The 57,671-nt window shown below is 47.9% G+C and carries 45 protein-coding genes and 3 pseudogenes (1 of these 48 running past the window's edge); 11 read left to right on the top strand and 37 right to left on the bottom strand.

Annotated elements, in window-relative coordinates; genetic code table 11:
• Both GSF01_RS25025 and GSF01_RS25020 read right to left on the bottom strand, forming a co-directional pair.
• A pseudogene (locus GSF01_RS25025) lies at nt 1-338 on the bottom strand (nucleotidyltransferase domain-containing protein); it reaches 370 nt to the left of the window's first position.
• Between the two features lie 78 nt (nt 339-416).
• Nucleotides 417-1,910 carry a TROVE domain-containing protein gene (locus GSF01_RS25020; protein WP_159888003.1) on the bottom strand — a complete coding sequence of 498 codons (1,494 nt, stop codon included), beginning with the start codon at nt 1,908-1,910 and terminating at the stop codon, nt 417-419.
• Between the two features lie 454 nt (nt 1,911-2,364).
• Between GSF01_RS25020 and GSF01_RS25015 the strand changes: the two genes are divergently transcribed.
• The 4 genes from GSF01_RS25015 to GSF01_RS25000 all read left to right on the top strand — a co-directional run bounded on the left by GSF01_RS25015 (nt 2,365) and on the right by GSF01_RS25000 (nt 5,638).
• Nucleotides 2,365-3,675: a helix-turn-helix transcriptional regulator gene (locus GSF01_RS25015; RefSeq protein ID WP_159888002.1), complete on the top strand. Its 1,311-nt coding sequence runs from the start codon at nt 2,365-2,367 to the stop codon at nt 3,673-3,675.
• Nucleotides 3,662-4,474 (top strand): WYL domain-containing protein, encoded by an 813-nt coding sequence (locus GSF01_RS25010; RefSeq protein ID WP_159888001.1) that lies wholly within the window; start codon nt 3,662-3,664, stop codon nt 4,472-4,474. The genes GSF01_RS25015 and GSF01_RS25010 overlap by 14 nt, the downstream gene beginning before the upstream one ends.
• A gap of 86 nt (nt 4,475-4,560) precedes the next feature.
• A complete protein-coding gene (locus GSF01_RS25005) occupies nt 4,561-4,926 on the top strand; it encodes a DUF4180 domain-containing protein (RefSeq protein ID WP_159888000.1) in 366 nt (121 codons plus the stop codon).
• A gap of 61 nt (nt 4,927-4,987) precedes the next feature.
• The gene (locus GSF01_RS25000) at nt 4,988-5,638 is read left to right on the top strand and encodes a formylglycine-generating enzyme family protein (protein WP_201305480.1); all 651 of its coding nucleotides are present in this window, start codon (nt 4,988-4,990) and stop codon (nt 5,636-5,638) included.
• Here the strand turns inward: GSF01_RS25000 and GSF01_RS24995 are convergent.
• The 8 genes from GSF01_RS24995 to GSF01_RS24960 all read right to left on the bottom strand — a co-directional run bounded on the left by GSF01_RS24995 (nt 5,626) and on the right by GSF01_RS24960 (nt 15,329).
• Nucleotides 5,626-7,233 carry a response regulator gene (locus GSF01_RS24995; RefSeq protein ID WP_235941724.1) on the bottom strand — a complete coding sequence of 536 codons (1,608 nt, stop codon included), beginning with the start codon at nt 7,231-7,233 and terminating at the stop codon, nt 5,626-5,628. The two genes, GSF01_RS25000 and GSF01_RS24995, sit on opposite strands and share 13 nt — an antisense overlap.
• Nucleotides 7,233-9,023 carry a cache domain-containing sensor histidine kinase gene (locus GSF01_RS24990; RefSeq protein ID WP_159887998.1) on the bottom strand — a complete coding sequence of 597 codons (1,791 nt, stop codon included), beginning with the start codon at nt 9,021-9,023 and terminating at the stop codon, nt 7,233-7,235. The genes GSF01_RS24995 and GSF01_RS24990 overlap by 1 nt, the downstream gene beginning before the upstream one ends.
• A gap of 161 nt (nt 9,024-9,184) precedes the next feature.
• Complete coding sequence (locus GSF01_RS24985) at nt 9,185-10,879, bottom strand: type 2 periplasmic-binding domain-containing protein (RefSeq protein WP_159887997.1); 1,695 nt, start codon at nt 10,877-10,879, stop codon at nt 9,185-9,187.
• Between the two features lie 62 nt (nt 10,880-10,941).
• Nucleotides 10,942-11,838, bottom strand: a complete 897-nt coding sequence (locus GSF01_RS24980; RefSeq protein ID WP_159887996.1) for a carbohydrate ABC transporter permease — start codon at nt 11,836-11,838, stop codon at nt 10,942-10,944.
• Nucleotides 11,839-11,840: 2 nt separating this feature from the next.
• On the bottom strand, nt 11,841-12,734 hold the full coding sequence (locus GSF01_RS24975) for an ABC transporter permease (protein WP_159887995.1): 894 nt from the start codon (nt 12,732-12,734) through the stop codon (nt 11,841-11,843).
• A gap of 182 nt (nt 12,735-12,916) precedes the next feature.
• A complete protein-coding gene (locus GSF01_RS24970) occupies nt 12,917-13,648 on the bottom strand; it encodes an ABC transporter permease (protein ID WP_159887994.1) in 732 nt (243 codons plus the stop codon).
• A gap of 14 nt (nt 13,649-13,662) precedes the next feature.
• Nucleotides 13,663-14,415, bottom strand: a complete 753-nt coding sequence (locus GSF01_RS24965; protein ID WP_159887993.1) for an ABC transporter permease — start codon at nt 14,413-14,415, stop codon at nt 13,663-13,665.
• A complete protein-coding gene (locus tag GSF01_RS24960; protein WP_159887992.1) occupies nt 14,412-15,329 on the bottom strand; it encodes an ABC transporter ATP-binding protein in 918 nt (305 codons plus the stop codon). The genes GSF01_RS24965 and GSF01_RS24960 overlap by 4 nt, the downstream gene beginning before the upstream one ends.
• A gap of 154 nt (nt 15,330-15,483) precedes the next feature.
• On the opposite strand from GSF01_RS24960, the gene GSF01_RS24955 reads away from it, so the two are divergent.
• Together GSF01_RS24955 and GSF01_RS24950 are read left to right on the top strand one after the other, a co-directional pair.
• Nucleotides 15,484-16,200 carry a response regulator transcription factor gene (locus GSF01_RS24955; RefSeq protein ID WP_159887991.1) on the top strand — a complete coding sequence of 239 codons (717 nt, stop codon included), beginning with the start codon at nt 15,484-15,486 and terminating at the stop codon, nt 16,198-16,200.
• Entirely contained in the window at nt 16,201-17,625 is a 1,425-nt protein-coding gene (locus GSF01_RS24950) for a sensor histidine kinase (protein ID WP_159887990.1), read from the top strand. It abuts the gene before it with no gap.
• A 170-nt stretch (nt 17,626-17,795) separates the two neighbouring features.
• Here GSF01_RS24950 and GSF01_RS24945 read toward each other — a convergent pair whose 3' ends face one another.
• The 7 genes from GSF01_RS24945 to GSF01_RS24915 all read right to left on the bottom strand — a co-directional run bounded on the left by GSF01_RS24945 (nt 17,796) and on the right by GSF01_RS24915 (nt 30,676).
• The gene (locus tag GSF01_RS24945; protein ID WP_159887989.1) at nt 17,796-19,511 is read right to left on the bottom strand and encodes a CocE/NonD family hydrolase; all 1,716 of its coding nucleotides are present in this window, start codon (nt 19,509-19,511) and stop codon (nt 17,796-17,798) included.
• Between the two features lie 32 nt (nt 19,512-19,543).
• Complete coding sequence (locus tag GSF01_RS24940; RefSeq protein ID WP_159887988.1) at nt 19,544-20,899, bottom strand: aminopeptidase P family N-terminal domain-containing protein; 1,356 nt, start codon at nt 20,897-20,899, stop codon at nt 19,544-19,546.
• A gap of 37 nt (nt 20,900-20,936) precedes the next feature.
• Entirely contained in the window at nt 20,937-22,100 is a 1,164-nt protein-coding gene (locus GSF01_RS24935) for a sugar ABC transporter permease (RefSeq protein WP_159887987.1), read from the bottom strand.
• On the bottom strand, nt 22,093-23,640 hold the full coding sequence (locus GSF01_RS24930) for a sugar ABC transporter ATP-binding protein (protein WP_159887986.1): 1,548 nt from the start codon (nt 23,638-23,640) through the stop codon (nt 22,093-22,095). Before GSF01_RS24930 ends, GSF01_RS24935 begins: the two co-directional genes overlap by 8 nt.
• Nucleotides 23,641-23,698: 58 nt before the next feature.
• Nucleotides 23,699-24,778 (bottom strand): sugar ABC transporter substrate-binding protein, encoded by a 1,080-nt coding sequence (locus GSF01_RS24925; protein ID WP_159887985.1) that lies wholly within the window; start codon nt 24,776-24,778, stop codon nt 23,699-23,701.
• A gap of 182 nt (nt 24,779-24,960) precedes the next feature.
• Nucleotides 24,961-26,115 carry an ROK family transcriptional regulator gene (locus GSF01_RS24920; protein WP_159887984.1) on the bottom strand — a complete coding sequence of 385 codons (1,155 nt, stop codon included), beginning with the start codon at nt 26,113-26,115 and terminating at the stop codon, nt 24,961-24,963.
• Between the two features lie 295 nt (nt 26,116-26,410).
• Nucleotides 26,411-30,676: a tetratricopeptide repeat protein gene (locus tag GSF01_RS24915; protein ID WP_159887983.1), complete on the bottom strand. Its 4,266-nt coding sequence runs from the start codon at nt 30,674-30,676 to the stop codon at nt 26,411-26,413.
• Nucleotides 30,677-31,314: 638 nt separating this feature from the next.
• Here GSF01_RS24915 and GSF01_RS24910 point away from each other — a divergent pair.
• A complete protein-coding gene (locus GSF01_RS24910) occupies nt 31,315-32,352 on the top strand; it encodes an IS630 family transposase (RefSeq protein ID WP_159887982.1) in 1,038 nt (345 codons plus the stop codon).
• 11 nt (nt 32,353-32,363) lie between these two features.
• On the opposite strand, the gene GSF01_RS24905 is transcribed toward GSF01_RS24910, so the two are convergent.
• The 5 genes from GSF01_RS24905 to GSF01_RS24885 all read right to left on the bottom strand — a co-directional run bounded on the left by GSF01_RS24905 (nt 32,364) and on the right by GSF01_RS24885 (nt 39,793).
• Entirely contained in the window at nt 32,364-33,851 is a 1,488-nt protein-coding gene (locus GSF01_RS24905; protein WP_159887981.1) for a sulfatase, read from the bottom strand.
• A gap of 37 nt (nt 33,852-33,888) precedes the next feature.
• Nucleotides 33,889-36,258 (bottom strand): helix-turn-helix domain-containing protein, encoded by a 2,370-nt coding sequence (locus tag GSF01_RS24900; protein WP_159887980.1) that lies wholly within the window; start codon nt 36,256-36,258, stop codon nt 33,889-33,891.
• Nucleotides 36,259-36,439: 181 nt separating this feature from the next.
• The gene (locus GSF01_RS24895; RefSeq protein WP_159887979.1) at nt 36,440-37,969 is read right to left on the bottom strand and encodes an extracellular solute-binding protein; all 1,530 of its coding nucleotides are present in this window, start codon (nt 37,967-37,969) and stop codon (nt 36,440-36,442) included.
• Between the two features lie 42 nt (nt 37,970-38,011).
• Nucleotides 38,012-38,884 carry a carbohydrate ABC transporter permease gene (locus GSF01_RS24890; RefSeq protein WP_159887978.1) on the bottom strand — a complete coding sequence of 291 codons (873 nt, stop codon included), beginning with the start codon at nt 38,882-38,884 and terminating at the stop codon, nt 38,012-38,014.
• A complete protein-coding gene (locus GSF01_RS24885) occupies nt 38,885-39,793 on the bottom strand; it encodes an ABC transporter permease (protein WP_159887977.1) in 909 nt (302 codons plus the stop codon).
• A gap of 331 nt (nt 39,794-40,124) precedes the next feature.
• Here GSF01_RS24885 and GSF01_RS24880 point away from each other — a divergent pair, with 331 nt between their 5' ends.
• The 3 genes from GSF01_RS24880 (at nt 40,125) to GSF01_RS24870 (ending at nt 43,133) form a co-directional block, all read left to right on the top strand.
• Nucleotides 40,125-41,357: an MFS transporter gene (locus tag GSF01_RS24880; RefSeq protein ID WP_159887976.1), complete on the top strand. Its 1,233-nt coding sequence runs from the start codon at nt 40,125-40,127 to the stop codon at nt 41,355-41,357.
• A gap of 396 nt (nt 41,358-41,753) precedes the next feature.
• On the top strand, nt 41,754-42,281 hold the full coding sequence (locus tag GSF01_RS24875) for a hypothetical protein (protein ID WP_159887975.1): 528 nt from the start codon (nt 41,754-41,756) through the stop codon (nt 42,279-42,281).
• Between the two features lie 60 nt (nt 42,282-42,341).
• Entirely contained in the window at nt 42,342-43,133 is a 792-nt protein-coding gene (locus GSF01_RS24870; protein WP_159887974.1) for a hypothetical protein, read from the top strand.
• A gap of 77 nt (nt 43,134-43,210) precedes the next feature.
• On the opposite strand, the gene GSF01_RS24865 is transcribed toward GSF01_RS24870, so the two are convergent.
• The 6 genes and pseudogenes from GSF01_RS24865 to GSF01_RS24840 form a co-directional block, all read right to left on the bottom strand.
• A complete protein-coding gene (locus GSF01_RS24865) occupies nt 43,211-43,954 on the bottom strand; it encodes a hypothetical protein (protein WP_159887973.1) in 744 nt (247 codons plus the stop codon).
• A complete protein-coding gene (locus tag GSF01_RS24860) occupies nt 43,951-44,325 on the bottom strand; it encodes a hypothetical protein (RefSeq protein ID WP_159887972.1) in 375 nt (124 codons plus the stop codon). The genes GSF01_RS24865 and GSF01_RS24860 overlap by 4 nt, the downstream gene beginning before the upstream one ends.
• Nucleotides 44,326-44,337: 12 nt before the next feature.
• The gene (locus GSF01_RS24855; RefSeq protein WP_159887971.1) at nt 44,338-45,030 is read right to left on the bottom strand and encodes a hypothetical protein; all 693 of its coding nucleotides are present in this window, start codon (nt 45,028-45,030) and stop codon (nt 44,338-44,340) included.
• 351 nt (nt 45,031-45,381) lie between these two features.
• Nucleotides 45,382-46,167 carry a TatD family hydrolase gene (locus GSF01_RS24850; RefSeq protein ID WP_159888009.1) on the bottom strand — a complete coding sequence of 262 codons (786 nt, stop codon included), beginning with the start codon at nt 46,165-46,167 and terminating at the stop codon, nt 45,382-45,384.
• Between the two features lie 21 nt (nt 46,168-46,188).
• Nucleotides 46,189-46,740 (bottom strand): annotated as a pseudogene (locus GSF01_RS24845) (RNA 2'-phosphotransferase); the annotation flags it as partial.
• 274 nt (nt 46,741-47,014) lie between these two features.
• Nucleotides 47,015-47,923 (bottom strand): DUF6042 family protein, encoded by a 909-nt coding sequence (locus GSF01_RS24840; RefSeq protein ID WP_159887970.1) that lies wholly within the window; start codon nt 47,921-47,923, stop codon nt 47,015-47,017.
• Nucleotides 47,924-48,049: 126 nt separating this feature from the next.
• Here GSF01_RS24840 and GSF01_RS24835 point away from each other — a divergent pair, with 126 nt between their 5' ends.
• A complete protein-coding gene (locus tag GSF01_RS24835) occupies nt 48,050-48,418 on the top strand; it encodes a helix-turn-helix domain-containing protein (protein ID WP_159887969.1) in 369 nt (122 codons plus the stop codon).
• Between the two features lie 201 nt (nt 48,419-48,619).
• Here the strand turns inward: GSF01_RS24835 and GSF01_RS30480 are convergent, their stop codons facing one another.
• The 9 genes and pseudogenes from GSF01_RS30480 to GSF01_RS24790 all read right to left on the bottom strand — a co-directional run bounded on the left by GSF01_RS30480 (nt 48,620) and on the right by GSF01_RS24790 (nt 57,456).
• Nucleotides 48,620-48,802 carry a DUF433 domain-containing protein gene (locus GSF01_RS30480; RefSeq protein ID WP_407945797.1) on the bottom strand — a complete coding sequence of 61 codons (183 nt, stop codon included), beginning with the start codon at nt 48,800-48,802 and terminating at the stop codon, nt 48,620-48,622.
• A pseudogene (locus GSF01_RS29895) lies at nt 48,801-48,890 on the bottom strand (IS3 family transposase); the annotation flags it as partial. The gene GSF01_RS30480 and the pseudogene GSF01_RS29895, both read right to left, overlap by 2 nt.
• Nucleotides 48,891-49,402: 512 nt before the next feature.
• A complete protein-coding gene (locus GSF01_RS24820) occupies nt 49,403-50,173 on the bottom strand; it encodes an ImmA/IrrE family metallo-endopeptidase (RefSeq protein ID WP_159887966.1) in 771 nt (256 codons plus the stop codon).
• The gene (locus GSF01_RS24815) at nt 50,170-51,651 is read right to left on the bottom strand and encodes a restriction endonuclease subunit S (RefSeq protein WP_159887965.1); all 1,482 of its coding nucleotides are present in this window, start codon (nt 51,649-51,651) and stop codon (nt 50,170-50,172) included. Before GSF01_RS24815 ends, GSF01_RS24820 begins: the two co-directional genes overlap by 4 nt.
• Nucleotides 51,648-53,081, bottom strand: a complete 1,434-nt coding sequence (locus GSF01_RS24810) for a type I restriction-modification system subunit M (RefSeq protein WP_159887964.1) — start codon at nt 53,079-53,081, stop codon at nt 51,648-51,650. The genes GSF01_RS24815 and GSF01_RS24810 overlap by 4 nt, the downstream gene beginning before the upstream one ends.
• Before the next feature lie 24 nt (nt 53,082-53,105).
• Nucleotides 53,106-55,472: an EcoAI/FtnUII family type I restriction enzme subunit R gene (hsdR, locus tag GSF01_RS24805; protein ID WP_159887963.1), complete on the bottom strand. Its 2,367-nt coding sequence runs from the start codon at nt 55,470-55,472 to the stop codon at nt 53,106-53,108.
• Nucleotides 55,473-55,673: 201 nt separating this feature from the next.
• Nucleotides 55,674-55,874 (bottom strand): hypothetical protein, encoded by a 201-nt coding sequence (locus GSF01_RS24800; RefSeq protein WP_159887962.1) that lies wholly within the window; start codon nt 55,872-55,874, stop codon nt 55,674-55,676.
• A 22-nt stretch (nt 55,875-55,896) separates the two neighbouring features.
• The gene (locus tag GSF01_RS24795) at nt 55,897-56,973 is read right to left on the bottom strand and encodes a serine/threonine-protein kinase (RefSeq protein WP_159887961.1); all 1,077 of its coding nucleotides are present in this window, start codon (nt 56,971-56,973) and stop codon (nt 55,897-55,899) included.
• A gap of 9 nt (nt 56,974-56,982) precedes the next feature.
• Nucleotides 56,983-57,456 carry a hypothetical protein gene (locus tag GSF01_RS24790; protein ID WP_159887960.1) on the bottom strand — a complete coding sequence of 158 codons (474 nt, stop codon included), beginning with the start codon at nt 57,454-57,456 and terminating at the stop codon, nt 56,983-56,985.
• Between the last annotated feature and the right edge of the window lie 215 nt (nt 57,457-57,671).

Genomic DNA, 57,671 nt, shown 5'->3' with positions numbered 1-57,671 from the left:
TCGGCTATCGAATAATTCTCCGTGTAAACAATCGGGGACCGGAGCCATTCCAGCAGCGGCGGGTTTGATTTGCGGAACAGCTTCAAGGCTTTTCGAAGATCCCAACCGTTGATGTCCAGCATGTCGCTAATCGGGCGCTCGATCACATCCCGCTTCTCAAAAATGGATAAGTACCAATCCTCCGGTCTGATATAGATAAATCTTACGTCGTAATCGCTATCCTTAGACGGAAACCCCCATGCACGGCTGCCGGATTCGCAAGTATACAAGATTCGAACGTTTTCTTCGTTTTCGATTCTTTTTAATTCTTCTAAGATTTGCTGTCTAACCTCCGGCATACGGGTCTCCTCCCTTGTACTTTCATAAAGAAACGAACCGTAGATCCAGGACCACGGCCGATTCTTACTAGTCCTTGTCTATAAATGGACCGCTTCTACCCGCTCCAGCAGCGAAGAATACCCTTGTACGGACTGCGCGATATAGGCAAGCACGGTATCGCTCCATCCATAGATGTAGAAGGTTTGCGGATCCTGCTCCGGTACCATCGCATGCCGATAGGGCGCAATGTCCACGACAAATGCCAACACGTCCCGGTTCACTTTCGAGCGGTACAGTCTGAGCTGCTCGTAAAACGGGCTGCCGCTATTTTGCTGCTCATCCGTGATGATAATGATCTGGTCGACTTTCTTCCGCTCCTGGATCAGCTTCCGAATGGGCGCACCCGTATCGGTTCCTCCACGGGCATGGATTTGCGCCGCCTGCGTTAAGATACTGTCTCTGCGTGATGGCTTAGCATCCATGACCTCCGTGTCAAACAACCAGAACAACGAGCTGCCCCGCGTCTTTTTGTACAGCGCTAAGGCAAAAACCGAACCGATCTCCAAATACTGGCCGTTCATCGAACCGGAAATATCAAGGAATATTGCCGTTTTGTCTCCGAGCTCCGGCAAGTTATCGAACGTAAGCTCAGTGGCTTCCCGCAAAGCATCCCGAAGCACCGGATGATCAACTTGACGGAAAGCAGTCGCTAGCCGGAACGGAAGGATTTTAGCTTTCCTTAGCGCCTGCCCATCGGTTATACGGCTCACCACATAGTCCAGATTACGTTGATCCTCCAAAACACCTGCACGATGCAAAGCATTCATATGCCGGAGCAAAGCAAAGGTCGGCATCTGGTAAAGCATCGCTTCCCAGACGGCTCTTGATGGCTTGATGGCACCCGTAACCGCTTCATACGGAAGCTTGCCGCGTTCAATCCAGGCGATCTGCTCCTCCTCGGCTGAGGCAAGCTTCAAGTTTTCCAGTGCTTCCACCTGGGGCAGCAAGGTAAGATTGGCCTCCAGTCCCCGTAAATACCGGAACAAGGCTTGCTGCTTCAAGTCTTCCGGCTTCGGATGGGCAGTTGCGATCGCATCACCCAGACTGTATCCGCGTCCACGTCCGTTGTACTTGATGGCCCAATATTCAGACGTACCGGCTAAGAAGCGGTTCACCTGCCTTTTGACAGCGCGACCGCCCTCTCCTCGACCAAGCCCCTTCAATATGGTTAAGAAGTCAGACAAATCGGAAGGTATTCGCACCACTTGCAAGAAAATGTTTGCAAACAAATCCGGACGATACATCGACAGGATGGCAAGGCCAAATAAAGGCTGCAGTCTCATAAATCCTTCATTTCGTGCAAAAACAATCGCTTTGGCCATAAAATTCGGGCTGGTTTCCGCCATCTCGCGATGAAGCTGCTCAGCTTCCGTAAGCAACTCATGTTGTTCCGCGTAAAAGGTATTGCTCATCGTATTGGTCAGAAGCATCTGCACATACTGCTCCTCCGCAGATCGCACGAAAGCCGGGAATTGATCTTTATTGAATATATTCGTCCTAAACGAACCGAACAGATTCTTAGCCATACTCATGTTAATGCCCTCCTTCAGGTAACACCGGTGAGGAAAAAGCGGGATAGGTTTGTTGCAGGAGTCGAACCTGCCGTATAGCCCGGTTTACTTTGGTCGATAAGCTCGAAGTAACCCATCCCAGCGCCTCACCAGCGGTTTGCTTTTAAAGGATCATCGAGGAAATGGGTTCGGAAAGGTACATGCTGCTCTACCAACTGAGCTATTCCTCCGCATGGAGGAAGTTGGACTCGAACCAACGACAAGCCGATGGGAATTCGAAGTAACCCTTCCATGCGCCTCGATGATCTGTTCCGGCCGTCGCGTAATCGCCCCGGCCTTCTGCGTCTATCTTCGCTCATTTTCGAAGCAACGAACATGGCGAAAGTATTACGACGGGTCATAAAGTTTTCCATTTCAACCAAATGCCTCCCCTGCTACAATGGAAGAAGATGTTTCTTTTGAACGGGGGATACCTTTGGCTAAGGAAAGCTTTGATAAAGAAATCCAATTCCTGCGCATGCTTGTATTGACAAGCGGCGCCTTCAGCAGACAACAGTTCGCAGAGCGACTCGGCATCTCCGTCCATACCTTCGATAAAACGATCCGGCGGCTTAAAGACATCGCCAGCTCCATGCATCAGCAAAACCCCCAGGATCAAAGCCTGGAGTTCGCTCAGGCTATCCGTTACAGCTACTACGATTCCACTGACCCTATGCTGCTGTTTCTGTTCCGCGCCAAATCCGTCAAGGAATCCGAAAGCCATAGAATCTCGCTGCTTCTGGGTGCGATGAACGATCAGGCCTTAACGGCTATGGAGCTATTGGATATGTGCTGCAGCGGCCTGCACGCGGACCTTCCGATGCCTGACGAAAAGACCATTCGGTCAGACCTCAAGTACTTGGAGGAAGTGGGCGTCATTAAGAGGGAGCCGGGCCGCCGTCCCTACCGGTATCGCATTCAGAACGACCTGGTCCGGAGCTTATCGGATGAGGAGCTTGTGGACTTGTATGATTTTGTGGATGTGATGGCGAACACACAAATCCCTTCCGTTCAAGGCTATTTGCTGCGCGACGGGCTTAAGAAGCATCTTCTGCGCAGTGCTGCCCGGCCCCATGCCGTCGAACCGTTTTTGTATAAATATCATTATTACTCGCGGATCTTGGATGAGGCGCATCTGTTCACGCTGCTAAGCGCTATCCGTCGCCGCTGTAAAGTCCGGTTCCTCTATTTCTCGCCGAAGTCCGAACAAAGCTACGCCTCCAAAAATACCAATCCCCTATTCGAGAAGGAAACAGGGGGTAGACCGGAGAAGACGCTTCCGCTCAAGATCGTGTACGATCATCAATACGGAAGATGGTATTTGCTTGCCTATGGCAGAGAGGGGTTTCGGAAATACCGCATGGAGGGAATCACTCAGATCGAGGAGGCTGAGCCTGCAGCCGAGGACTGGTTCGAAACGAAGACGAATGAGTTGACGGAGAAATTACGGTACAGCTGGCTGATCGATACGGGACCCCCGGTCACGGTGCGTGTCCGGTTCTTTAATCCACAAGGGTCCGAGCCCAATTTCGTGAAAGAGCGAGTAGCGCTGCAGGGGCAATGGGGACAGATTGTGCTGGAAGAGGAACATTCCTTTATCTACGAGATTACGGTAAACGGTACGACCGAAATCAAGCCGTGGCTGCGCAGCTTCGGCTCCAGCTGCGAGATCCTCGAGCCTGGACAGCTCCGCCGGGACATGATAGCCGAATGGAAGGAGATTCAGTCTTACTATGAATCTGTTTGAGAAAATATTCAACTACCAGATCTTCACCCGATTAGAGGATTCCGGTACCTTCATGGTCACCTCGCACGAACGGGCATGGCTGAAGACGATGCTGGCACATCCGGCAGCGGCCGACGCCTTCACGGCAGACACCTTGGATAAGCTGCACATGATCCTTGAGCCCGACCAAAGGCTCGATACCTCCTGCCACTTGATAGAAAAAGCGCGCAGTATGGGGAAGCAGGTCTATCACCCGCTCCTGCGGACCTTGCGCCGGCACATCATGCAGCAGACGGGAATCCGCTTAACCTACGAGATTAAAGGCAACCGCGTGAACACCGACCATATGGGATTTCCGTACAAATTAGAATACTCCATGGTCAAAAGAGAATGGTACCTGCTCTGGTATCATCTTCAGCACCACGCTCTTATGAGAACCAAACTGAAAAACATCCTCTCTATCGCAGCAGAGCCTGTCGAACCTTCGGCGATAGATGATCTCTTAAAGAGAATCGGCTTGACCCTCGACTCGCGTAAAAGCGAAGCGGTTATCGAAGTCGTCCGCGCGTATAATCAAGAGTTATCCCGCATCCTGTATGCCTTCTCCAGCTTCGAAAAAACCGTAGCGTATGATACGGAGACGGATATCTACCGGGTCAGAGTCTGTCTGCTTGGAGATGAGTCGGAGTACCTGCTCTCTAAGCTTCGCTTTCTTGGGAAACGGGTGCGGGTCGTAGAGGGCGATTATTTGAAGCGGCGGATGCTGGAGTCGTCGACTAAGGCCTTGGAACGTTACGGTGCTGATCCGGCGAGTCGTTAATACCGTCATGGAATAAATTCCAGCGGTCTGAAAGTGTATGGTAAGATTACTCTGGGACTATGTCCGAAAACTCATGGGAGGATCGTATGAATCTAACTAAACTAAACAAAAATGGTGTCGATATTGCCAGGATCACCAGCAGTGAATTGCAGATAACGGATGTTCAGTCTGCCTTGGATCTGATAGCAACCGTAAATTATGAGACGGGCTGCGATCGGATTATTCTAGACAAGTCTGCCGTCTGCGAGGATTTTTTCGACCTCAAAACACAGCTCGCCGGAGAGATCCTGCAAAAGTTTATCAACTACCGTGTAAAAGTGGCCCTGATCGGCGATTTTTCTGTGTATTCGAGCAAGAGCTTCAAGGATTTTATGTACGAAATCAACCAAGGAAGGAGCATCTTTTTCTTATCGAATGAAGAAGAAGCTCTTGATAAATTAAGCAAGGCTTAGCTCCGAGGACGAGGAGGCAGGTGGAGTGTCGGATGCGATAAAGGGCGATTGGGAGTATCCCATGGTCAAGATTCCTGGTGGAGATGTTGAATTAAGAGACGATCGAATAAAAAAGATATGGAACGTCCCGATCAAGCCGTTCCTTCTGGCCCCGTACCCGGTTACGGTAGAGCTGTACAGAGCGATTACGGGGAAAGCAGCCGTTTCGATGGATGAAGGTCTAAAGCCGGTTGTAAATATTTCGTGGAATGAAGCGATCTGCTTGTGCAATCTGCTTTCTCAGAAAGCCGGGTTGAAGGAATGTTATTCGATCGGTGAAGATGGGGAAGACATGATCTGTGATTGGGAAGCAGACGGTTATCGCCTCCCTACCGAAGCCGAGTGGCAGTATGCGTGTAAAGCGGGAGCGGCCGGGTACCGCTATGGAGAGATTGATAAGATCGCTTGGTATAAGGACAATTCAGAAGGCGGAGTCCATGAAGTGGGCACAAAGGAACCGAATGCTTGGGGGCTGTACGACATGCTAGGCAATGTATGGGAATGGTGCTGGGATGTATATGACGCGAACGTCTATGGTCCCTACCGGATTTTCCGGGGCGGCAGCTGGGCCGAAGAGGAAAGAGGCTGCGGGGCTTCTTGCCGCCGCCGCAGTCACCCGTCATTTGGCATCGATGACCTTGGATTCCGCCTGGCCCGCAATTACGCCTCATAGTGGTAGTCTCGGAATTCCTGCGGCGTAGTGCCAGTCACTTTCTTGAAGAGAAAGGCAAAATACGCGGCGGTTTGGAAGCCTACCCTCTCCGCAACCTCATACACCTTGATGTTAGGATCACAAAGCAATTCCTTGGCCTTGGAGATCCGCTTCTCCTGGACGAAATCCGATAGGGTCTGTCCTGTCTCCTTCTTGAACAGAACGCTCAAGTAGCTGGAGTTCAGATGGAATTGCTCGGCCAGTTGCTTGACCGTTACATTATGCTCCAGATGCTCCTCCAGATACCGGGAGATCTTATGGATGAGATGGTGCTGCTGCGCGGACTGCTCCTTCAGCCCACTGTACCGCTTCAAGTATTCCAGCACCAGCTCCCGGATCTCCGTCGCTTTAGTGCAGTCGATTAATCTCTGCCACATCTTGATATTCATTTCCCCATCGGAGTCCCTGGTCCGTCTGATCTTGCGCGCCAGTTCGCTGAGCAGCCCCATACCGAAGGCCTGCACATACGAGAAGGACACGGGCTCCTGCATCAGCAGCATGTCGAAGACGTGTTTGAGATAGACCAGCGCATCGCCGCTGTCTCCCTGCTCCAGCTTCTTGACGATCTCGGGAATGGCTTCCTCACGCAGCCGAAACTCGCGGTATTCCGTCATCTCCATCCGGTCGAAATAGAGGATTTGGCCGGTTCCCGCCAGCCTGCCGTTAGCCATCATGTGCTTGACTTCCTTATATAGAAGCGGAATCTCTTGCCAGCCGCGGCATTCCCTGCTTATACCGACCGTTACGGTGGCCTGGTATTGATCCTTCAGCACGTCCTGGATGAACACGAACTGCTTCTCAAGCTTGGCCCGGTCGCTAGGCGAAGCATTCAACTGAATGACCGCCGCTTCATCCGCCCCTGTTTTGCCGATGTACGTCCCGCCGAATCCGGATAGTCCCACTCTGACACAGCTCACAAGCCCTTCGCTGAAGACGATCCGCTGCCTGGCATCATGCGGGCTGGAAGGATAGAGCCGGTCGTAGCCCAAGAGGAAGAGAGTGGTCTGCCATTCCTCCGAGGGCAGGTCCAGCAGACGCCGCCAGGAATCCAGCAGCTCGGCGCTCAGAATCCGTCCTTCGATCAAGTCGTTGACGAAGCGTTCCTGCAGCACGTCATGACTGCCGGTCACCTTCTCCTTCAGAAGGCTGGTCTCCCGTTCGATCTGTTCCCGCTTCACTATGGAATCGCGGAACGCCGCCAGCTTCTCCTCCAGCTCCTCCGTCTTGATGGGCTTGAGCACATAGGCCTTGGCGCCGTGATGGACCGCCTCCCGGACAAATTCAAACTCGTCGTACCCGCTGATCATCACCGCCTGCATCGACTGCAGATGGGGATAGCTCGACTTGCACTTAGCCAGCAGCTCAATCCCCGTCATCCCGGGCATGGACACGTCCGTAATGAGAACATCCACCCGGGTATCCGCCAAGATGGCCAGCGCCTCCTCCCCCGACTCGGCGGTCAAGGGTTTCCTATAGCCCAGCGCCTCCCAACCGATGTGCCGGACGAGCCCCCGGATATGCATGGGCTCGTCGTCCACGATCAATGCCTGGATCATCACCCGTCACCTCGTTTAATATCAGGACGTTCCTCGCAAGCGGGGATGCGAATGGTAACGGCTGTCCATTCGTCCTCCATGCTGTCGATCGAAAAACAGCTCTCCGGTCCAAAATACAGGCTCAGCCTCTCGCGGATGTTATGCATGCCGAACCCGTTGCTTGTACCGGTATGGCTGCCGGCCCGAATCGCCTCCAGCTTCTCGGCGGGAATGCCCCTCCCGTTATCAAATATGAGGAATTCAACCCCATGGTCTGCCCGTTGGATGGATATTTGGATAAAGGCATCCTTCCTCTTCGTAATGCTGCCGTGCAAGTAGCTGTTCTCGACAATCGGCTGCAGAAGCAGCTTGATGGTGTACAAGTCGAGCACCTCTGGCTCCACCTGCCATTCCACATGCACCATGTCCGGGTAGCGCAGCTGCTGGATCTCGACATAAGCCTTCAGATGCTCCAACTCATCTCGGATCTTCGTAACGTTGACCCGGTTGTTCAGTGCAAGCCGGTAGAAGGTGGCCAACGCGTCGATAGCCCGGACCTGCAGCTCATCCTGCCTATCCAGCGCATGCCAGCGGATCAAGCTGAGGGAGTTATAGATAAAGTGAGGATTGATCTGTGCCTGCAACGCCTTGAACGATTGCTCCCGCTCCTTCGTCACGGCTTGCGTATGCTCTTCGACGAGCCGGCCCAGTCGGTTGGACATGGAGTTGAACAAGACCTCAAGCTCTCCGAGCTCGTCGTTGTCCCGGTTTCTCACCTTCACCTCAAAATCCCCCTGGGCTATGTCGTTCAACCGCCCCCCTAGCTTGCGAATCCGCCAGATCACATTTTTGAGCACCGTCATGATGAGGAAGATGGATAAGAGCAGGAAGAAAGCGATTCCCCCCACAACTGCATACATAATCCGGGTGGACTGCTCTTCCATCCGGTCCAGATGGACGAGGGCTGCGACTGTCCAGTCGGCATTCATCTTCTGAGTGATCAGCAGCTTTCCGTTGATAGGCGCATCTACAGCCTCCGGCTTATCCCAATATTGCTGCAGCGGCGTGTCGGCCAGCCGTTTTCCGATCTCGCCCGGCTCCGAGGAAGCCATGATCGTGCCCAGGCCATCTACGATAAACAACTCCCCCGCCCCGGCAAAGGGATGCTCGAACGACTCCGCGAACACTTCGTTATAGCCCAGCAGAAGGTACACCATGCCGAGTATGCTCCCATGAGCATCCATGATCTTGTGGGAGACCACCAGGCGGGTCTTGTCGTCCCTCGCACTGGACCAGTTCAGATTGCCGGGCGAGGTCAAATTTTCTTCATACCAGGCCTGCTCGGTGACGCCGGAGAGCAATCGGTTCTCCGGCTTCCATAGAAGCCCGCCATCTTGGACCAACGTTTCATTGGTATGATAAATACGGAAATCTCCAATACCCGGCAAATATTTGCTCGTATTGAGAAAGGAACGGTCCACGTATTGTAGCGTCCCGAGCTGCTCTTCCCTATCCGTATAACTCCGCGACAGCCTGGATACCAGCTCTCCGTCCGTCGCGGTCCGGATCGTCAGCAGGTCATAGCTTTGTTTACGAAAATGGATGCTTTGGGCGCTTTGCCGGACCGCTTCCTTGATCGTCAGCATATAGTTGGCCCGGACGATGTTCAGCGCCAGATAACCGGCGCAGATGCCGAGGAGCACGGTCGGGACGAAGACGATAAGACTGTAGAACAGGACGATTTTGCCCCTTAAGCTCATGGAGCGGGTCGTTCGGATAACCCATCTCTCCAGGAGCTGCCTGATCTTCATAGCATCCCCCTCCAGGAACCCCCAAGGGAGCCTGTTCTCAAGAGAGGCAGCTCCATGGAACTTTCTTCGATCATTTAATCATAAGGGAATCCTCACCCAACGACTATACGACGACAGTTGGATATTTATCGTCCTCCCTGGATCTAGGCGTCGATCTCTCATTAGCGGCCCATCGCTTGGTACAAGTCGTTCCACTCTTTCTTGAGCTCGCTCCAGTGGGCGCGTTTTTCGAGCGCCGAAGTAAAGTCAGTCCAGACCTTCTCGAACTGGGCGCCGTCCTTCGCCATAATCAGCTTGGCCCTGTACTCCTTGCGCACATTTTCCAGCTCCGGCCCATACTTTTCCCACACGCCGCCTGCCTTGGACTTCACCATGTCATACTTCTCCGCCACGCGGGCCGTTCCCATCTTGCTGATCTGCATGCTGAACTCCGCCGTCTTGGACGCGCCGGCATGATCATTCTCTCCGTAGTTCCACCAGGTGTACCATTTGTTGCTGTAGGTGGAGGTTTGCCATAACTCCGGTGTCACCTTCGCCTTCTGGGCTTGGTCGCCGGAGTTGCGTGCCTCTTTGTAGGCGGGATCGATGAACTTCCACTTGCCGTAAGGTTCGCTGATCCAACCCCAATACTTGCCCAGCGGCCCTTCGTTGACGATCATGCCTTGCTCCGGCTTCGATGTCAGCGTATAGTCGTAGAACTTCAGAATGGCGTCCAGATTTTTCGTGTTCTTGCTGACATACGTGTCGAAGCCCGGGTAAGGGTTCACGATCTGGGTAGCGCCCAGTTGAGCGATGCCCTCCACCTGCGGATACGGAATCGGCTTGTAGAACCAGCCCGGCTCCGTCGGTCCATCCAAGCTCTCCCATAGATATTGATCGAAATTCCAGAAGCTCCCCGCATTCATCGCATAACGTCCGTTTTTGTTTTTCTCCTTATATCTTTCCTTCTTGTCGGTAAGCGCCTCGGGGTCGATCAAGCCTTTGTTGTACATGTCGTTCATCCACTTATAAGCGGCTTTATAGCCCGGATGGTCGTATTGAAATACAAACTGGTCTCCGTTCTTGCTCACTGGAGTAACGCCGCCTGCCGATGCTATCGTCACACCGAAGGTAGCCAGAACGACGTTCTCATCGTTGCTGTCTGCCAGAACGCCCAGGGGCAGCAGCGGCTTGCCCGATCCATCCTTCAATTGCGCCGCCTTCTCCAGGTACGCTTCGACGCCCTTCAAGGTCTGGAGGTCGGCCTCCTTCATCCCGGCCTTCTCCAGAACATCCGTCCGGATGAACCAGGCGTTAGAAGACCAGCCGGGCCACGGATCGGAAGGATTGAGATCAAAGTAGGTAGGGAGCGACCATATATGTCCGTCGGCATCCTTGATCTGGTTCAGGTATTCCTTGGGAATGGACGCCAGGCCCGGATACGTATCCGGCATATTGAAGTACTTCTCCAGCGGCTGGATAAGTCCAGAGCGCTTCATCGCATGATCAACGACCGTATTCCGGCCGAAAATCGCCGCATCCTCGAAGCCGCCCGTGTTCAGCTTCAGATTCAATGCCGTGATGGCATCCCCTTGAGTGGCCTCCACTTGTACGTCGACCCCCGGCTGCTCCGTCCTCCAGTATTGTTGAATCAGGCTGTCATTGTTGACCGTAGCCGTCCAGCCCAGCCACAGCTTGAAGGCGCCTCTGCTTCCCGTGCTTGTCTTTGCTCCCCCCGCCTCCTGCTTCGATTCCGGAAGGTTCGATGCCGAGCTCGGATTATCCGCGCTGTTGCTGGAACAGCCGGTTGTCATGAGCAATAGGGCTGCTAAGGCTAACCCGGTCTTGGACCTGGGGCCGCTTGCTTGATACGCCATGTTATGCCTCCTTTTTTTATCAGGAAAGGATTAGTATATGGATGATGCCGTATACCTGGTAGTTATCCCTTGACCGAACCGATCATAACCCCTTTAACGAAATATTTCTGCAAGAAGGGGTACACGGTAAGGATCGGTAGGGCGCTGATCATGACGGTGGCCATCTTGATCGACATGAGCGTAATATTCGTCATGCGGGAGCCGCGCGCGAATGCTTCCTGGTTCTGGTTGGAGCTCAGAACGGATGAGAGATCTTCCGCAGACAGAAGCTGCTGCAGGAAGGTCTGAACCGGAATCAGCTTGGGATTGGTGACGAAGAACGCCCCGGCGAACCAATCGTTCCAATGTCCAACAGCCGTGAACAGGCCCAGAGCGGCGAGCATAGGCTTCGATAACGGAACGATGAGCTGAACGAGAATTCTTACCGGCCCGGCGCCGTCCAGTTCGGCTGATTCTATCAAGGCCTCCGGGATGCCTTGAATAAATTTTTGCATAACGAACATATTCCACGCCGAGAACAGGCCCGGTATGATATAAACCCAGAACGTATTGGTCAATCCCAGCTTATAGAGTTGGATATAGAAAGGGATCAATCCGCCGTTGAACAGCATCGTAACGAGAATGTAGGTCATGATGCCCTTACGGAACGGAAGGCTCCGGTACGACAATCCATAGGCGGCCAGCAGGGTGACGGTTAACCCGCCCAAGGTTCCGACCACCGTTCTGGCTATCGTGATCAGATAAGCATGGCGAATGACCTCGTTGCCCAGTACAATCTGATAGTTGATCCAGGTGAACGAGCGCGGCCACAGGTACACCCCGCCTTTGGCCGCATCAGCGCCGGTGTTGAGCGAGATCGCGAGCATGTACAGAAAGGGATATAGAATGGATAGGCACATTAGAGAGAGCAGGACGATAATCAAACCAGCCCCCAGCCGTTCGCCAAGCGTCGCCTTCATGGTCACCACAGCCCCTCGCCGTTAATTTTCTTGGAGAGCGTATTGGTCATAACCACGAGCACGAGACTGATGACCGAGGAGAGCAGCCCGACTGCTGTAGCCAAGCCGAAGTAGCCTTGCTGAAGCCCATTGCGAAGCACGTAAGTATCGAGGACATCCGAGACTTCCAGGTTAGCCGGGTTCATCAAGGGATAGATCTGGTCCATGCCGACCGTGATCAGACTAGGAATGCTCAGGATCAGAACGATCGAGATCGTAGGCAGAATGCCCGGAAACGTAATATGGCGAAGCTGCGCCAGCTTACCGGCTCCTTCGACCTTGGCCGCCTCGTAGAGCTGGGGATCGATGGTGGTAATCGCAGCCAGATAAAGGATCGTGTTCCAGCCCACTTCCTTCCACAACCCGCTCGCTATGATCATTGGCCGGAACCATTCCGCCGAGCCCAGGAAGAAGACCGGTTCGCCGCCCATCCGCTGGATAACATCGTTCACCAGACCGCCGTCCAAAGTCAGGAAGGACTGCAGGATATAGGCCACGACGATCCAGGAGAAGAAGTGAGGCAAATAGCTGACCGACTGCACGAATCTCTTGAAGACCGGATGGGTGACCTCGTTGATCAGGAGAGCCAGAAGGATAGGCATGGGGAATCCGAATATAAACTTCAGGAACGAGATATACAGGCTGTTGCGGACTACCTTCCAGAATTGCGGCTCATGCACAAATGAAAAGTTATCCAATCCCACCCAAGCACTTGTCCAGATGGAGGTTCCGATCCGGAAGTCCTTGAACGCGATCTGAATACCTGCCATGGGAATGTAGCTGAAGAGCAGGAGCAAGACGACTCCCGGTAAAATCATGAGATACTGCCATCGATACTTGTATAGCCTTGCGTACATGCGCACACCCCCTTGATACCTTAATGATAAGGGGTACGCGGTTCGACAGCTAGATAACGCTGATTGGATATCTATCGGTTTCATTGGATCTTCTGCGGGAAGCGGACGCCAATTAGCCCCCACCTGGCAAGCAGATGGGGGCGGTCCACAGGTCCAATAGGCAACCGGCAGCAGAAAGGGACTCAGGATGTCACGATATCCTTTTTCCTTAGCCGTCGAATAGACATCGATACAAAAGTAATAAGGTAAACCATATTCATCACCCAAAACAAAATGCTCTGTACGTCCGTCAGCTTATCTTGGCTCAATACGCTCATTCCGATGGTGAGCAGCGAGAACGGGAAAAATAGACCAAGCTTTGCCATGTACATACCAAGACCTATAAAGACCGCACATAGACTAATGCCGATAGGCGTTGCGAAGCTGCGGAACCACAGTGACAGTCCCAATTGCAAAGCGCTAATGGACAGGGAAGCATACCATCCGCGTAACGCCCATTGTATAGTTTCTATAGGGAAAGGCTCATGTATGGGGAACAAGGTGCCTGCAAGCAAGTAGAGTCCCATGAACAGCACTTGTGCGAATAGAATTAACAGGCTCACGATGATTAATTTGGCAAGAAATATACTGCCGATCGATACAGGAGAGGTCAAAATCATATTCCAATTCCGGTTCTGATGTTCCAGCCTGCAGACATAGGAACAGCAGATAGCAATCAAAATAGGCAGGAAAAACGCGCCGTAAAACAGGCTGACTTGGGTCCATAGGCTGTACCAGCCATTTTGTAGAACACCCTGGTTAAAATAGTAATTCGCACACCCGATCAACCAACTTAGGATAGGAAGAACAGCGAGTATAAGACTGACTCGGGAATGCCGTAATTTTAGCCATTCAGCGGATATACTTCGTTTCATTCAGCCATCCCTCCTCAGATTTCCTGCCGGGTCACATGGAGGCTTCCCGCGCTGTAGAACAAAAAGGCCATCACTACCACGGCCGCTATGATCCCGAAGCCCATAGGCTGTACCATATAGGTAGTTGATGATTCGGCATAGAGCAAGGTCACCGGGCTGAGATCCAAATAATAAGACCAGATAAGCATATGTCGGGCATAAGGAGGGAAAAGCCCAGCAGTCATGCCGATAAAACCGCCCATCATGCCAAGGCACAGCGCAAAAGCCTGGTTTTTGATAGCCAAAGAGATCCATTGCTGAAGTGCCGTAACGGCGAGTGTCGTCAGCAAAGCCCCCCCTATAAACCGGGTTAGCAAATGAATAGGAGGCTCACCGGGAAAATCCTTACTCACACCGAACGCAATCATAAGTGCGGCCTGAGCGAGGATACCATACAGGAGTAAACTATTGATACATATGTACTTCGCTGCATAGAGGCGGCCGCGGCTCACATTGGTAGCAACAAGCATTTTCCAAGTGGATCCTTTATGCTCCATATCACATATTCGGGAGACGACAATGGCCGAGATAATCGGCATAAAAAGTCCATTCATGGAGGATATGCTAAAAAAGACAGACTCCCAAACGGCATGATCCGGATTACGGGCAATGGACATACTGGCGGACATGAAGGCCCACAGTATCTCTGCAGCAATAAAGAAGGTCATCATGATCCCTATCTTTTTACGGCGGATTTTGAAGTATTCCAGTCCTAGCGTGTTGATCACAAGCTCCGCTCCTTTCCTGTCAACTCAAGGAAGATATCCTCCAGATTTTTCCCCCGCTCTTCGATCCGGGTCACAGGAATGTCGTGTGAAACAAGCAGTCTGTTGATCTCCGCCACGTCAGTGTCCTCCAAATTATCGAACTCAAGCCGACTTCCGCTCTGGACCGGACTGTAGCCTTGAGTAATAAGCAGCCGCTCTGCAGTGGCATTGTCCGAAGTTTTTAGACAGATAGCGGTTCTGCTTTTGGCTCGCAAGCTTGACATGCTGCCCTGAAATAGCAGATTCCCTTCACTGATGATGCCTACTGAGGTCGCGATCTGTTCGATTTCCGAGAGCAAGTGGCTGGAGAGCAATATCGTCATTCCATAGCGTGCGGGCAATGATTGGATGAGTTCCCGGATTTCACCAATACCTGCGGGATCAAGGCCGTTCGTTGGCTCATCAAGAATCAGCAGCTTAGGGAAGGCAAGCAAGGCCATGGCGATTCCCAGCCGCTGTTTCATTCCGAGCGAATATTGTTCCGCTTTTTTGTTTTTGTGATTTTCCAGCCTGACGATACGAAGCGCCTCGTCTACATTTTGATCTGGAACATTCCGCAGGCGCTGCATGACCCTCATATTCTCAAGACCTGTCAAATGTCCGTAATAGGAGGGCGATTCGATCAGCGATCCGGTACGCTTTAGAATCGATCGGCGGTGTTTGCTTAGACTTTCCCCGAACATGTCAACTGTCCCTCCAGACGGCTTGATGAGACCGAGCAGCATTTTTAGCGTGGTTGTTTTTCCGGCCCCGTTCGGACCCAAAAACCCGTAGATTTCTCCTTCCTCGACATGAAGCTCGAGCTTATTTACGCGGTTCATCCCCCCATACGTTTTGGTCAAGTTTTGCGTTTGCACAATAGCCAAAGCACTCATACGAAAAGTCAGCCCCATTCCAGTCTTTTTTATAATTTAACTGTATGGGGTCCACCTTTCTTCCATCTAAAGAGAACCTTACATCAACCTTAAAACGATTCGGAAAACCACTGTTTATCCTCTTGTTTGTGTATAATCAAGGTGGGTGACGCCAATGGAGAAGGTAAAAGATAAAAAAATATTAATCGTAGATGACGAACCGGAAATCAGAATGATGGTCGAACGATTTTTACGAAAAGAGGGCTTCTTTCGCGTTTACACAGCTGAGGATTGCGCTTCGGCTCTGTCCATTTGCCGAAGAGACAAGCCGGATATCGCGATTCTCGATGTCATGCTGCCCGATGGGGACGGATTCACCCTCTTGTCATCGATCAGAGAGTTCTCGGATCTGCCCGTCCTATTTCTATCCGCCTGCGGAGAAGATGCAGATCGGCTGCTCGGTCTGGGTCTGGGGGCGGATGATTACATGGTGAAGCCGTTTCTGCCGCGCGAGCTGGTCTTGCGACTGATGGCCATATTAAGGCGGGTCTACTCCTCTCCCGTGACCGAGTATCTGGCTGTCTTCCGCTTGGGGGAGCGGACAACCATTGATCTAGATAGCGCTGTTGTGCGTAACGATCAGAGGGAACTGCCTTTGACAGCAAAGGAGCATGCCATTCTGGCCAAGCTGTATGAGAACCGGGGACGAATCGTCACAAATGATGCTTTATGTCAGGCCGTCTGGGGAGACGACAGTTACGGTTACGAAAATACATTGATGGTCCATATCAGGCGCGTTCGTGAAAAAATCGAACAAGATCCCTCTAACCCGATCCATCTTCTTACCGTCAGGGGATTAGGCTATAAACTGCTGGTTAAGGAGAAAGCTTAAGTGGAAGGAATTGTTCGCATCTTACGTCGGTTTGTCGCCACAACCATCATTGTCTCGTTTTTGCTTCTGATATTTAACTTCATCCTACTGGGCACGTTGGTGTTCAAGAAAATTAATCAGCAACCGTCCCCGGAAGGCGTGGTTGAGGAAGTGGCCGCTAACTTAAATCTCCAGGATGACAACCATATTTTGGATAATCATGCCGTCCAGCTTCTTCAGGACAATCAAGCTTGGGCTATGTTGCTCGGTGATGATGGCCATGTTCAATGGGAATACCAATTGCCGATTGACATTCCGCGAACCTACAATCTGATCGATGTAGCCAAGTTCACGCGTTATTATCTGATGGACTATCCCGTCTACATTTGGGTACATAAAGATGGCTTGGTTGTGGTGGGGTATCCTAAGGGAAGCTATGGCAAGTATCAATTGAATTTTGTTGCCGACTGGGTAAGATCATTGCCTCTACGGCTTTTGTGGCTGCTTCTTCTTAATGTGGCGGTGGCCCTGCTTGTTTCTATCGTGATGGGAACGCGTCTCATAAGAGGCATACGTCCTCTTGTGGCGGGAGTTCATAATCTTGCCAGGGATGAACCCGTCCAATTGAATACCAAAGGGATATTCGGCGATTTGGCCCTGAGCATGAATGCGGCGTCGACTATACTTCAAGACAAAACGGCTGCGTTGAAGGCAAGGGATGAAGCACGCTCCAACTGGATCGCCGGGATTTCTCATGATATCCGGACTCCACTCTCGATGGTTCTTGGCTACTCAAGCGAAATGGAAGACAATTCTGACATGCCCGAGGAGCAGAGGTATCAGGCCGGGATCATCCGGCGTCAAGGCGAGAAGCTGCGCTCCCTGGTTAGCGATCTGAACCTGGTCTCCATGCTTGAGTATGACATGCAGCCTTTGCATCTGAAATGCGTCCGGTTATCCGTTTTGGCAAAACAGGTTGTCGCGGATTTTTTGAATAACGGATTGGATGATCGCTATGATATTGAATTATTACTGAGCGATGAAGCGGTTGGGATCCATGGGGATGAAAAATTGCTGCTAAGGGCAATCCATAATCTTGTCCAAAATAGTGTGCATCATAATCCGCAGGGCTGCAAAATCATCCTAGAAACTTGCCTAGCCAAGGACCGCACCCGCTATCACCTGATCGTAAGGGATGATGGGCGAGGAATCCCGCTGGAGCAATTGGCGGGGATTACCGAATACCCCTATTCGCTAAAGAGACAGAGGTCTGTCCAGCAAGGTCACGGTCTGGGGCTACCGATGGTGGCGAGGATTGCGCAGGCCCATCACGGTCGTCTCCAGCTTTCAAGCGAGCCGGATAAAAAAGGGTTAGAAGCCATCCTGGAATTTCCTCTACATGTCCAACCAACTTATATTCAAAAAAGAGGGTACCCATACACGTAGCACTTCAAAAAAGTGCTTAGCGTATGGGTACCTTTTTATACCAGGACTTGTGATTAAGATTCAGCGTATCCTCACTAGGGCGAAATGCGCAAGTCTTGGTAAGGCTCGTCCCCAGCTTCTGGTACAATGACTACTCACGCTGAAGCCCTTCCTTACTTAATACTCGGATTCTAGCTATTACGCGGAATAAGCGGAAGCACGATATGGGTCGGATGCTCGGCGTCGTGATAAATCTTTTGCGTCGCAACCTTGAAATCCGTATAACCGCCCTTCCGATCTACACGGAACGTATTCAAGCTTCGCTCATACAACGGAAAGTTGCTGCTCGATATTTCGATGCGAATTCGATGGTTTTTTTTGAACACATTGCTGGTCGAGCCAACATGGAAGTCGTATTTGTAGATGGCGTCCGGTTCGATCGGAGACGGCTGCTCGTTCGAATCCCGGTAGCTTGCGCGCTGAATGCCCTGTGTAATATTGATCGCCTTGCCGTCTGGCCTTACATCAACAAGCTTGACTGTAAAATCCGTATCGTCAGCCGAGCTGGACGCATAGAGAACGGCGCGAACCGGGCCTGTTACCTCTACGTCCTCCTCCAGTACCGGCGTTGTATATACCAATACGTCGTTGCGGATTTCGACAGGACGCTGATCGCGCGCTCCCATCGGCGATATCGAAGGCACGCAGCAGCTGTTGCCGCCAAGACTCGGCACAGGATCAAGCGGGTTATAGGCATAGATGTCACACGGCTCGTTGTCCGGCGCAATCGTATCGAGCGTTCCCGATCCGCTCAGCGAATTGGCGCTGCCGTCGCTGTGCAGGTAGAAATTCGTATATTGCGTCCGTGCCAGCGGCCATTCCCGCTCCTGACGCCACACATTGTCCCCCATCACGAAAATATGGACGGCGGGTTCTTCCATAATGCCGTTGTCCTCGCCTTTGAGCCAATAGTCGAACCACCGTATTTGCCATTCATCGACCACATTCCGGGCCTCGTCACCGTAGTCGGCGTCCCTGGACAAGGATGACCACGGATAATGGAGCCACGGACCGATCAGAAGCTTCTGATTCGGATGCCGAGCGGCAAGTCCCATATAGTTGCGGATCGTTCCCTCGATAAAAATATCGTACCAGCCGCCGATATGCAGGGCAGGAACTTGTATACGGTCGTATTGGCTGCGCAAATCCCACTGCTTCCAATAGTCGTCGAAGGTTGGATGCTCCAGCCACTCATAATAAAATGGTGAGTATTGCTTGCTGATGCCCGGATGGTCATGAATCGGCAAATGCCCATACTTGTCCCCGATTTGATTCATCTTCTGCAGCAGGTCTCCCGCCGCCTCGGCATCGCTTTGACGAATCGCAATATCCGGCGCAAGCGAGGTTGCCCAGGATTGGACAAACGCCAGATGGAGCGCTCCGTTCTTATACATCCAGTCCTCGTAGTAGCCGTCATTCGTAAAGCCGGGTGCAATCGCCGTCAGCTCGTCCTGGCAATCCATCGCGGGATGCAGCTGCGTTGCTCCCACGTAGGAGAAGCCGTACATGCCGACCTTTCCGTTCGACTGCGGCAGCTCCCTGACAAAACGGATCGTATCGACGCCGTCCTGACGCTCATGGTAGAACGGCTTGAATTCGCCGTCCGAAGCATACCGCCCTCTGACATCCTGCGTCACGACCAGGTAGCCTTGCCGTGCATACCACTCCGGATGCATATATCCGACCGATTCCGATACCGACTTGTCATAAGGAAGCCGCATAAGCAGAACCGGGAATGTCCCTTTGCCAACCGGAGTGTATATATCCGCACGCAGCTCAACCCCGTCCCGCATCGCGATCGGGACGTTGCGATCAACCTTGACTTCGTAATAGCTGTGACTGTTCATTCCTGTACCCCTTCCTAGCGGGCAATATCCGCTTAGCTAATGGCCAGCGCGCGGCCCGGAGACAGGAACAGCGGCGCGTAATAAGCCGGCGTATTCGAAAGCGGCAGCAAATCATCGCTGATGCTGATGCCGATCTCCTCGCGCACGAACCGTTGTCTTGCCTGGATGCGCGCCCATACCTCAGGGTATTTCCCCTGTAATTCGCTTCGCAAAGACTCGTCGGCAAATACGACGGAATCCTCGCAGTTCAATACGATTCCTTCCGGCATCGGGGCCGGAATAATGTCGCATTGAATCGCCATGCCTGAAGCCACCTTTGTTTCATTGCCAGGCGTGAAGAAGGAATGCACCCACTCATCCGAGCCAATCAAATGCCCCGGGTTCAGCGCAGGCTTCATATCGCCCAGACGCAACTCGTCGCATACGCGAGCGTAAACATCGCCGCCCGAGGAGCCGATTGCCGTCGTGCTGTACCAGGCAGCGATTCCCCGATAATAAGGAACGGCCCAATCCGCGATAAAGGAGGCATCGTCCGCAGCCGCAAGTCCGCCGCGCGCACTCAGACCGCCCCAATAGCCGACAGCGGAAAATACGCCATCGCCTTGCTCGACCTTGCGCGCAGACGGGCTGCGCAGTCCTACAATATCATCTTTGCCGCTCGCGTACATAATGTGAGCCGACAACGGTTCTCCGGCATATTGCATGCGGGACACCGCCTCCAGCTCGCTGACGCCGGGGCGTGTTCCTTGCACGATACGCATCAGCGCTGCCGAGGCGCGCGCCGCCGCCCATTCGTTTACAGCGATTTGCTCCGCTTCACTATAAGCACGCAGTCCGTTCACCGGATGAATCAATACATGGGTAACGTCCTTTATGCCCTCTTTCCCGCCGATAACGCTCGCTACGCAATTAACCAGCATAGCCGGCACATGGAGACCGTCGTAACCATTCGTCTCGCTCTGCTCCATGTACTTCCAGCCGCACAAGCCAATGCTTTGTCCGCGTGCCACCCCGACCTCGCGCATAATTTCATCCAGCCTCGGGGAACGAGTCCGGTCCTGTCCCATCAGGCTGAAGGATTGACACAGCACAGCGGAAAGCTGCGGCTTTGCCAGGCTTGCATACTCAATGCCCTCATTTCCTACCAGCAAGTATTTATGGCCATTCGGTCCGATAAGCAGCAGCGCTTCTTCAAATCTGGGATCGAAGCCGGTCAAATAATGCATGTTGGCAAAATGCTCGCGGTCGCCATATACGACAAACCAGTCGCAATTGGCGGCAGCATACGCCTTTCGGCATCTTTCCTCATAGATTTCCGCCGGGATAACTGGCACCTCTTCAGGTATGCCAAAGTCCGGTAACTTCATTTCTCTCCACGTGATCTTCATTTTTTGTTCCTCTCCCTGCTCCTATTTTCCTTATTGCTTATTTTCTTTTGCGAACATAGACGTCAAACCACACTGCAGCCAGCAAAATTAAGCCTTTTACGACCATCTGCAAAAAGGAAGAAACGTTCATAAGACTCATACAGTTGTCGATCGCCGATAACAGCAGAGCGCCGATCAACGCGCCGGGAATAATGCCTACGCCCCCCGACAGGCTCGTACCGCCGATAACGGCGGCAGCAATCGCATCCAGCTCCAGCAGGTTCCCCGCAGTTGGAGCCGAGCTGCCCAGCCTTGCCGTAATGAGAATGCCGGCTACCCCGTATACCGCTCCCATCAGCAAGAACGACTGGAATAAATGCTTCGTTGTTTTAATGCCGGCGAGTCTTGCCGCATCGGGGTTGCCCCCAATGACATACAGATTGCGGCCGAATTTGGTGCGCGACATGACGAAATACAAGAGAGAAACCGATATCGCCATGAATAACACTGCCATTGGAATACCCCGGTAGCCAAGGAAAATCCAGCCGATGACAACCGTAACGATAGCGATAAGCGCAATTTTAACCCACTTTTTCGAGCCGGACTTCACCCATTTCTTCAGTCTCGACGCATCACGCAGAACAAGGGCGATGGCAAGCGCCGCTCCGGCAATAATGATAACGGCCGATAGCACAATCGGCACGTAGCCTTCACTCAGAAACACCAGATCGGAGGAGACGGGGCCAAGCGTCGCGGCGTTGGTCCAGACATAACCGATTCCTTTGAAAATAAGCATGCCCGCGAGCGTAACGATAAAGGCGGGTATATTGAATTTGGCGACGAGCAAGCCCTGCCATGCACCCATCAGCAAGCCGACGAGCATAGCGCATATTAGGGAAGGCACAAGCCCCCATTGATAGGTAACCGATACTTGCGCCATAACCGCGCTGACCAGATAGACCGCCGAGCCCGCGCTCAGATCAATTTGCCGGGCAACGATAAGCAGCACCATGCCGGCGGATACAACGCCCAAAATCGCCGACTGCTTCAGCAGCAAGGTAATATTCCGCTGCGATAAAAACACGCCGTTGGTCAAAGAGTCGAACAAAATCATGACAATGACGATCCCGGCCAAAATAAGCAGGCTTTTCCAGCTGACTTTGCCAAACAGGCTTACTTTCCCGGGTTTCTCGCCATTTTTGTCTAGCAGAGGGTTAGCCATCCTTCTTATCCCCTTCCATTGTGCTGTACCCTAAAGTGGCGTACTCCAGAACTTGATGACGGTTCGTTTCTTTGGGCGACAACGATGCGACGATACGCCCTTGCCTCATGACGAGCATCCGATCCGAAACACCAAGCACTTCAGGTAAGTCGGAGGAGATAAGCAAAATTGCCTTTCCGGCCTTCGCCAGCTTGTCGAGCAGCACGTACACCTCGGTTTTGGCCCCGATGTCGACGCCTTGAGTCGGTTCGTCCAGCAGCATGACCTTCGTATCCGCCGCGATCAGACGCGCCAGTACGCACTTTTGTTGATTTCCGCCGCTTAAGGATTTGATTGCCGTCTCCAGACTGGCCGTCTTGATAGACAAATCGGCGACAAATTGATTATTTTTCTCCATTTCCGCCCCCTGATCGATAACACCGAGACGGCAGAGACGATCAATGCTGGAGATCGAAATATTAGAGCTTACAGACATCAATTCGATAATCCCCTGACGCTTCCGATCCTCGGGCAAATAGCCGAGCCCGGCTTTAATCGCCTCCGAAGGATTTGGGATCTGGACGGGCTGTCCGTCGATCAGCACTTCGCCGCTTGTTGCCGCTGGCCATGCCCCGAGCAATCCGAGCGCCAATTCGGTGCGTCCGGCGCCGACAAGCCCGTATACGCCAACGATTTCTCCGGCTCGCAGCTCCAACGAGGCGTTGTCCACCAGCTTGCGGTCAGGCAGCTTCGGATCGTGAACGTTGTAGTTATTGACCGTGAGCACCACTTCGCCCGGAGTACGATTCGTTTCCGGAAAGTAATTTTCGAGATCGCGACCAATCATGTAGGAGACGATCTTCTGCTCGTCCATTTCCTCAACCGGCTTCGTCGTAATGATTTTGCCGTCACGCATTACCGTGATCGAATCGGACAGATCCAGCACCTCTTCAAGCCGATGGGAAATATACAGGCATGTAATGCCATTTCTCTTCAATTCCCTGATTTTCTCAAACAGAATTTCGCTTTCTTTATCGGACAATGTAGCGGTAGGCTCATCAAGTATCAATACTTTGACCTGATTGCCGAGCGCCTTCCCGATGACGATCATCTGCTTGTGCGCAACGCCCAGCTCCTTGATCTTGGCGGTCGGCGACACATCCAATCCGATATCGTCCAGCATAGCCTGGGCATCGCGGTACAATTGCTGAAAGTTGACGACGCCTGCCCGCCCCGGCATCTGGTTCAGCATCAGGTTCTCCGCAACCGTCAGCTCGTCGATCAGGTTGAGCTCCTGCGGCACCATGGTAATCCCGCTTTTTTCTGCGTCAGCTACTCCTGTCAGCTTCACGGTCTGTCCGTCCAGCCTGATTTCCCCGCTGTAGCTGCCCGCTTTGTGAACACCGGACAGTATTTTCATCAGGGTCGATTTTCCGGCGCCGTTCTCGCCGACAATCGCCCTGACCTCTCCCTTCCTGACGCTAAGAGTTGCGCTGTCGACGGCCAAAACACCGGGAAATTGTATGCTGATATTGTCCATTTCCAATGCTGTCGCATCCAATTCGAACCCACTCCCTTGTTTAGAAAGTTACGCCGCGCACTTGGGCGGCGTAACCTGCTCATTTACCGCACGCGTTAGGGACGTTGACGAATACTTCTTTTTCCGTCATCCATCCGCTAGGCGCAATTTCGTTAATGAACGAGCACAGGTTGTCCTTGTTCACTTCCATAACGTCGACAGCCAGCGTCGGCACGTCTTTTTTGCCGTTGTTCGTTGTTTCGTCGCTTTTCGGCGTTTCTCCCTTGGCAAGCTGTACGGCCGCTTCGATCGTCCGTTGGGCGCCATCGGCAAGCTTCGTCCAGACAGACATCGTTTGAATGCCTTCGGCAATAAGGCGCGCGCTTCCCACTTCGACATCGAGGCCGGAAATAAACACTTTACCGTCAAGATTGCGTCCTTTAACCGCTTGTGCTATCCCCATCGCCATGCCGTCATTGGAGCTGATAAAGGCTTGAATATTGTCATTTTGAGCGGACAGTGCGTCCTCGGCTGTTTTCAGCGCGCGCTCCGTCGACCAGTTTTGATGCCATTGCTCCGCCACAATCTTAATGTTGGAGTCTTTTTTCAAAATATCCTCATAGGCCTTCGCGATCCCTTGCGCAACCGTTGTAGCCGGGTCGCCTTTGAGCAGTACGAAGTTGCCTTTGCCCCCGGTATATTTCAGAGCCGCCTGAGCCTGCAATTCGCCAACCTTGTAGTTGTTGCGCGTCACATACAGGTCGATGTCGGAGTCCTGAATCATGGCGTCGTAGGCAATGACCGGAACGCCGGCGCTTTTTGCCTTGTCGACAACCGGACCCGTCTTGTCGCTGACCGGTACAATGACGAGAACGTCAATGCCTTGCGACAACAGGTTTTCCACCTGGTTAGATTGCTTGGACACGTCGTCGTTCGCCCACTGCACGACAAGCTCGGCGCCAAGCTCATCCGCTTTCTCCTGCATGTACTGCATATCGAACTTCCACCGTGGCTGTACTTCGGTCTTCATCGCGATGCCGATACGAATTTTTTTATCCCCATTTTTCCCCGAACTCTTGCTTCCCGGCTCGCCGGTCGTGCTTTTGTCTCCACAAGCTGCGACCAACAAGGCCATAAGCAACATGACTACGACGAATAATCTCTTTTTTTGGTTTGCCATACTGTTGATAAACCTCCTTTAGTGTTAGACCCAGAATTGAATGCGCTTTCAAGAGCGAAAAATCTTCTTGCTTTCTCCCTCACCCCCTTGTATCAGTCAAATGAAACCGCATTCAAAATTACATCTTTCTCATTACGACTAATTAATTACTCTACTGAATTTATTAATTGAAGAAAAAGGAATCACTTGCTGATTGGTGATTCCAGAAATTCTCTCAATACGAGACAGCTTGCCCCTACTATGCCGGCATGGGAACCTATATGCGGATAGCGAATTTCCAGCATTCTGTCGAAGTTGTCCCACAAATACCGCTTACACTTCTGCTCTACCTTCTTCACCCATTGCGGATGCTGGTCGATCATCGGGCCCACCAATACTACGGCTTCCGGATTATAGGTACAGACGACGTTGGATATCGCCATCGATAAATATTCCGCCGCTCTGTCGAGCATCTTGACCGCCCATACCTCCTGCTGCTGTTCGGCTGCAAATATTTCATGGATCGGCTTGCCGCTTTCCTTCTCCAGAGCCGACGCGCAAATAAAGGTCTGCAAGCAGCCGAATCTGCCGCAGTCACACAAGGAACCGTCCGGATCTATAGTCGTATGCCCGATCTCTCCGGCAATGTTTTTACTGCCGCGAATCACTTCGCCCTTGTCCATAAACGCGCCGCCGACACCGCTGCCGACAAAAATACATGCGGCATGGTCCACGCCGACTACACTGCCATAAAGACTTTCCCCCAGCAAAATCGCTTTCACCTGGTTGTCAACGAGCACGGTCATGCCGATTTTTTCTTCAAGATACTTCCTGATCTCGACATTGGCCCAGTGAAATTGCGGGATCATGACGACCCGGCCTTGCGGCCATTCCACAATACCCGGAATGCTCACGCCGCAGCCGATAATCCGGTTCGACAACTCACCGATCTGGGCTTTGATGCTGGCAACAAGCTCGACGACACGATCCAGCACCTCCGTCGGCGGTAGCGACAAGTCGATATCTCTATCTTTCTTCAATATGACGTTGCCGTCCAGGTCTACAATGCCTACCTCAATCGACTCCAGATCGATATTGATTCCGATAATAAGCGCTCCGCTCGGGTTTATCTTCAGCAGCGTTGCTCTTCGACCTACATTTCCTTCCGTTTGTCCCGTTTCATCAACGAAGTTCTGATCGATCAATTCCTTGACGATCCGGCTAGCGCTTGTCGCGCTCATTTGAGTCTTTTTGGCCAGTTCGGCTCGTGATATCGGGCCATTGCGCTTAATAATTTTAAACAGAAGGAGCAAATGATGCTCTCTGATCATTCGTTGATCGTGTTTAGTTTCTTTCACCGTGTTATAATCCCACCCTCTCATTTTTGTTGAAAGAAACGTTAGTTAGTCCACTGGTGTTATTAATTAATTATTACTATATCGTGATTTAGTCTTCTTGTCAAATGCGTTCAACATTTTCAGAGGCGGGCGTCGTGCACCCGCCCTACACCCGCCAAAGAGATGGCATCTCCTATGGGATTCAACGCGAGGGCCTGTTATTGAAGAGCTTAAAGGCCCCCCGCAATCGTTTAGGCCGACATCGTTTCGGATCTGCCGCTCCAAATGCTACAGAGAAGAGCCCTTCTGTAGTAGGTCATTCATTTTTCCAAACTTCCAAACCTGCCCATAAAATTGGATGATAGCTGCATAATTCTCTTTGCGATTGAATCAAAGCCTCGCTTACACTCATATGATTATTTTCACTCATCAAGTGTAATATTTTCTCAAGAAGCTGATTGGTGTACTCGGTTGAAACATCCCACTTACAGTACAAAATGTAGGCTATATTTTTCTCAAACAGGGAAGACCAGACGCCATCGTTTCTTTCCACATAATCATTGACTGGAGTTCCGCCGCTGCAGGAGATCACCAAAGCATTCTCGATTCGGCCCTTAACTTGAAGGAACTCATCCAGACGAATCGTCATCTTTTTCGACTTCTTGATTCCTTTCGCTCCCACATAATCATAACCGTTAACTTCGGAATTCCCATGACCGACTATGATATAAGTTTTCAAATCATCATTGATTTCAACGAATGAACTGTCCACCTCTTGAATTTCAATTTGTTCTTGCTGCCTTATCATATGTAGGATTTGGGATAGGCTTTTATCTTGTTTGTTTATGAAATTTGCAACAACCTTGCTGCCATAGCCGGTTTGGCTCATGCTCCCAATCACTTTAAAATCAATGATATTCTCAATACTGTCAAACCATTCGATCAACCATTTATTCTTATATCTCATGTAATTCATACTGACGTATCTTAAGTTGAGATCGGGCATAAAAAATAATTTTTTATATTTATTTTCTTCCAGATAGCTATACAAGGGTTTAATGAGCATGGATGAGAGGCGTTCGCATAATTCGATAAAGGCTTCATTACGTTGCTTTTGACATAATTGATAATCATCGTAATATATATTTTGCTTAAAAACCTCAAAAGCATCTTTATATGCGGCTAAGTCAATTTCTTCAACGCTTATTTCACTCTGCTCTTTTGAAATAAAGTTATAGATAAGGAGATTATCCAGCACGACCAACTGACATAGTAATTCATCGTCATTCATTTTAGTTCTGATGGCATGGAAATGATCTGCCGATACATGTTCCGTCAAAATGTTATAGGACGGTAAGGATTTAAAACTGGGATGATTCTCCTCTAAAAACCTCTTGCATTCGATAAACCGGCTAACCAGACTTTCATATTCCTCGTCCACAATCCCTTTCTGCTGCATAGTTTGGAGCACATGAAAAAGATCGAAATAATCGTTACTTGCACGAATCAGATCCCCAATCTTTTCTTCACTGGCTAGTTCGAAACGATTAAATAATTTTTGTTCAATAATCGCTCTCGGCGCAATATTTACCAGACCGTTTCTCACATATGACATATTCAATAGGGCGGAGTCTTTCGACTCCATAAACTCCCTTCCGGCGATCTCCAATAAGGTTCTGTAAATCATGTTTGCCTGTTTTCCAATGAAAGAGCGTTCCCTCTTGAAATAAACGGTTCTTATTTTTTCTATTTGTTCTATTGATCGTAGTATAAAATGTTTAGCATGCTTATAATCCTTCTGGCGAAGCAAGATCATGGCCCATTCGTAGTAGATCCTATAGCTTAAGGATATTTTATTTATGAAGTTTACTTGAAATGAATTGGAAAATTTGAGGATATATCGATGCGCCTTCTGCTCCATTCCCTTACAGATATAGGTATTAATTAATATCTTAAGTTCATTTACAAAAGACTCTTCTTCCTCCTCAGGAACATTTAATACAATTTCAAGCTCCGGATACTCATCCCACAATCGGTCTAGTCCCTTTAGAAATTCCGATCGATTATCCATGATGCCATCATATTCGCCTGTCATGTACTGATACTTAAGTTTAAGGTTTTTATCACCTAAATTATCCACTAATCGGCATAGCGAATTTTTTTTATCAGGATCAAGTTGAAGATTTTTTGTGTAATCCATTAAAAAGTCCATGATATTTTGAAATCCAAAAGCAAAGGGATACAGTATTTCTTCCCATTGTATTCCCATCTCGATTGCAGCGATCCCTGCTGCCATACTTTCGACTTCGTCACCCATTTTGAAATTGGAACTACTCCAGGCAAGGAGGCCAAAAATAACAGCCAGGTTCTTATCTTTCTCGGTATTCGCCGTGGAGGGAAGTCTAAAGATCGTAAAAATGATGTCATTGGCCTGCTGGAACTCTCCAACCTCTATTAACCCCATTGCTGAAAAAAACATCAACATTACCTGTTCTCTAAAATCAGTCGGACTAAGATAGTTTTGCCCTTCCACTTGTATGATGCTTTCAAATATAGATTCATCTATGTCATCAGGCATATTCGTTCGTATGAACAAAGCCTCATCTAATGTAGACCATTGTTCTATTTTTTCAAAAATAATTTCAGCCAACTGTTTCTTCCATTCCACGTAAGGCAAAGTGTCCTCCATATAGTGGCTCCACTTATGATTCCCTTGATCTTTATAGGTTAAAACTCCAATATTGCTGACCAACTCGATGGCAAATTCTTTTATATTTTTTCGTTTACCCGAATGATGGGTCTCGGATAATTTATTTCTAAGAATATTCAATCTCTGGAAAGCAGCCTCGCAGGCGAAAGAAGCATCGATGGTTCTATTTATTTTCGAAAAATAGGGTAAGGCTTCTTTAGAATTTTTCTTATCTTTATACAAGATCAACCCCAGCCTGAAAAACACTTCACTTGCTATCTCCGGATGATTTTCGGCGTAGCTTAGTAATTTTTGCTCGATTTCGGATTCCCTATAGTGATCTATATTTGACAAAATGATATTAATTTCGTGCAACAGTTTAAACAATATGTCATTAGTTAATTGATAGAGCTCGTTCCATTTTTCCGCAGACTCCAGGTATTTCCCGTTGCTGGTAAAATAATGGGCGGCATAATGAACAACTTCAGGATCCTCATTATTTATTTGAAGGGCTTTATCGAGCCACTCATCCACAAGCTGATTATCCCCTACTTGCGCAACCACTCTTAAAATGGCAGGCATCAGATTCGGTAAATACTTGTCGTTCTCATACAGGCCCATTAAAATCTCCATGGCTTGCGGGTACTGCTTCTTATTCATATATAAGTTGGCAATGAGCAGTCTATTGGCCAGCGGCATATTATCCGACATCAATTTAAAATGCTTCTCTGCAGTGATGTAGTCATTCTTTGTCAGGCATTTTATTCCCAGAGCAAAATAGTAATTATCGTCCCCAATCACTTCTTTATTTTTGGCTAGGGCCGCTTCAAATGTTTTATCATCAACTAAACCTTCACTTAATTCATGTAACAGATCGTAAACTTCGTTGAATTCAACAGGTTTAGGGGTGGTTATCGAAAAAATACCGAAACTATCCACATCACTTGCAGCATTATTGATTAGTTGAGTTGGGTCATATATATCATCTAACGTATAGATCATGGTTGTATGAATGTTTTTCTCTTCAGACTTTACGAATACATGATCTACTCCTTGTATAAATTCATGCCAATTTACCGTATTGGGGGTATGAAGATTTAATTTCCCCTCCCGAAAAGTGGTTGTACCGATGGCTTTGTCCTTGTTCGGAGAAACAAATTTGTTAATACCGATGATTAAAAGGAAAGTATTCTCATCCATCTTGTCGAGTATGGAAGCTAAATAACTGTAGTTTAATACTGGGTCACCTTCGAACTCGAGGCGATAAATATAATCCTGTAGTTTTCTACGTTTAAGGGTAGATATTAAATTTAGATAATCTGTCTGGCCAAAAATTTTATGATCGTAGGAAACAATATGAATCTTATCCATACCAATACTTAGCTGAAAAAGCACCAGGTGCTGTGCCAAAATGGTCTGGTTCTCATCCGATATAACTAATAAGCTATCCGTACGATGTGTAGGGAATATTTTAAGCTTCTGTTCGATAATGGGTGACCTCTCCATCCATTGATGAAACTTTTGCTCGCCTAATATGACATATAACCAATGATACAATGTATGGCTAATGATCAGCCCTTCAATGATTCTTTGTGATTGGATGCATTCATGGATGTATGAATAGATCTCACCCAAATTAGAAATGGACAGTTGTTGAAGTTCTCTATCGAACCCCAAATCAGTAAGCAATTCACTTATTTCATTATTTTCATATTGAATTAGATCTTGTAAGCAAGTAACGTCATCCGGCGAATTTTGTTCTTTGATCCGCGTTATTCCAAAATACCGTACGGCTATAAAGAACCCGGCAAAGGCTCTTAGCGGATCGTTATTCTCTCTCAACATACTTCCAAAATGTGCTATGAACTCATGTTCCCCAGCGTGTTCACTCATGTTGAAAACCTCCCCTGTACCTGCCTGTTGGCTTTTCAAATATCGGCGTTCAGTTTAGAAAATAAACCGCTGAGTTACTTACCAGCGGTTTATTGCATTGGTTTTATTAGTCATTTCCGTTAATATCGAAAAATTTATATACCTTGCCGACCATTTCTTTATCTTCACCGTACAAGTGATGAATGGAACTTCAAAATCCTTCTTCAAATAAGCCAAATTCGGTGAAAACCGCACGCTAGAAAACAAATATTCAATCGAAACATTGAGCGCGGCAGCTACCTTTTCAATGTTTATAATGCTAACCAAACATATACCAAATATTCTATAATCAATATCGGCCAAATAGGTCTTTAGTTGTAGTCCTGTGTCCATTTTCAATACATGTGACTTATGATGACTCTTACCGAAATTGACAAAAAAATGATTGGGCAGTAAAAAACTCTTTGATAAACGTTTTTTAATCAATCAGGCACTTCCGGTATTTGGACGGCATAGACTGAAACCCCTTGTCCGAATGAGGACAAGGGGCTTGGAAACAAAAGTAACATTTTTATACTATAATAAGATGAACTCATAATTTGAATAACCGCCAAATCGGGTAATAGGAAGTAACTATTCCAAAAAGGGCGGGAAACAAAATGAGCATTCAAGAAGAATGGAACAGAATTACAGCTGCAATGAAGGAGACGAATTCTACACGATTCTACGAACGGTGTCTTGCCATACGCCTGCATTTGGAAGGACGTACCTTTACAGAGATTGCCTCGATTTTGGGACGGACGTATCAGACGATTAGCACCTATTGGAAAGCTAACCAAGAAGACGGTCTTGCTGGTCTGGAGCTGGATCATGCACCTGGTGGCCCGAAAAAATTAACCGATGAGCAGGAACGAAAATTGGCTGATACGATCAAGACCAAACGACCTGCCGATGTGGGTTTTGAAGCGAGATTCACCTGGACTTTAAAAACGATTGCCATGTGGATTAAACGAGAGTTTGGTGAAACGTTCACTGAACGCGGCGTCTCAAAAATGCTCGAACGTTTAGGGTTCAGCTACACCAAAGCGACTTACACACTTACACGCGCTAGTTCCGAAGAACAGGAGCATTTTCGCGAAGAAACATTACCAGAACTCAAAGAACAGCTGAAATCAGGAGAAATTCAACATCTATTATTTGAAGATGAGTCCATGATACGCGCCTATCTGGCTCTGCAATATAACTGGTTCTTGAAAGGACAGCAGCGTAAGATCCCAACGTATGGACGACATGAAGGGGCTAAATTATTCGCGGCCATCCATTATGAAACAGGGTATGTTACCCATCGGGAAGAAGAGCAGCAGGACGCTGCAGCATTTCAACGGTTCCTGGTTGATATTTTAACCAAATATCCGGAAGGCAAGATTGTTGTTGTATTAGATAATTCACGGGTCCACCATGCAAACGAGTTAAAGCCGTTTCTGCAGGAGAATGAGAGACTGAGACTGATCTTCCTGCCAAAGTATAGTCCAGAGCTTAATCCGATCGAAGGACTATGGAAATGGTTGAAGCATGATGTGGTGAATAACGTGTTTTTCAGTAAGTTTTACCATATCCGTACACACGTCACTGCTTTTATGAAACTGATTAACCAGAATCCTCTTCAAGTCATCGACCGCCTGCTGTTAGGAGTATAAGATTCTTCAGTTCATTTTATATAGGTAGAAACTCCCCACGCCGGGATGCCGAGTCGCTCGAACTGCTCAGGCGGCGCGTCGTTCTCGCGCATCAGCTTCGCTATGAGCCGGATCATGCGCGCTTCGGCCACCGGATCGTCGATCGGCGCCTCCTGACGAGGGTCGAGACTAAGATCGAACAGCAGCGTACCGTACGCGTACGGATTGAGGTAGGTGCGACCCTCCAGCTTCAGGAGCCGGCAGTCCTTCGAGAACGGGAACGGGTCGCTGATGCTCATGCCGTCGAACTCCTCGGGAGCGAACAGCCGGTTCATATGCGTCGGCATAAGCGTATACTCATACAGCGGCCGGTTGGTCTCGTCCTTCGGCCCTCTCATATACACGTAACGCCCGTCCGTGCAGTTGACGTGGCCGCCGTGGATGCCGAACAGCGCCCCCTCCCGGATCGCGCGGCCTCGGACGACCGCCTCGTCGATCGGCCTGCCTTGCATGCTCGGCGGCAGATCGATGCCGAAGCTATCCAGCAGCGTCGCAGGCAGGTCGATCATCTGCACGAGCGAGTCGGAACGCACCCCCTGCAGCCTGCTGCGCGGATCCCACAGGAACAGCGGAACGTTGACGATTTCATTGTAGAACGGCTGGATGTTCTTGCCCCACCACTCATGCTCCCCGAGCAGGAAGCCGTGGTCGGTATTCACGATCAGCATCGTATCCTTCCATAGATCGAGGCGGTCGAACGTGTCGAGCACCCGCCCCAGATGCGCGTCGCACATGCTCACGAGGGCGGCGTATTCGTAAATGGCGTGCTGCACCTCTTCCGGCTGCTCCTTCACCCTCCCGTAATCCGGCCAGTCGAAATGCTTCCCTGCATAAGGATGGGGATACAGATCCTTGTACTTCTGCTGCGTGAAGAACGGCTCATGCGGATCGAACGCCTCGATTTGCAGAAACCACCGGTCCTTCGCGTGGTTCCGCTCGATAAACTCGAGCCCCCGGCTGACCGTGACGGCAAGCGGCTGCTTCTCCTCTTCGTCCAAGTATTGGCGGTTGACCCAGTCCTGCCGCCACAAGCCGCCTCGCCTCGCGCTTAGCGTCTCCGGTATGACCGGATCTTCGACATGCCCCTTCCAGGCATCCCCCTCCTGGCCGCGAGCATACTCCCAGGTGTCGTAGCGGGTATGATAGGTCGCTCCTCCATCCTCGAAATAATGCGTATGGTCGGTCGTCAGATGCGTATAGACGCCGTTCTTTCTCATAAGTTCCACCATGGAATCGTCGAACGGCTCCAGTGGTCCCCAGCTTCGATGCAGGAAGCCGTAACGGCCCGTATGCAGATCCCTTCTGGCCGGCATGCACGGGAGGCTTCCCGAATAACAGCGGTCAAACGTGACGGAACGCTCCGCCAGCCTTTGGAAATTCGGCGTATGGACCCAGTCGCATCCATAGGGAGCCAGCATATGCCGGTTTAACGAATCGAACATGAACATGACGGCTTTCACTTGCGGAACATTCCCCTCTCCGTATGCGGTCCGGGGTTCAATCCCGGCCGCTCTCCTGCATCAGCTCCCTGAACTGGCTCGGGGTGATGCCTTCGCTTTTTTTGAAAATCCGATTGAAATACGTCGGCTGGTAGCCGACCGCCTCCGCGATATCGTTGATTTTGTCGTCGGTATCGGCAAGCAGCTCCTTCGACCTGCGCAGCCGGACATCCGTCAAATATTGCACGAAGTTGATACCGGCCGCCTTCTTGAACGCCTTGCTCAGCGCCAGCGGGGTCATGTCGTGCTCGTCGGCGAGCCCGTCGAGCGACAGGTCCGCATCGCCGAACCGCTCATGGATCGCGTCCAAGATCCGCTCGATCACCAGCTTCACGCGGACATGCTGATCCTCCGACTCCCGCTTCGTTCTGAGCATGTAGGGACGGATGATTTTTTCCAGGAAGAGCGCGGTAATTTCCGGAATGCCAATGCCACGCTCCATCTCCTCCTGCAGCGTGAACGGCTCCGATTCGAACGGGTTGTAGCCCGCCTTCAGCATGACGAACCGGAGGTTGCCGAGCAGCTGCAGAAGTCCCTGCTGGAACAAATATTCCTTCGTCGTATTGGCCTGCAGCTCCCGACAGAACAGTTCCAGCGCGCTCGCGGCTCCCTTCTCGTCCAGATTGCGGACCGCCTGAACGATCTCCGACTCCGCGGCAAACGGGTAACGGATCTCTTCGCTCATGGACATGTTGAAATCCTCCGCTTGAATAACCTGCTTCTCCTCGTATAAGTCCCGATAGCGGACAAGCCGCTTGGCTTCCTCCCACGCCTGAGGCATCTCGACTGCGGATGCGATCGGGCTGCCGACGCATAAAGTGACGGGCATGCGCAAAAATTGGTGGAGGGCGTCAGCGAGCCGCTCCGCGAGACGGCGCAGCTCGCCTCTGCCCGCTTCGCCCCGACCAGCCTGCGGATCGCTCAAGATGAGGCCGATCGACAGATCATGCAGGTTGACGATCTCGCATCGCATGCCTTCGTCCTTCAGCAGCTCTTCGATGATATTCACCGCTGCGAAGGAAATCAGCTCCTGGTCGCCTTCACGGAATCGCACCGCGGACTGTGGGACGCCCGATAGCTGAATACCGATGATCGTGTATCGGGTTCCGTCCGTGCCGAGACCAAAGAGCTGCATGCGCTCCTTCAGCTCGGCGGGCGGCGCGTATTGGAAGTGGCCCTGCAGCAGCTGCAGCAGGAAGCCCTCCTTCATGACCGGAAGCTGCTGCTCCAGCCGTTCCTCCAGCACGCGGCTGCGCACGTTTATGCGCTTCCACTGCTCCGTTATGAAGGCGATCTCGTCCGAAGCTTCGCCGCCTGCCCCTTGGCCCGTCCGGAATACGTCGATCAGCGTGCGGATCGGCTGATAGAGCCTGCGGGAGACGAAGAAGGCCGACAGCACCGCCAGCAGCAGCACCGATGCCCCGAATACATACACGAAATACGAGGCGGCGACGACCGGCGAATTGATTTGGGCCAAGGCGTCGATGCTGACATAGCTCCAAGTTTTGCCGAGCCGCTTGACGGCCGAATGGGTGACGAGATACTTCTGCCGGTCCGTCTCATAAATCGGATTCTTCACGGCTTCCCGATCCGTCCGGATTCGCTCGATGAGCCCGTTTTGCAGACCCAAGGCGGCCTCGGTCTCCGAAGAACTGCCGATCCGGTTGCCCGCTTCGTCCAGCAGGAAGGCAACACCGTTCTCGTCCAGCGTCGAGCCGCTGAGCAGCTGGGAAATTTGGCTCCGCTTCACATGCACGAGCAGGACGCCGAGCGGTTCGGCGTCACTGTTGGCCGGCAGCTGATAGACGAGCGTAAGAGCCCCCGCATCCCCGCCCTCGCCATAGGCCGCCGGCTTGAAGGCTGTCAGCCAGAACGTCGTTTGCGGGTAATTCAGCAGCTCGTGGAACCGCCCCCTATCCTCCGGGCGCACGGCATAAGTGCCGTTGCTGTCCGAATACATATCGCCCGTCCGGTCCAAATAAAGGTTGGCTTGATCGATGAGTGGATTGGACTCCTTGATCAGCAGCAAATACGTATAAAGATTGCGAATAAATTCGTAATCGTACCGCGTCTCCAAGCCTTTCAGCCTCAATCCGAAATCCGGGTTGAACGCCCATTGCGTGGCAGTCTTCTCCAGGTTGGCCAGTGCGTTGTCCAGGCGCAGCGCCGACTCCGCCGCTTGATGCTGGCGGGAGGAGAGCACAATACTCTCCATCTGCCGGGTGCCGATCCACTTGACTCCGCTGCCGACCAGAACGGTAGGGATGCAGATCGCAAGCAGGATGAGGATGAGGCTTTGCCGGTAAAATCTTTTTTGGAATAAAGCGGACATGCGGAACGCACGAAGGGAAACGAACCAGTTTTTCAAAGGCGATCTCTCCATTTTGTCGGTGCGGAGCTGCCGCGCCCCATAGGCGGGCGCAGCTCCTCAATATTCGAATATACCTTAATACTACCACCAAGACGCCCGACATGCCGCATCTGCCCTGTAATCGTTCCGCCGATCACCGTCCGTTCGCCGTACCGCCTCGATTCGGCCTTCGATCCGATCAGCTGCCCTGTCTTTTCCGGTAATCCTCGTTCAGCTCGTTTGCGATTTGCAGGTATTGGCTATCGGCCTTCAGATCGGTGACGAATTGATCCCAAGCCCCGATCGGCTCGCGGCCCAAGATGATTTTGATCTTCAGGTCCTGAATGCGCTTGTCATAATCGGCGCCGACCTTGTTCTGCGTCTCGGAGTTCAGGCCGATCGCCGGATTGGGCGTGCCGGCCTTCGCCTGCTCGTCGATGATCGACATGTTGCGCTTCAGGAAATCCTCCGGAATGCCGGTCTGATAAGCGAAGGCGTACTTGTTGATGTCGCTGAATATGGGGAAAATAACGCCGGAATACTCCTTGGCCTTCTCCGTGAACAAGTACATATCGTCCTTCTTGTTGTAATGCTCGCCTGCGATTCCGTAATTCGCCATGATGCTGCCTTCCTCCGACGCGCCGTAGTCCATGAAAGCGAGAATTTGCTTCATCTTCTCCTCGGGCACGGACTTCGGAATGACCCAGAAGCCGTAAGCGCCGCTTCCCACCGGGGAGAACCGGCCTCTTGGGCCGTCGAGATACGGCGTATACAACAAATCAGCCTTCGGGTTGCTCGCGCGCATCTGGCCGGTCAGCAGCCAGGTCGGCTTCATCGCGTCGGCGAAGATGCCCGCCTTGCTCGTCGTAATGCCTTCCCTGACCTGCGTGTTCTTGAGCGTCGGAAAGTCGGCGGACAGCAGCCCTTCCTTGTACACCTTATTCAGCCACAAAAGCGCCTCTCTCGTCCCCTGTTCAAGCGTCAAGTCGATCAGCTTGCCGTCCTGCGCCTTCCACTTGCCGAGGTTGCCGTTCATAACGTTCTCGACCCAGGACAGATTGCCCATATTGCCCTGAGCGACGGAGGCGATCAGGCCGATCGTATCGTTCTTCCCGTTGCCGTCGGGATCGTTCTCCGTGAAAGCTTTCATGATCCCGTACATGTCATCGATCGTCTTCGGCGGCTGCAAGCCAAGCTTATCCAGCCAATCCTTGCGGATAATCGGCATGCCTTCCGTGCCGACGAGCGGTCTGGCGAACGGAATCCCGTAATTTTTGCCGTTCAGGCTCGTATTGTCCCAACTGGCCTTCGGCAAGGCGCTCAAATTCGGATAGTCCTTCAAGTGCGGCGTCAAATCCCAGAAAGCGCCCTGGCCCGCGATCTTGCGAACCTGCGCCTGGAACGGGTCGCGAATGAGCAACAGATCAGGCATGTCGCCCGAAGCGAGAGTCACGTTCGTCTTGTCGTTGTAGTTGTTGGACGATACCCACGTAATGTTCAGCTTCGTGTTCGTCCGCTTCTCGATTTCCAGACGGATCGGGTCCTGCTCATTCGGCGGCTCCGGGCTGAAGTAATCCGACATGATGCTGATTTCGACCGGTTTCTCTTTCGACGCTCCGCCCGGCAGCGAGCCTCCCGCGGTTTGATTCGTATTTTGGCTGCAGGCAGCCAGCACCCCCGTCATAGCGACGACGCCCGAGAGCATAACCAGCGCGCTCTTTCTTGCCATGGATGACTCCTCCTTTTTGTATAAACGCTATTGTATATAATCTCATTCCTTAATGGAACCCATCATGGCTCCCTTGGCAAAATGCTTTTGCAGGAATGGATATACCATAAGAATAGGTACGGTCGCAACGACGACCGCCGCCATCTTGATCGTCTCGCTCGGAAGCTGAAGATCGTTGCCCAGCGCCATCGATCCTCCCATGGAGGTCGACGAATCGACGATCATGTTGCGCAGCAGCATTTGCAGCGGCCACTTGTGATAATCGTTGATATACAGCATGGCGTTGAAGAACGTGTTCCAATAGCCGACAGCATAGAATAGGCCGAAGGCCACCATCGACGGAATGGACAGCGGCAGGATGATCCGCACCCATACGCCGATCTCGTTCGCGCCGTCGATCGTCGCGGCTTCCTGCAGCGCGTTCGGAATGCCGTCGTAGAACCCTTTCATGAGCAGGATGAACCAGCCGCTCGACATGACGGGAATGATCAGCGCCCAGATGCTGTCGATCAGCCCCAGCTCCTTCACCAGCAAATAATCCGGGATAATGCCGGCCTGGAACAACGTCGTCAACAGAACGAGCAGCAGGAGCACCCTGCGCCCCTTCAGCCGCTTGCGCGACAGCGTGTAGGCGAAGCTGGACGTAATCAATAGCGATAGCATCGTGCCGACAATCGCCAGGAAGGCGCTGACGCCGATGGCGTCGACGAACGCCGACGTCGAGAAAATGTATTTGTACGCAAGCAGGCTCCAGGCCGTAGGAAAGAGGACGAACCCTTTGTCGATATACTCCTGCGGCTCCGTGAACGAGACAACGAACACGTAGTAGAGCGGAAACAACGTAATCAATCCGATGACGGACAGCACGCCGACGTTCGCCGTCGTGAATGCCCGGTCTCCCCAAGATGGCTTCATCTAGTACACTCCCTCCTCGCCCAGCTTCTTCGCCAGCCGGTTGGCGACGATGACGAGAATAAGGCCGGTTACAGATTTGAAGAAGCCGATCGCGGCGCTGTAGCTGAACTCTCCTTGCTGAATGCCCGACCGGTAAACGTACGTATCGAACACGTCCGCTACGCCCGATACCGCGCCATTGGTCATCAGGAACACCTGCTCGAAGCCGACGTCCATCGTATGTCCGATCCTCAGAATAAGCAGAATGACAATGACGTTCCGGATAGAAGGCAGCGTAATATGCCACATTTGGCGGAAGCGATTCGCCCCGTCCATCTTGGCGGCCTCGTACAGCTGCGGGTCCGTGCCGGCGATCGCGGCCAGGAACAGGATCGTCCCCCACCCGGCATCCTTCCATATGTTCTGGAGAGTAAGCATGAGCCAGAACAGGCGCGGATTCGTCAAGAAATCAATTTTGGCGAAGCCGAGCGAAGCCAGCAGCTCGTTGATCACCCCTCCCGACTGGTTCAGCAGCAGGAACGTAATCCCGACGATGATGACCCAGGATAGAAAGTGGGGCATGTAGACGATCGTCTGGATCGTTTTTTTGAACCGCTGACTTGTCAATTCATTCAATAGAATCGCAAGCACGATCGGGAGCGGAAAAAATAAAAACAAATTCATGAAGCTGATGGCCAGCGTGTTCCGGAACAGATTCAGAAAGTCCGGGTTCGAGAAAAACCGCTCGAAATGCTCGAGGCCCACCCACGGGCTTCCCGCGATTCCCTGATAAGGAGAATAATCCTTAAAGGCAATGACAAGCCCCCCGAGCGGCACGTATTTGAACAGAAGAAAAAATAATACCCCGGGCAATGCCAGAGCGTATAAATATTTGTCGCGTCTCCATGCTTGAAGCCAACTACTTCCCATGGTGCCCCTCCTTTTCTGGTCGTAGCGCTAGCATAAAGGCCGCGGAGTCTTGCCGGCAATCATACATTTCTCCCCGCACCTTGCACTTTTCTACCGATTGGACTTTTCTCTAGGCAACGACAAAAAAGCTTGGAAGGCCGCGGCTGAGCAAGGCTCAAGCAACATGCTTCCAAGCGAACGAAGAGCTTTCGACTATCATAGAGCCACGGGATGGCGCGGCGAGTTCTGCAACCTGCCTCCGCTTAGCAGTTAAGCAAAAATACGCACTTGCCATGCTTGCATAAAAATGTTAATATAACTTGCTTCAACAAAAAAATGGGAGTTGAGCGTATTGAGTTCACAAACAACAGCTGCCCAAACACCAGGTATCTTTGGCAACCGTTTTATACAGACGATCTTGTTGTCCAATGTATTGCTACAAATCGGGATTTGGGTACGAAACTTTGCTATTTTGCTTTATGTATCGGAAGTTACCAATAGGGATCCGTATGCGATAGCGTTGATCAGCGTTGCCGAGTTTGCGCCGATCTTCGTATTTTCCTTTATTGGGGGGACGTTCGCGGATCGCTGGCGGCCCAAACGCACGATGATTTGGTGCGACCTGCTCTCATCGGTGTCGGTATTCGCCGTGCTGTTCGCTATTCATTTTGGTTCTTGGCATTCCGTATATTTTGTGACGTTTATCTCCGCGATCCTATCGCAGTTTTCCCAGCCCTCCGGCATGCGGCTGTTCAAACGGCACGTACCAGCTGAACAACTGCAGCAGGGTATGGCGCTCTTCCAGTCGATGATGGCGATTTTCATGGTGCTGGGTCCGATGCTGGGAACGTTCGCCTACAGCCATTTTGGCCTGGAAACCTCTATATCCGTCATGGGGGTTGTGTTCCTACTCTCAGCGCTTGTTTTGGTGCGTCTTCCTGAGGATGACAGTGTAAAAACCGCTACGTCTGGGAAAATTCTCTCGGAATTGTACGAAGGGTTTCGTTATGTATGGCAGAGTCGGATGCTTCGGACACTCGGCGTCACGTTCATGCTGGCAGGGCTTGGTGTAGGCATCGCACAAGCGCTCAATCTGTTCATTGTTTCGGAACGACTTGGGCAAGAGGACACCTTCCTGCAGTACATGCTGATGGTAAACGGCGGAGCCATGCTGATCGGCGGCATTCTCGTGGCCGGATTCGCTAAGAAAGTCCCCCCGCAGCTCCTGCTCGCATTTGGCATGTTGGTCGGAGGTGTGTGCACCATGATTGTTGGATATTCGACAAGCATCCCACTGACATTGACGATTCAGTTCGTGAACGGGCTGGTATTCCCATGCATTCATATCGGGATCAGCACCCTTATCTTAAAATGGTCACATGAGTCGATTGTCGGCAGAGTCAACGGTGTGCTCAATCCGTTGTTCGTTGGCATGATGGTGATCGCAATGTCCATTGCAGGCGTGTTGAAGGCTTCGTTCTCACTGGTATTCATCTTCTCCGGCATCGGACTGCTATTCCTTCTTGGTACCTTGGCCCTTGTTCCGGTCATGAAATTGAAAGTGCCGGATACGCTTCAATCGTAAAGTATCTCAGGCAATGCTCTAGTGGTTTGTATGTGGGTATAATGAATAGCGGAGCGTCTGTGAAGTGGAGAGGGTGATCATGGTGATCATCCTCTTTTGGCGTATATGCCAGCCTGTTACACAACTCTATAATCTGTTCTGACAACGTATCAAGCTTATTCTTCATAAGGATCACATCCGAATATCGCTCAGGTATTCCCTCATAGCCATAATGGATCCCAGCAAGTCCCCTGCTATAGCCAGCCCCGCGAATAGCATGAGAGCTAACGCGTTTAACCAGTCTTACGGCGAATTCGAAATGCCCCGGGTATAAGGATAAAAATCGTTCCCAAACACATACTACATTGCGTGTTGCGTGTAAGTAATCACAAATCAACTTAGGAGGAAACAACAAAAATGACTTCCAAAAAAGATGAAGTATTAAAAGCCGCGGCTCAAGCGGGAATGGCGGCAGAAATCGCGGAAACGGTAAAAACGGAAGTAGCGAATGAGCTGTCTCCATTAGAGACTCAGCTTAGACAAATGCAACAAATTTTGTCTCAAGCTCAGCTCTCGTCTAATCAAAGCTCTAGCTCAGCTTCGTCGGGATCGACAAGCAAGAATCAACAACAGCTCAATCAATTAATCAGCCAAATGAACCAATTCAGCACTGAAATTCAAAACCAACAGAAACAATCCATACAGCAGCTTCAACAGTCTATCCAACAAGCGAACCAAACGCTGAATCAAGCGAATCAAACCGTTCAATCCTTTCAAATGTTAAGCCAAATGCAGCAGCTCATCCAGCAATCCCAACATCAAGCCAATCAAATGACGCAACAAAGCTCCGGTTTCCAAAATATGAACCAAAGCAACATGAACCAGAGCAGCATGAATCAAAGCCAGATGAACCAAAAAAGTATGGATCAGACCACGATTCAATAAACATACAAGCGGGGTTGCGTACCGTTACGTAGCCCCTTTTTTTAGAAAGGGGAATGGAAAATGCTCATAACCATCCTAACCTTGATCTTAGTGGTATTAGCAACCGGATTCGTTTTTCGAGGATCCTTTTCTAATAAAAACGCCGCCGTCCCCAACCAAGCTCCATCGCCGTTAAGAAACCGATTGCAAGCACAAACGGATATCGAGGCTGCTCTTGAATTTGAAGCATACAAACAAAATAAAGAAGCTTCCGTCAACTTGCTTCAACATGAAATGAATGAAAACCAAAGAAAGTTCGCAAGGCAATACCACAACGATTTTGAAAAACTAAAAGGCGAAATTCAATCAGGATTTGTTCATATTCAAAAAGAAAATCAAATCAACCTACACAAAGCTAATGAAAAAATGCAAGATTGGATAAAAGATTTCGTGAATTCGCAGCAAAGAAAGCTTCAGGAATTTTTTCAAAATACAAATGACAAAATCAAGCAAGATATACAAAGTGAAATTCAAAGCTCGGAGCAGCATGTTCAACGCGAAATCAGGATAGCGAGGCAATTCGTAAAAGAAGAAATTCAAAAATCGACATGGAAAGCATCATCAAAAGAAATACCAAAAGCAAAGGCAGCCGGAATATCGGAAGAGCCTGTAACAGAAAACCTCGAAAAACAATTAAATATAATCGAACTTACAGAAACTCAACTTCAAACGAGTATTTTTAATGAACTTACTTATCAATTGGCCGATGCACAGAACACGATGGCACAAATTGATGCCCATCTGGAAATGCTGCATTTGCTTCATACATTGGAATGCGAATTTAACAATCAGCCTATATCCACGTTCGAATAGAATCTTGGCTGCCCGAGTAAGTCTCGGCGGCCGTTTTCATTTCGGAGAGCAATTGAGGACAGTAAAACTGGCCAGCATTACCCCGCCACCTCGGGCATCCATGAAAGATGAGCATACTTGTTGACCCATTTCCCGAATCCCATCATGCATAATGCCCGTTGAATGCTCTTATTCATTAAGACCCCATGAGGTTGTTCATCCACAAGAAAGCCCCACCTTCTTCTTCTACCCGACAGGCCATCTCGGATTTCAATCGTTATGTAGCTTCCCTCAGAGACCATGTATTCCTCAAGGCGATAGTGATTCCTTCTCCCCTTGCACAGCATCGTCTGCCGCGGAATAGGCGGGAGCATTTGAGCTTGAAGTCGGTCCTTTGTAATTCCCAGGTCAACACGCTGCCTTTCATACCTGTTAAAATGTCTGAATGCTGCAAAGTTATTCAAGATCGGTTGTTCGCTCAAACGTCCATAGAATGTTGAAATCATAATAACGTGTCCCATTCTCTCATAGGTGAAAATGATATCTCTATCCATAAGACCTACAGTGGATGAAAGAAACTCGATTCGTTCTGGTTGATTCATCAGATAACCGATGATCCCGACCAATTCACTTTTCGTCACAATCGGTCCTACTCTTTCGTTCCAACGGTCTGCAGCATGCTGACTGACCTCTGCATCCATAACCTTGCGTGTCTTTACAGTAGGCGTGATTGGCTCGATCCGATTCATACCCATGTATCGCTCCAGCATCTCTTTCGTATGTAGTTGTCTCGGTTGCATGATGGATGATAAATAGCGTAAAACAACTAACCTTGTACTCACACGTTTGCCCTCCCATTTCCTTTAATTGCTTGCGGGGTATCGCCTAACAACATGCTCACAATATTGTTATAACCAATCATTTTATTTCCCCTGAGAAACGAGCGGAATTGAATATATTCCACCGGATAGCCGGTCCTAATTCTCCAGACCGCTTGGTCAATGGCATGTTTATTGTGAAGATTACCCATGTATCGGTCATCAATTTCTACATCCATGATCATTTGGCAAACATAACCGTTCTTTATATTCATCCTGCCCGTCATCTGGAAAAGCATCATTAGCTCGATATAAAAAGCCGGATTTGCGAATCGTATCGCCTCAAGCTGCGCTTTTGCGCCTTTCAATTCATTCAACTCTGCAAGTGCGGCCATAGGTCTCTTCTCCTATTCTCCATAAATAGCCCAAGGATAAATTAGATTTTTGATTTCCTCAATAACCCTCTGTTTAGATGCACTTGCTTTCTCCGGACCAAGATTTTTCGTCATTAATATGCTTTTCAATACAGCCAACATTTGCTCATCCGTCATATCATCTATATCATCCGTAGAGATCGTCTTCAGATCACCTTCCAGAATACTTTCGTCGCCAGCATCCGCTTCATCATCCACAATGTCAATACCGTAATCGGAATGTGCCCAATCCGGAAAATAAGCATCACCCCATTCATTACTTTCCGGATCATCGTACTGATGACCGCATTCCCCTTCAACCGCTAACTGCGCTTCCCACCATTTCATCTGGACGATACGCATGGGGACAAAGAGCTTCGATTCCTCAGTTGAAAAAACTCTCCACCCCTTTTCATTAATAAGATATTGGCTGAAGCTTCTCAATTCTTTGGCTGTAACTCTTTCCGGGCATTGCTTTTTGAAATGCATGATCACATCCAGCCTCGTTTTATCTTGTGCATCCAGCACCGTAACCGATTTAATTCCTTTAAATTTTGCATTAAAGACCTTTGCAGCTTCATAAGCATCCTTGATTTTGCTCTCGATTCCTTTCTCCTGAGCCAGCTCACTTGGAGACTTCAATCTTAAATTGAAATAGAACCACCATTCTTTTGTTGTTCTTACCAATTCTATTCACTCCTTATGTGTTCTTATGAGATTAATATAACATAAGAATTATTAAGATTCAACAATTAATTTTATAATTAATTAGAATCAATTAGAATTTCAATTTAATTCATTCTTAACCAATGTAAGATTGTCGAATCCCCTTTACATCGCCATCTAGTGATTCCGTACGTTTCCAGATGAACTGTCTGTTAAATTGGCTGAGGGACCCAGCATTGACTCAGGCAGAAGTTATTAAAGATTGGGAAAAGTTCTATAGAAGAAAATAAGCCTAAGCGTCGGTCAGGGAAGCCCGGCGCTTAAGCTATTATAGGTGATTGTTGCTGCCAACCGTTACTATATCCCTTCGGATCAAATACCGAAAAACTCCGCCGCTGTCTCCGTCGTTGCCTTAGCGACCTCTTCTGCAGGTCTCCCGATACATCCTGCTACAGTTTGCAGGATATGCGGCAGGAATGCAGGCTCATTCCGTCCATCCGTTGGCTTTTCCTTTAAGTCCCTTGGAGTCAAGAACGGTGCGTCCGTCTCGATCATAAGCCGATTGGGCGGAATCATTCGTACAAGGTCCCTCAGATGCTTACCTCTTCGTTCATCGCAAATCCAGCCGGTAATCCCGATGTAGAAGCCCCTTTCAAGGTATGTCTTTAGCTCAGACTGAGTCCCTGTAAAACAATGGATCACCGCTTTTTGAACCGAATGTTCCTTAAGAATCGCAATAAAATCTGAAAATGCCTCCCGCTCATGTAGAAATAGCGGCATGTTTAACTCAAGCGCCAAACGAATTTGCTCGGTGAACCATTTACGCTGAACGTCCCGCGGCGAGAAATCCCGGTTATAGTCTAGGCCGCATTCCCCGATGGCTACCACCTGTGGCAATGCCGCTAATTCCTTTAACTTCGTGATCGTCTCTTCATTGCAGCTCTTGGTATCATGGGGATGTACTCCCGCAGTAGCATACAACTTCCCCACGTAACGTCCGGAGTAGCGGGCCGCTTCTATACTGTTCCTCAGACTCGTACCTGTTAGGATAAGGGGTGTAACATGGTTTGCAATAGCTCTTTCGACGACCTGCTCACGATCTTGGTGAAAGGAACGATGCATCAGATTGACGCCGATATCAACGATTGGATGATTCATGATTCGAGTGGCCCTTTCCTTTGTCTCCATCACCGAGCAGCTTTCGGGCGGCACACGCTCAGCTAACCATACTTCGTTACCCGCGTAATAGAAATTGACTCCGAGTTGCTTCGCACTTATCGTATCGACCTTAAGAATCACTAGCTCTCCTCTACGGCTTCCCGCGAGCGTTGCAAAATGAGTGCCCTCCGACAAATGAACATACTGCCGACTCATCGGACTTAGGCCCTCCTTCAAGATCGATGGGAGAGCTTTCTTGTTCGTACCATGGTAGAGAATGCCCGGTGGATCAGCCGGAGCATACTGAACTTTATCATGGCTGTGGCCGTACCTTGCTCTTATACGGCCGCCTTCGATTTCAAAACGCTGCTTATCCGAATTGCGGACCACCTGCTCGATATCTTCCTGTTTCACCCACGCCCATTTTGGCTGGGTCTGTATAGCTCTCAACAAAGTGCTTAACGGACACGAACCATCCACTGGATCTAAGACAACGCCGAAATCCTCGGGCGTGTGACGAAGAATCTTCGTCATCAATTTGCTTAAGCTTTTTTCGCTTGCTTGATTTATCATAACTAACACATCTCTTCCTGGTTGCTCTGATTCATTAATCGCATTATAACCGTTTCAAATGCTCGGGAGGTGGGAATGTTTGGTTAGACCCAAATATTCCGAGATTCCCATGTAAAAAAAGGATGCCCGAATCCACTGAATGATTCAGACACCCTATCACGATTATAGACGCGGATCGATCTCCCGCTCCTGTGCAACTTCAAAGAGCAAATGCAGCTAAATTTGTTTATTTAATCCAAATCCTACATTATTACTTGATAATTTGTTACAGTTTTTATATTGATAGTATGGAATCAATTTGAGCAAGCGGCCAAACAATTAAATCGAGTATAACCGTTGAATCTTCATCTTTTAGTTCAATCGCCAACCCAAGCTTCACATAGAGATTAACGACATCCATCGTATTAGTGGGGTACTCGTAGCCATTGAGCTTTAATCTACGTCTAACCTCAATTTCCCTCTCATACAGTAGTTCGTATTCCTCTTTCTCCGCTTCCGATCCATTCAATGGTTGTCTTATAGAAAAATTAATAAATGTATTAGGTTTTGTTTTTTTCTTCAGGTAGCGGATAATATCACTTTTATTTAAGCCACTGGCAATACAGTAGCTAAAGTAAGGTAGCAAAGTGATATTCGGCATAGGAAGCCATCTTCCCCATCCCTTCTCATAAAACTGATTTGGAATAACAGATTGCCCAACAGGTACTAGACCCAACCGCACTAGTGTTTTGACCGTAATCTGTCCAGCGGTTATAAAATTGCTCGTATCATTCTGAAAATAAGACATGGTCAGCTCCTGTCTGTACAATGTACGGTAATATATATCCAAAGGTCTCTCTATGCTTGCAAATTTATACTCAACAAACATACCACTTTCATTTCCCTGCTTATTAAAGGATATTCCTGTTACCGAGTATTCATCAATTAACTCGTGGTCTCTTTCAGGCCGGTCCATGTCGAGTAAACGAAGATCACTCAATTCTTGAAACTCTTCATTACTTATATCGATAAGCTTCAGGTGTTCATCGTCATATCTTGTTTTTAAAACTTTGTAATTCTCTCCCTGATGGAGCAAAAGGAACTGTGCGTCTTTATGAAAAATGACCTTCTTGAAATTATAAGTTGCTTGTCCATTGTTATTTGACAAAATCAATGCGTCCACATTACTTACTTTGGGTATCAATAAAATCACCTCTGGTAATAATAACTAAATATTATCACTTTAAAGTTTTAAATACAACTGAATTAAACTTATGGTGTTATTTAATTTCCAGAGTTAATCCTCTACTCTTAATATGGGAGTGATCAAATGGGTGAGTTTAAAAAAATTATCGGTGATAAAATACGTAATGTACGTAATGCCAGAGGAATGACCCTCCAACAGCTTAGTGAAACAACTGGACTACAGACTTCTTATCTTGGGGATGTTGAAAGAGGTAAGAGAAATATATCCCTTGATTCGTTGGAGAAGATTATGATCGCACTTGACATAAGGCCTGGGGATTTATTTGATTTTCGTGAGGTCGATATTAATTCATGCGAATTTGGGATAAGTTCTATTCTTGAGGTACATTATCAGTTTTTAAAAGCTAAGAAAACCGAGGATATAAAAATGATTCATCGTATAACTAAGGATATTTTTAACTCAATCGAAGGATACCGTCAGGAAAAGGAATAAGACCTAAGTTCAATATAAGAGAGGAAGATCACGCCGTTATCTTCCCCTTGTTTATGTACTTACTTCTTGTTTGATCCACCTGCTCTTCCCTGAAAGGATTACGTAGATCCCCCCAGTCTGAGTTTCTACAATATCATCAAGATCCAGTCCGGTAAGGTTAGGTTCGTCTATTTGCAACTGTAAAATATCAAGCACATAATTCTACGAACCATGAATTTTCGCTGAATATTGATTCAAAACGGTAGCGATTTCTGAAACCCGCTTCTCCGACCTCAAAAAATCAAGAATAGAAGTTACTGAAATTTTAGTCCCTCCTATACATGGTTTCCTCCTAAGCTTTTGCAAATTTCCAAAGTCGATGGAGGAATGGATCCTTTTTCCCATTATAGAAGCAAGCAATATACTCGAAAATTTGTTCCGTAGCTTCTTTTCGAGTTTTAAACTTTTCTAGATATACGAGTTCTTTCTTCAACACGCTGAGTTGCCGCGTGTTTCCTTGCTTCTTTTTAGCAGCTTCGATCAATTTGGATTTATCGATACCCTTTTCGGTTAGTTCCTTAAGAACTATTAACACATTAGATAGCAATTAATCCGCCTTGATGAAGTGATGGGAACAAAACTCTTTCCCATACTTACCGCATCTTCCACATTGGTAAGCCATCCTATCATTTTTATTCTTGAGTCCAAGTATCGAGATGGAGGCATAAGATTATTCCTGCCCCGCCATTTTAGCAACACTGTACACTCCACATGCACCGTATGCGGAAAGCTACCTCATTTTTGGGGCTCTGTTATAATCTCTTTATTTCACGAGAGCTCAAGGATTTTGTATATGTTGTTTATTCTATTAATTTTATTTACCATACTATCTCACGAATTATTGCGGCAACTTTACGGCAATGGATAGTTCAGTGCCAACCCGGAATGCAGAAAACATAAATCCTTTGACTGTTGGCACTATAACCACTCATTGATAAAATGGAATCACAAGAAACTCACTTTGAGAAGAGTCAAGGCACTTCCCGACGACTTATCTGCTCTTGAATATTCTTTCAATGAAATCGCAGAGCCTGACTTATTTCTTGTAACCCAAGTTTTTGGATCAATAGATTCATAACCAGTCATTCGAAAGTCTGAAACCATACATTCTTTAGCAAACGAATTGTTACGAATAGAGTCACCTGATTTTAAGAAATTAATTTTTCCAATAAGACTCTTTGAAATTCCAAGATGTGCAACTAAACCATCTTTAGAACCAATTACAGCATAATTCCCCGAATGAAAATCGAGCATTCGAAACACAGCTACAAGCTTGGAAACCATATATTCATTACTGATTGCTTTGATTGTATCAAAATCGAATGATGCTGAAATAGAGATGGGTTTGACCATTTGTTCAGGAAGAAGGAATTCTTTAGCAAATTGGTTTGCCTCTATTTCAAGTGGCTTTCTAGTATTATCCATCAAATCAGTTCGAGAACACTCAAACTGCTCTCCTTTGTGATTCAAACTAAAATGTCCGAGTTCGTGTGCTTTTGTGAAATTAATTCTCCCCACATTCTTTATATCCGTATTAACGAGAATAATTTGTCTTCCCTCGGCACGAATTAAGCTCCCCATGTAGTTTTTATTACCATAATCCATTTCATCATAAATGATATTATAATGTTCAAATATTTTATCCAAACTCAAAGCAGGTGTTGCTATAATATTGAAATCACAAAGCAACTGTCTTGCTTTTTCAGCTGATATCATTGCTGCGATTTGCCGAGTAATTCGGTCACTCTATTCTTAATCTTAACCTTTGTTTCAGAATCAATCTCACCGTCTGAACGAGCAGCTATCTCCCAATCCTCAAAATCATTTGACTTTGCTGAAGTAAATTCGACCACATTATCAACCTTTTTAATTTGGTTAAAAGCATCCTGAATTACTGATTGTAACAGCACCTCACTGTTGCGCTTAGACTGTAGCAATGTTTTCTTTAGTTCATCGCACAGCACCATAAATTGGTCAACCTTTTGAACAATTCGCACTTGCTCTCTTAGGGGTGGAATTGGAACTAAAGTCTCTTTTAGTTTCGATCCATTAAAATTTGCTTGACCGTTTTGTTGTGTTATTTGTGGTTCTAACTGAGTTTTTCTAAATATCGTTGAATTCATGTAATAATTAACATACTTGACATTCAAAAAGTTCAAGAAAATAGAACAACGGATCAAATATGAAGCAAAGGTATACTTCATGGAAGGGTCTGTAAATATTCCGGTTTTACCCACTAAATCATAACTATTAGTTCGGTTGAATAACAGATCCCCCGCTTCTAAATATAACCTTGGCAAGTCGCTGATCCCTTCTTCCACATATTTCAAGTCTGTAAAATCTATCTTTCCGTTTATGACGTTATTCATCCTAAGGACAGGTACCCCAATATTTTCAGATGAAGCTTTCGTAGAAGTTCCGTAGTCAACACTTTTACAAATCTCCCCAAACCTTACCCATTTCCATCCTTGTGGTAACTCATAAGGAATTTCTAGATCTGTAATTTCGGGCAATGGCTTCTCTTTCTTAATTTTCTTTTCTTTAATCAACTGCTCTTTCTCAGCCTTAATCTTTTCTAACAACACCCTTGCAGGTTCATCAATCTGGTCTTGTGGAACAAGTTCACCTTGAAAAGCTTCTTGAAGAATAGACTGCCGTAATTTACCAACTAGAATGGACTGTGTTTCAACCTCTTCATCTAGCTCAACAAATTTACCTTTTGTTAGTTTATACCACTCGATCATTTTATTCTGCTCGAGGATATTCGGCAAAATGATTTCATAATTTAAAAACTTTTCTTCATCAAGATATCGTCTGTTAGTAGTTCCCGAACTTGACTGGTTACAAATCTCAATAAAATGAGATGAAGAAGTATACAGATGAAACCATTCAATGTTTAATCGAGTAGTGTCAACATCGAACGACCAAAAATTTCCAGTAATAATTGCGTTTTCAAGTTCATCTGGTACTACACCAAACGCACCGTATCTAGCGTCAATCTTAGACAACAAGAATTGTCCCTTTTTTAGGATAAACTGATTCTTAGTTCCGATATTTGATCCTATCTCAATATCTCTTAATAAAATTCCTTGATTTTTTGTTTTAATAGTAACTCTTCTATAATAAGCATCATCTTCAATAACAACTGCGTCTTTACGTCTTGTTAATAGATCGCCAATTCTTACGATATTCATGATAATAAATCTCCTTGAATCTGACGCAGTATATCTTGTGATCGCTCTAATGATAGTTTTAGATCTTCTAACAATTCCTGAGTGCTCTTATGAGCCATTTCATTTTGTGAATTAGGTTTTTTTATATCCAAGTTATAATTACGTTTTTTTATTTCTTCAATGCTTACTTTCCAAGCATATTCATTTTCTACGCGTTCGAACCACCATTCTTTCTCGATTTCAAACTCTTCCAATCGAATGGGCTTAGTTTTTGTGTAATTCTTATATCCGATAGGAAGCGGATGTTCAAAGTACCACACTTGGTCTGTGGGTTTACCCTTTTCAAAAAACAACAAGTTAGTATTTATGTCTGTATATGGAGCAAACACTCCTTTGGGTAATCGGACTATTGTATGAAGGTTAAACTCTTCTAGCAATTTCTCCTTAACTGATGTTTTAACGCCTTCTCCGAATAAGAAACCATCCGGCAAAACGATTCCAGCCCGACCGCCATCTTTGAGTAAAAACATCAGAAGTACCATAAACAAATCAGCAGTTTCTTTAGTGCGGAACTTTTCAGGAAAATTGATGTCAATCCCATCTTCTTCAATCCCACCAAAAGGTGGATTTGTTACAATTACATCTACTTGATCTATAGGACGATAATCTCTAACATTTTTAGTAAGAGAATTGTCATGTTTTATCTTTGGAGTATCAATGTCGTGCAGAATCAGATTTGTTACCGCCAGCATATGGGGCATCGGTTTTTTCTCAATTCCCATAATTGTATCCTGCAATATCTGATTATCCTCTACGCTTCTGATTTGCCCGGTTTTCTTAAAATGTTCAATTGTACTAGTCAGATAACCGCCTGTTCCACAGGCAAAGTCTAATACCTTCTCACCCAACTGAGGATTAACCATGTCAACAACAAACTGTGTTACAGGACGAGGGGTATAATACTCTCCAGCATTACCCGCATTCTGCAAGTCCCTTAATATATTTTCGTAGATATCATTAAACATATGACGATCTTGTTGTGTAGTAAAATCAATCTCATTAAGCTTATTTATGACTTGGCGCATCAAGGTGCCGGATTTCATGTAATTATAGGAATCCTCAAATACAGCTTTAACGATAAAAGCTTTGGGATCGCTATATTCGTCTAATTCCATCTCTTTCAATTCTTTGAACAGTTTGTTGTTGACGAAGTCCAGTAGTTCATCGCCAGTCATGCCTTCATCGTTGGCTGCCCAATCGCGCCAACGTAATCCTTCGGGAACAATAGCGCGATACTCATCACGCATCAATTCCCATTCTTCTTCCTTCGCGTCAAATACTTTTAAGAACACCATCCAAACTAATTGGGATATACGTTGCGCGTCCCCATCGACACCCGCATCTTTACGCATAGTATCTTGAACAGATTTAATAATTGCAGAAACTGACATCTACATGTTCCTCCTAAATCGTATCTATGCTGAATAAATTACTTTGCCCAATTCCCTTATGGCTGTCATATAACCCTGTTTCCCACCGAATCGTTTTACGATTTCGATTGGAGAACCGAAGCTCTGAAACTCAGGAATCTTTAATACTTCAATACTCTCCAAATTTTCGATCCCTGCGTCAGCGTATTTCTCCAACAGAGCTTCTAAAACAATTCTCGCTTGATCACTGTACTTTGCGAAATAATTACGCTTCTTTACATTATCTGCTCTCTCGCGGCGCGTGAGAGGGGGCTGATCAAAGGCTACATGACAAATGAGATCGAAGGGATCGAGATCTTGACCGACTTCATCTTTTAGTTCATCAAGCAATATGCCCTGTGCCTCTAGTTCTTGTAAAACTGCTTCCTTTTTGTCAGCGGTATTCCACTTTTGAAGGAAATCATCAAGAGATTTGAATTCGTTCTTTACGTTTTTCTTCGTGTAGTCGATTAACGACTCGGTGATAAGTTTACCATCTTTATCGTAGTAATACACACGATGATTCAATACTTTCACTTCGACATTATGAACGTAATATTTGGCAGGCGGATCGTTAATAATATCCCCTCCATCAGTTGGAGGATCATCATATGAACCGCCACCAATACCATCATCACCTGTCGGTTCATTCCCATCACCAGTTTCAGTATCTTCTGGGGGAATGTCGCCATCTGGTTGATCAATGATAACAACTGGATCTCCGTCGAAATCAGGATCGGCAAAGAGCTTAGTCACATTACGAAAATCAATGATCGTAAAGTACAGCTTTCCGAAGTCTTCCCGAATTCTTGTGCCGCGACCAATAATCTGCTTGAACTCAATCATGCTATTAATGTTGGAATCCAAAACGATATACTGACATGTTTTCGCATCAACACCAGTAGTCATCAGCTTACTTGTAGTAACGAGAACAGGGTAAGACTCGTTAGGATCAATGAAATTATCCAACTCGGCTTTGCCTTCTTCGTTGTCGCCTGTTATACGCATCACATACTTGGAATTCTTGGCGACCAAGTCAGCATTCTCATTGACAAGTGCCTGACGCATACGTTCAGCATGATCAATATCCACGCAGAAGAAGATCGTCTTTGCCATTCGAGACTGGTTTGCTTTAAGGTAGTCTGAAACCATTTTCGCAACCGTCTGTGTACGTTTCTCCAAGATCAAGTTTTTATCATAATCCTTTATGTTGTACTCGCGATCTTCGATCTCATAACCATATTTATCTCGCTGCCCTTTGGTAGGTCGAAAGCCTTCGACGTCCTTATCGAGCAATACTCGAATAACTTTATAAGGAGCTAAGAAGCCATCTTCAATACCTTGCTTTAACGAGTAAGTATAAAGCGGCTCACCAAAGTAACTCAAATTTGAAACTTCCTTAGTTTCCTTCGGTGTTGCAGTTAACCCTACATGTGTAGCGGAAGTGAAATAATCTAAAATTTCACGCCAAGCAGAGTCCTCTTTTGCGCTGCCTCGATGACACTCATCTATGATGATGAGATCAAAAAAGTCTCTGGAGAACTCTTTGTATGCATTTTGAAAATCCTCTGAGCCAGATATTCCTTGATAAAGCGCTAGATAAATTTCGTGAGCCTTATCGATCTTACGACTCTTAATCTTCGTCATTTTATCGCCAAACGGAGCAAAATCGTTAGTCATCGTCTGATCAACGAGTATGTTTCGATCAGCAAGAAATAAGATGCGCTTTTTCGACTTGGACTTCCATAAACGATATATAATTTGAAAAGCAGTATAAGTTTTACCCGTTCCAGTAGCCATGACAAGAAGGATTCTATCTTGTCCCTTAGCAATGGCTTCAACTGTTCTATTAATAGCGATCCTTTGATAATAACGTGGACTCTTTGAATCCTGAGTAAAATAGTAATCCTCTACAATCGTTTCCTCAGTCTGAGTGCCAATTCCTTTGGCTATCTTATATCGTTGCCAAAGATCTTCAGGAGATGGGAACTGAGTCAACGAAAGCTCCCGCTCAACTTTTCCTGAGGTAGCTGTCCTGTCATGCTCGAGAAATCCATCTCCATTTGAAGCATAAACAAAAGGGATGTCCAGAATATCACCATAGTTCACTGCTTGTTGCATCCCCGCACCAATGGAGTGCTTATTATCCTTAGCTTCAATAATTGCAATCGGGATGTTAGCTTTATAATAAAGGATATAGTCCGCACGTTTCTTCTCGCCACGAGTAACTACTTTCTTACGAACAATAATTCGTCCATCGGTGAAAGTTACTTCTTCACGAATCTGCTTCTGCAGATCCCATCCTGATTGAACTAGTGCCGGTGTAATATACTTTGAGCATATGTCGCGTTCTGAGAGGTCTTTTTTGTTCAATTGAATCCCTCCGATTAAGAAACATCAAATAGTTCTTTTTACTTATTCCACACCCTTACTCGAATTCCCTTTATTCGACATACACCTACCAATATTATACATGCTGTTAAGTACATCAGTATGTCAGCAAGCATATGTTCTCATAAAATAACTAAGCCCAAGCTGGTTTTTAGCTTGGGCTCCAAATATCCAATTCCATCTTTATATAGATTTATCTTTGCCTTTAAAGCGTTTCTCGGAATTAATGGGTTCAATCATATCATATCCGTTTCCAAAATCAGTTACTTTATTGTTCTGGATTAGATTAACTGAACCATTTTTCTCAAGTCGCTTTAACAGGGGGAGGTCACTATAAGGGTTTGAAAGCCATTCCCTAGATAACGTCTTCGATTTTTTATACATTATCTCGCCTCCCCCGATAAATTTAATGATTAAAGTTTCCCTCTAAGAACTTGAATGCTTCTTCCTCATTTCCGAAAACCGCATTCATCCCGCTAATATTTGTGGTTCTTCCACTTGCCTTAGTTAATTTAAGGGCAGAAGTTTTCCACTCATCGTTGGTCTTTCCGAGGGAAATAGTTATTTGAGATTTTTCTTTATCCAAAATCCACGAATGTTCGTTCGCATCATTATTACGAGTGTACTCCCAATCAAGGTTCTCGTCAATCTTACTTAAAGCATTTATTATTTCCAGAACACTTTTATAACGTTTATCTGGATCATTATGCATCGCCTTATTAATTATGCCCCGTAATTTCTTTGGTATATGTGGCAGATAAAACTTACGATCGGGGAATAGGCCTTTTTGAATTGCTTCAATTATTTTTTCTCTTTCAAAATTATTGCCTTCCACAAGTATCTTATGCTGATTCTTAAATACCTCATTACCGTTGCACATTCTATACAACGTTAAACCAGCTTGATAAACATCATCAAAAACGGTCTTATCAGTTGTATTATATGATTCAGGTGATCTATGTTGTGTATATTGCCACTCTTGGGATGCAAATCCGTTTTCATCTAAGTACCTTGCTAAACCAAAATCAGTCAGTATAGCTCGATCATTATCATTAACAATTACATTTGTTGGTTTAAGGTCAAGATGAAGCATTCCTTTTACATGTATGAATAATAGCCCACTCAAGAAATCCAAAGAGTATTTAATAATCTCTCTAACTGTCAAAGGTTTATGTTCCATTAATGTATTTACCGATCCCTTTTCATAAAAGGGCATCGTAATATATACATTATCCTTATCTTGTGCTGCATAACGGATCGGCATTATATGAGGGTGGTTAGCCTCATTCAAAATCTGTGCCTCAAGGAAATAATCAGTGACCTTTTGATCATCAAGAGATTTCTTTGTTATCTCCTTTAACACCAATGCTTCGTTTAACTGTGGGTCATGTGCAATATGTACTTTTGAATTTCGACCCTCTCCACCGATAGACTTCCACTTATTCAGTGACAAATGCGCTTCAATCCCATTATATATAAACATGAGTTCCCCCTATTTTCTACAACGAATTGCAGCAATTGCCGCCATATAGCTTTCCCTATGATTCTTATGAAACTGATTCCAATCGCCCACGCCGAAAGCATTAGTACCTTCACAGCATTCTTTTAGTTTCTTATTGGTTGTGCCCAATCTGGAAGCCATTGAAGTTAATGTTCCTGTAAAATAATTAGAAATAGTGCTGTTTGAGAATAGCTCCTGTATGACGCCTTCAATATTAAGACGTGAAACGTTAGCTTGCTGAGCTGTTCCTTCTGCTGTGCGTAAGCCAGCTTCTGTAATATTGTGTTCGCATATTAGAGAAAACAGTGTAGTTCTTATAAAAGACAATTGGCGAGGTATATCTAAAGCCTTAGGTACAATTAAAATCTCATTAAAATAATGTCCTTCCTGCTTATCATTTTCCGCCACTACGGTATAAAAAATTTCTGAAGGAGTGACTCGAATCCCGATCCCTTTTGTCTCCATTATTCTCCCCTACCTCTAAGTATTTGTACAAGTATGATATCAATGAGTCTTACAAATTACAATTTTTAGGCAGGAATTATTTCCTATATTAGGGCTTGCTGAATGCGAATAAATCCATATTTCACAAGGGTTACCGGGCATTTCCGTCGAATATATCTGCAAGGAAAACGTGGCAAAACGCTCAAAAACCTTGCAGATGGAGTGACGAAACATGT

Source organism: Paenibacillus puerhi, assembly GCF_009846885.1.
In the GTDB taxonomy this organism is placed as follows: domain Bacteria; phylum Bacillota; class Bacilli; order Paenibacillales; family NBRC-103111; genus Paenibacillus_G; species Paenibacillus_G puerhi.
The sequence above is the reverse complement of the archived record's forward strand: the minus strand, read 5'-3'. Positions and strand labels throughout refer to the sequence as shown.

Coding starts and splice junctions, on each gene's coding strand:
- GSF01_RS25010 (WP_159888001.1), top strand. CDS start 3,662: ATGAATCTGTTTGAGAAAATATTCAACTACCAGATCTTCACCCGATTA.
- GSF01_RS24955 (WP_159887991.1), top strand. CDS start 15,484: ATGGAGAAGGTAAAAGATAAAAAAATATTAATCGTAGATGACGAACCG.
- GSF01_RS24870 (WP_159887974.1), top strand. CDS start 42,342: ATGCTCATAACCATCCTAACCTTGATCTTAGTGGTATTAGCAACCGGA.
- GSF01_RS30480 (WP_407945797.1), bottom strand. CDS start 48,802: ATGGGAAAAAGGATCCATTCCTCCATCGACTTTGGAAATTTGCAAAAG.
- GSF01_RS24890 (WP_159887978.1), bottom strand. CDS start 38,884: ATGAAGCCATCTTGGGGAGACCGGGCATTCACGACGGCGAACGTCGGC.
- GSF01_RS25020 (WP_159888003.1), bottom strand. CDS start 1,910: ATGAGTATGGCTAAGAATCTGTTCGGTTCGTTTAGGACGAATATATTC.
- GSF01_RS24985 (WP_159887997.1), bottom strand. CDS start 10,879: ATGGCGTATCAAGCAAGCGGCCCCAGGTCCAAGACCGGGTTAGCCTTA.
- GSF01_RS24795 (WP_159887961.1), bottom strand. CDS start 56,973: ATGTTTATATATAATGGGATTGAAGCGCATTTGTCACTGAATAAGTGG.
- GSF01_RS24915 (WP_159887983.1), bottom strand. CDS start 30,676: ATGAGTGAACACGCTGGGGAACATGAGTTCATAGCACATTTTGGAAGT.
- GSF01_RS24790 (WP_159887960.1), bottom strand. CDS start 57,456: ATGGAGACAAAAGGGATCGGGATTCGAGTCACTCCTTCAGAAATTTTT.
- GSF01_RS24820 (WP_159887966.1), bottom strand. CDS start 50,173: ATGATATCAGCTGAAAAAGCAAGACAGTTGCTTTGTGATTTCAATATT.
- GSF01_RS24910 (WP_159887982.1), top strand. CDS start 31,315: ATGAGCATTCAAGAAGAATGGAACAGAATTACAGCTGCAATGAAGGAG.
- GSF01_RS25005 (WP_159888000.1), top strand. CDS start 4,561: ATGAATCTAACTAAACTAAACAAAAATGGTGTCGATATTGCCAGGATC.
- GSF01_RS24800 (WP_159887962.1), bottom strand. CDS start 55,874: ATGTATAAAAAATCGAAGACGTTATCTAGGGAATGGCTTTCAAACCCT.
- GSF01_RS25000 (WP_201305480.1), top strand. CDS start 4,988: ATGGTCAAGATTCCTGGTGGAGATGTTGAATTAAGAGACGATCGAATA.
- GSF01_RS24970 (WP_159887994.1), bottom strand. CDS start 13,648: ATGAAACGAAGTATATCCGCTGAATGGCTAAAATTACGGCATTCCCGA.
- GSF01_RS24935 (WP_159887987.1), bottom strand. CDS start 22,100: ATGGCTAACCCTCTGCTAGACAAAAATGGCGAGAAACCCGGGAAAGTA.
- GSF01_RS24895 (WP_159887979.1), bottom strand. CDS start 37,969: ATGGCAAGAAAGAGCGCGCTGGTTATGCTCTCGGGCGTCGTCGCTATG.
- GSF01_RS24925 (WP_159887985.1), bottom strand. CDS start 24,778: ATGGCAAACCAAAAAAAGAGATTATTCGTCGTAGTCATGTTGCTTATG.
- GSF01_RS24875 (WP_159887975.1), top strand. CDS start 41,754: ATGACTTCCAAAAAAGATGAAGTATTAAAAGCCGCGGCTCAAGCGGGA.
- GSF01_RS24885 (WP_159887977.1), bottom strand. CDS start 39,793: ATGGGAAGTAGTTGGCTTCAAGCATGGAGACGCGACAAATATTTATAC.
- GSF01_RS24990 (WP_159887998.1), bottom strand. CDS start 9,023: ATGAAGATCAGGCAGCTCCTGGAGAGATGGGTTATCCGAACGACCCGC.
- GSF01_RS24860 (WP_159887972.1), bottom strand. CDS start 44,325: ATGGCCGCACTTGCAGAGTTGAATGAATTGAAAGGCGCAAAAGCGCAG.
- GSF01_RS24850 (WP_159888009.1), bottom strand. CDS start 46,167: ATGAATCATCCAATCGTTGATATCGGCGTCAATCTGATGCATCGTTCC.
- GSF01_RS24960 (WP_159887992.1), bottom strand. CDS start 15,329: ATGAGTGCTTTGGCTATTGTGCAAACGCAAAACTTGACCAAAACGTAT.
- GSF01_RS24975 (WP_159887995.1), bottom strand. CDS start 12,734: ATGTACGCAAGGCTATACAAGTATCGATGGCAGTATCTCATGATTTTA.
- GSF01_RS24980 (WP_159887996.1), bottom strand. CDS start 11,838: ATGAAGGCGACGCTTGGCGAACGGCTGGGGGCTGGTTTGATTATCGTC.
- GSF01_RS24815 (WP_159887965.1), bottom strand. CDS start 51,651: ATGAATATCGTAAGAATTGGCGATCTATTAACAAGACGTAAAGACGCA.
- GSF01_RS24945 (WP_159887989.1), bottom strand. CDS start 19,511: ATGAACAGTCACAGCTATTACGAAGTCAAGGTTGATCGCAACGTCCCG.
- GSF01_RS24810 (WP_159887964.1), bottom strand. CDS start 53,081: ATGTCAGTTTCTGCAATTATTAAATCTGTTCAAGATACTATGCGTAAA.
- GSF01_RS24940 (WP_159887988.1), bottom strand. CDS start 20,899: ATGAAGATCACGTGGAGAGAAATGAAGTTACCGGACTTTGGCATACCT.
- GSF01_RS24835 (WP_159887969.1), top strand. CDS start 48,050: ATGGGTGAGTTTAAAAAAATTATCGGTGATAAAATACGTAATGTACGT.
- GSF01_RS24995 (WP_235941724.1), bottom strand. CDS start 7,233: ATGATCCAGGCATTGATCGTGGACGACGAGCCCATGCATATCCGGGGG.